Here is a 54,696-nt window from a genome sequence, read left to right as displayed (position 1 = left end):
GCGCGATCAGCTGGGTGGACAGTTGCGCGGGGCCCAGCGTCGACCAATGCGGCAGGGTGGTCAGGTACGCGAGCGCGACGAGCACCGGGCCCGCCGCGCCGGAGGCCGCCGCACCCACGCGGTGTCCGCCCGAGCGGGCGGACCGCCGAGCGGCCAGTACGCCGATCAGCAGCGCGGGCACCAGTGCCAGCAGCGCACCGGGCCAGTAGATCTGGCCCCCGATCCAGTACCGGGCGTGGTCCGGGTCGAACTGCCAGGTACCGAGCTGCGCGCCGCTCAGCCCTCGTCCGACGCGTACCCCGTCGATGACGGAGATCACCGCGAGCAGCCAGAGCCAGGCGGCCGTCGCTGTCACGTTGACCGCCGCGGCTCGGGAGCGAAGCGCCCAGATCGCGACGAGTACGCCGATCAGGATGCCCAGCGTCGCCTGTACGGCGGCCGTGCGTTGCGGGGCGCCGGTGTCCGCGCCGGTCGCGACCCGCGCGGGTACCGCGATCAACAGGACGGTGACCAGCCCGCCCAGCCCGGCGCCAAGCGCCACTGCCACCCGGCGCAGCAGGCCGCCCCGGTCGTTGACCGGCGGGTCGGCCGCCGCTGGTGGCGTGCCCGCCACCTCCGGGCGGGCCGTGTCGACGACCGGTGAAGGCCCGTCGACCGGGCTGTCGTGCTCCGGCCGCCGTTCGTCGAGCCGCAGGCCCTCCTGAGGGGCAGCACCGTCTGGCGAGGTTTCCGGAGAGATCACTGTCTTCGCCGGGGCGTTGCGTTGGTGAAGCCGCTGCGCGCAGACCGCGCCGAGGACCGTCGAACTGGCGGCGAGCCAGGTGGCCCAGGCGAGGCCGTCCGCCCAGGCTGTGTCGGTCGCACCGGCATCGGTGGGCGTCCAGGTGATGACGCCGAGCCCGTAGCCGAAGCCCAGTTGTGCGGCACCCGCGCCGGCAGCGACCCCGATCGCCGTCGCGATCGACACTCCCCAGCCCTGTCTGGCCATGCCGGGCAGCGTAACGTCCCGTCGTCGGCGCGGCGAGTCGCAGAGACCCGCCGGTGTGGACCGCCGGTGCGGGCGGGTTGGGCGGCGGGCGGTACGGTCGCCGGTGATGAGGCGGTGGGCGTTATGACGGACACGAACACGGGCCAGCAGAATGCCGCCGGTGGCGGTGCGGGCCGGGCCAGCGTTGTGCTCGGCGGTGGGTTGGCAGCGGTGCTGCTCGCCGCCGTGGGTGCGACCGGCGGCTGGCTGCTGGCCGGCGAGGACGACGCATCCTCCGGTGACCCGCTGGCCGTTGCGACCACGGCTGGCGCGTCGACCACCCGGCCCACCGCACCCCGGCCGAGCAGCGGCCGACCGACACCGTCGGCGGTCCAGACCTCCGCCGCCCCGACCAAGGCAGCCGGCCTGACCGTGCCGCCGGTGATCGGCACCGACTTCGAGCAGGCTCGGGAGGCGCTGCGCAAGCAGCGGCTCGGTTGGCGGCTGGTCTTCGGTGGCGGCGTCGGCCGTACGGTCGAGAGCACCACACCGGACGTGGGCACCGAGGTCGCCCGGGGGACGACTGTGCAACTCCAGGTTGCCGGGCCGGCGCCGGCCGCCGAGGTGCCGGACGTGGTCGGCGAGAGTTGCGCCGACGCCGCCGACGAGTTGGTCGACGAGGGCCTCTACCCGCGCTACCTCAGCGGACGTACTGGAAAGGTCAGCCGGCAGGAGCCCGCCGAGGACGGCCCGGCCCGGTGGAACGACCAGGTCAGCATCTGGTGTGGTTCCGACGGCCAGCCGACCCCGAAACCCACTCCCTGATTCCAGGCCGGCGGGTTCGCGCCTCGCGGCCCGTACCGCGTCCTGTCTCGCCGACAGCCGGCGCGGCTCGGCACGCTGATCCCCACCGATGGCGGTGTGGGCGACTAGGTTGGCGGTCGAGGGCCATGACGCCCGTCCGGGTTCGGGAAAGGACGTGCGATGAGCGACGACCGCCAGGAGCCTCCCGCCGACGAGCACGACGACGACCGGACCCGACCCCTGCCCTCCGCCGCTGATCGGCCGGCCCCGACCGGGCCCGCCGCCGACGGACCGGACGAGACGGCACCGATCGACCGGACCGTCCCGGCTCGTCCCGACCTTTCGTCCGACCAGACAATGCCGATCGACCGGTCCGCCGGCACCCAGCCGGGCCCGCCGGCCGACGAGACAATGCCGATCGACCGGTCTGCCGGCACCCGGCCGGGCCCGCCGGCCGACGAAACGATGCCGATCGACCGGTCTGCCGGCACCCGGCCGGGCCCGCCGGCCGACCGGACGGCGCCGATACCGCCGGCCTGGTCCGGCCGGGCCGAGGTGCGCTCGCCCCGACCGGATGACGCCGGCGGTGAGTGGTACGTCGAGGAGCAGGGTGGTCGGCGGTGGTGGTCGCCGATCCTCTGGGGCGTACTGGCGCTGCTGCTCGCCGGCCTGCTCGGGGGCGCGCTCTGGCTGGTGCTCTCCCAGCAGGACGACGACCGGGACGATCGCGGGCCCACCCCGTCCCCTCCGGCGACCAGTGCACCCAGCGCCCTGCCGACCAGCGCAGCCCCCACGTCGGCGGCGCCCACCAGTGAGTCGCCGAGCAGCTCGCCGACCACGGAAGCGCCGGACGAGCTGCCGGTGCCACCGCTCGCCGGCCTGCCGCAGGCCACCGCCGAAGGGCTGTTGGCTCGGCTCGGCCTTACCTACCGGGTGGTGTACCGCCCGTCGGAGTTGCCACCCGGGACTGTGGTGGGCACCGAGCCGGACGCGGGCACGTCGGTTTCCACCGACGACGAGGTGTTGTTGATCATCTCCCAGGCTCAGCCCTCGACCGGGGCGAGCCCGACCACACCGAGCCCCACTGTGACGAGCACGTCGTGACCGCTGGTCACCACATCCGGCGGCGGGTGCCGACGAGGCCGATGCCGGCCAGCGAGATGGCGAGGCCGAAGATGCCGGACCAGAAGAGGGAATGGCGGATGTCCGTGGCGCTGTGCCCAGCCGGAGCGGCCTCGGTGAGTTCCTGACGGCCGTCGGACTGGCCGCCGGCACCCAGCCCGGACACCGGCCCGGTCCGGTCGGTACCACCAGCCTGGTCGGCCGGGGTGTCGGTGTCGGTGTCGGTGTCGGTCCAGCCGGGTTTCTCGTAGACCGACTGACCGTCGCCCGTCGGCGGGTCGGAGTCGAGCACGGTGATCTCCGGCGCGGGCACCGGTGCGGTCAGCCGGGTGGACGACATCGCCGGGTCGCGGGCGAGGACCAGGAGTGTCGCCATCGCCCCGAGGAGGGCGAGGAGTCCGAAGGCATAGGCGATAAGAGAGCGGTGGTGCCGCCGCAGGGCGGGCTGATTGACCATGACCATCCCAGGGTCAGGGTCCTGGACGAGCGGGTGGAACGTGCCGGGGTGGGCGTACCGATTCTATGGCGATGGCACGCCCACCGGCGGCGGTTCGGGTCGGTCAGCCCACCCGGAGCGGGGTACGCGCGACCGGGCGGCGGGCCCGCACGGTGTGCGGACGGGGTTCGGGGGCGGCCTGCAGTTGCTGCAGCCCTTCCCGCTGGACGAAGATCGACCGTCGGGTGACAGCGTCACCCGCGGTGTTCAACTCGTAGCCGTCGAGCCACAGCCAGCCGTCATAGGTCGGCCAGTCGAGGACCCGGATCACCCGGAACTTGATCGGCCTGAGGAACTGGACACTCGCCGCGCGTGTCACATGCAGTACGTCACCGGTGCGGGGAAGCACATGGGCTCCTGGGGAGGATCGGCCGGCGATTGCGCCGGCGGTGCCTGAACGGGGGACGTCTCGGCCGGTGACGGGGTCGTGCCTCGTGAACCGGTGGTGCGGATGGCAGTGGTCGGGCCGTACCCCGCTGGTGACGTGCCGTCACCCGACCACCACCCGGTTGCTTCCGGGAACGCGCCCGCCGCCGCAGCTTGCCGGCTTGCAGCGGCGGGGTCCTTACCCCGGAGCAGGTCGCGTTGTCGTCGGCCGGGCCCGCGTCGTGCCCGGCTTCCCCGAAGCGGTGGGGTCACCACTCCGAGGGACCGAACGGAGACGCTGAGTGATCCGTGCCATACGGACAGAGTGCATCAGGGACGTGCTTCATGCAAGTTGCACGTCGACTTTTGCCGATACGTGAGCGTGTCGCGCGAAAGGCCTATTGAAGCCATCCACGTCCGGACGGCAGACTGGGGATCGGTTTCGCCCGTCGCGGCCGGCCGAGGACCGGCACCACCCCCTTCGTCGCGAACGCTCGCCGGTCGACGGTCGCGCCCCCGGCGGGTGTCACCCAGTGGCGCGTTACCGGAGGTAGCCCGAGTGGGGTCGAGCAGCCAGCGGCGGAGACCAGTGACTCACGGGGTTGCGCGATGAGCGAGCGGCGCAGTCCCACCATCAGACGGCGGCGGCTCGGGGCCGAGCTGCGTCGCCAGCGGGAGTCCGCCGGAATCACCATCGAGGTGGTCGCCGAACAGTTGGAATGCTCGGCGTCCAAGGTCTCCCGGATCGAGACCGGGCACACCACGGCCACCCCACGCGACGTGCGAGACATGCTGCGCATCTACGGCGTCGTGGGCGCCGAGAGCGACGAGCTCGTGCAGATCGCCCGGGAGGCCCGCCAGAAGGGCTGGTGGCACCCCTACAGCACCGTGCTCGTCGGCGCGTACGTCGGGCTGGAGGCGGCGGCCAGTTCGATCCGGGCGTACGAACAGCAGGTCGTTCCGGGTCTTCTGGAGACCGAGGAGTACGCCGGGGCCATGATCCGTGCCGCTCGGCCGGACTTCACCGCCGATCAGGTGCATCAAAGGGTGCGTGTCCGTTTGGGCCGTCAGTCGTTATTGACCCAGGACGATCCGGTCGATCTGTGGGTGGTGCTCGATGAGGCGGTGGTAAGTCGGCCGGTGGGCGGGGACGAGGTGATGCGCGGTCAACTCAAACGGTTGGTCGAGGTGGCCGAGTTGCCGAACGTGACGCTGCAGATCCTGCCCTTCGAGGTGGGTGCGCATGCCGGCATGGACGGCACGTTCACGATCCTCAGCTTCCCTGAGCCCGGTGATCCGGATGTTGTGTACGCGGAGAACGCCACGGGTGGGCTCTTCCTCGAGAAGAGCGACGAACTGCAGAAGTACAGCTTCATCTTCGATCACATCCGCGCTGCGGCCATACGTCCGGAGGAGTCCGTCGCACACATCGCAAAACTGGCAGAGGAGCCGTTGTGGAAATGGCGACCAAAGGGTTCCCCGTGGACCTGACGCAGGCAGCATGGTTCAAGAGCTCGAAGAGCGGGCCGAACTGTGACAACTGCGTGGAGGTGGCGTACGTGACGGGGGCGGTCGGAGTGCGGGACTCGAAGGACAAGGCGGGCCCCGCCCTGGTCTTCGCACCGGGTGACTGGCACTCCTTCGTTGCCGGCACCAGGGGTGGTGTGTTCGGCGCGGTCTGACCGACTGGTCAGTGGAGTCCCCGTCCGGTTCGCCGGACGGGGACTCCGCCGTGTCCGCGGTAGGCGCGACTGACTGCCGCGTAGCGGCAGGAGTCGGCCAGGTTCCGTCGGGATTCCCGTCGCCAGAGCGTCCCCGTCTCGTTGAACCGGTCGGTACGGCGCTGGTCGACGACCCGCCGCACCGACCCGCAACCGAGCGATTAGGCGAGACGGATGACGACGATCGGTTCAGACAACCTCACCACCGGTCCGGCCAAGCCGGAGCGGTTCGGTGGCAAGTACCGCGGAGCTCGTCGGGACACGGTTCTGACCGAGGTGGTCTCGACCGACCAGGAGTTGAGCGGGCGGGAGGGTGATTCCGAGACGACGGATCCTCCGCTGTCGCTGCCCTCACTGGACCCGAACCCGCTGATCGAGCCGTCGTTCCCGCCGGCGGGCTGGCCGATGGAGCCGCCCGAGTCCCTGGCGGACCACCCGTTGCTGCGTGGTCTGCTGATGGAGTTGCCGCCGAAGGGCACAGTGCCCTCGCAGGACTGGCTGGACCGCTGGTTCGAGGCGACCAGGTCGATCCTGGAACTGCTATACGTGCAGAGCGCCAGCCGCCCGCGTTGACCCTGCGACGGCGGGCTGGGCCCGCTCCGCGAGGCGGTTGTGGCGTAGCGCGTGCCGGACCCCGATGGCGATCACCGCAAGCGCGCCCACGGTGATGGCCGGCCCGGTGACGCCGGGGTCGGCCCCGAGGTCGGCGCCAGCGGCGGCGATCAACGCCGGCACCGTGGCCAGGGCGGTGACCTGTAGCGGCAGCCCGACGAGCGGGTGGGCCGCGGCGGCGCGCAGCCCGTGCGGCGCGGGGGTGGCGGGGGCACTGGCGAACGCGCCCGCGCCGGCCCACAGCCGGCGGATCCGTCGTACCGAGCAGACCGTCGCCACGAGCGCCGGGCCGGCGGCCAGTGTGAGCCCGGCGGCGGCCCGGTCGATCGGAGCGGTGCCGGCGCTGAACAGCCCGCCGCCGAGCACGGCGGCGGTGAGCGCCAGGCCGGTGAGGGCCAGCACCAGCAACCATCCGGTACGCCGACGCAGCATGCGGGTGTTGCGCAGCCGGGGAAGGCCGTCGGCAACGACGCCGGCGGCCAGCCAGACGGTGGCGACCGGGAGCAGGATGCTGAGCTGACTCTCCATGTTCGAGAGTCTTTCCCGAATCCGGGCGGAGCGAATCCGGGCGTGCCCCCGTTCGCCCCGGACGCCAGGCCCGTAGGGGGTCATCACTCGAAGGTATGGCCGTTTCGACATGTTCAACTGCCCGACGGCTGACCTACCCTCAGCTAGATCGGCAAGTGTCGATTGATGTTGGGACCGGTGGTCACGTTCCACCGCCGGTCAGAGGGAGGTAGGAAATGGGTCTTCCACGAAGGTCCGTACTGATCGGGGTGGCCGCGGCGACCGTGCTGGCCGTCGGTACCCCAGCCCTGGCCGCCGAACCCGTGGGTGTGGTTCGGGCCGCCGGCGGAGCCACCGCCGTGCCGGACAGCTACATCGTCGTACTCAAGGACAGCGCCGTGGCCCGGGACCGGGTCGGCGACACCGCGAAGCGGCTCTCCGGCCGCCACGGCGGCACGGTGGCCCGTACCTACGGCGCGGCGTTGCGCGGCTTCGAGGTCAAGGTGAGCGCCAGCGCGGCGGCCCGGATCGCGGCCGACCCGGCTGTGGCATACGTCGAGCAGAACCACACCGTCTCGATCTCCGGCACGCAGGCCAACCCGCCCTCCTGGGGCCTCGACCGGATCGACCAGCGCAACCTGCCGTTGGACAGCTCCTACACCTACCCGAACACGGCGAGCAACGTGCACGCCTACATCATCGACACCGGCATCAAGTTCTCGCACAACGACTTCGGTGGCCGGGCCACCTCCGGCTACGACGCGGTGGACGGCGGGTCGGCCGACGACTGCAACGGGCACGGCACGCACGTGGCCGGCACCGTCGGCGGGTCCGCGTACGGGGTGGCCAAGGGCGTCCAGCTCGTCGGCGTACGGGTGCTGAACTGCTCCGGCAGTGGCACCAACGCCGGTGTGATCGGCGGCGTCGACTGGGTCACCGCGAACGCGATCAAGCCGGCGGTGGCGAACATGAGCCTCGGCGGCGGCGCGAACACCTCGCTGGACAACGCCGTCCGCAACTCGATCGCCTCGGGCGTCACGTATGGTCTCGCGGCCGGCAACGACAGCGGCGCGAACGCCTGCAACACCTCACCGGCGCGCACCACGGAAGCCATCACTGTAGGCTCGACGACCAGCACGGACGCCCGCTCGTCGTTCTCCAACATCGGCACCTGCCTGGACATCTTCGCGCCCGGGTCGTCGATCACCTCGGCCTGGTACACCAGCAACACCGCCACCAACACGATCAGCGGCACCTCGATGGCCACCCCGCACGTGGTCGGAGCGGCGGCCCTGGTGGCCAGCGCCAACCCGAGCTGGACCCCGGCCCAGGTCCGCAACCAACTGGTGGCCAACGCCACCCCCAACGTGGTGGGTAACCCCGGCTCGGGCTCGCCGAACCTGCTGCTCTACGTCGGCACGGGCGGCACCACCCCGCCGCCGCCCACCGGCTGCACCGGCACCAACGGCACCGACGTGTCGATCCCGGACGCCGGCTCGGCGGTGACCAGCTCGATCACCATCTCCGGCTGCGGTCGCAACGCCTCCTCGGCCTCCACCGTGGCGGTGAACATCGTGCACACCTACCGCGGTGACCTGGTCATCGACCTGCTCGCCCCGGACGGCAGCTCGTACCGGCTGAAGAACAGCAGCACCTCGGACAGCGCCGACAACGTGAACGCCACGTACACGGTCAACGTGTCCGGTGAGGCCGCCGACGGCATCTGGCGACTCCAGGTGCGGGACACCTACTCGGCCGACACCGGCTACATCAACACCTGGACCCTGACCGTCTGATCGGGTTCCGACGACCGAGGCCCTGACGATCGAGGCCCCACCCGGCACGCCGGGTGGGGCCTCGCGTCGTACGGATCGGGCTCAGACCGAGAAGGTGGCCGGCCGCTCGGTGGCCGGGGCCGGCGGGCGGGCCTTCCACAGGCCGGTCTTCTGCGCGGCGAGCCGGCTCAGGTAGGCCGGGTTGAGGATGACGTAGCGGCGCCAGAGCCGCTTCGGCTCCAGACCGAGGCGCCAGAACCACTCAAGGCCGACGCGCTGCATCCACGGCGGGGGCTGGCGCAGCAGCCCGGCGTGGTAGTCGAAGGCCGCGCCGACCGCCATCAGCGGCATGTCGAGCAGCGGCCGCATGGCGTACGTGAAGACCTCCTGGCGCGGGCAGCCGAGCCCGACCAGCACCAATCGGGCGCCACTGGACCGGATCCGGTCGGCGATCTCGGCGTCCTCACCGGGTTGAACGGCTCGGAACTTGGACGGCTCCACCCCGGCGATCTTCAGCGCCGGGAACATCTGCTCCAGGGCCGGGATCAACCGGGCGAGGGTCTCCTCGGTCGAGCCGTACAGGTAGACCGGTAGCCCCTCGTCGGCGAAGCGCGACAGCACGTGCAGGGTCAGGGTCGGCCCGTACACCCGGTCGCTGAGCCCCGCGTGGTGCAGCAGGTTGAGCGCCCACCGCACGGGCTGCCCGTCCGGCGTCACCACGTCGAAGGAGTTGAGCCGCGCGTTGTGCGCCGGGTCGAGCACCCCGGTCATCACACCGTGCACTGCCAACGCGGTCAGCGCGAGGGGACGCCGTTCGTGTGCCGCGGTCACCACCGCGTCGGTCGCCGTGGCGTAGTCGGTGGCGTCGACCAGGACGCCGAGCACGTTGCGCTTCGTCCGGGCGCTCACGGCTGGGCCACCCACTTGTCCACGTTGGCCTCGTAGATCTCCCGCAGGATCATCGGCACGTCGTAGGTGATCTTCCAGTCCGGATACTGCGCCTCGAACCGGGCCATGCTGCTCACGTACCACTGGTGGTCACCGGTGCGGTTCTGCTCGACGTAGTTGATCTGCGCCTCACGGCCGGTGATCTCCTCCGCGATCCGGAACGCCTCGATGTGCGAGGTGTTGGAGTGCCGGCCGCCACCGAGGTTGTAGACCTCCGCGGATCGCGGGGCCCGGAAGAACGCCTCGAACGCGGTCAGCACGTCGTGCGAGTGGATCGCGTCCCGGACCATCTTGCCCTTGTAGCCGAAGAGGTTGTACGTCCGGCCCTCCATGACGCAGCGCATCAGATAGGCCAGGAACCCGTGCAGCTCGGCGGCGGAGTGCGCCGGGCCGGTCAGCGTGCCGCCCCGGAAGCAGGCGGTCTTCATGTCGAAGTAGCGCCCGTACTCCTGGACCATCACGTCCGCGGCGACCTTGGAGGCGCCGAAGACCGAGTGCAGCGAGTGGTCGATCGACATCTCTTCGGTGATGCCCTGGTACCAGCGGTGGTCCTCGGGCAGCTCGTACCGGGTCTCCAACTCGATGAGCGGCAGGCTGTTGGGCCGGTCGCCGTACACCTTGTTCGTCGAGCAGTGGATGAACGGCGCGTCGATCGCGTGCCGGCGGGTGTTCTCCAGGATGTTGAGCGTGCCGCCGGCGTTCACGTCGAAGTCCGTGTACGGCTCCTTGGCTGCCCAGTCATGGCTCGGCTGGGCAGCGCTGTGGATCACCACTGCGATGTCCGAGCCGTACTTCTTGAACACCTGCTCCAGGCCGTCCCGGTCCCGGATGTCCACCGCGAAGTGGGTGTACGCGTTACCCAGGTCACGGCCGAGCCGTTCCAGGCTCCACGAGGTGGAGCCGTCCTCGCCGAAGAAGTACCGGCGCATGTCGTTGTCGATGCCGACGACGTCCAGACCGAGGCCGGCGAAATGCCGGACCGCTTCGGAGCCGATCAGACCACCCGACCCTGTCACCAACGCGACACTCACACGCCACTCCTGGTCCATCGGAGGCAGAATCCATCGGAGCATAGCGTGACGTCCAGCACGCCCCGATATGACGGAAGGGCCCCGCATAAAGCGGAGCCCTCGTCGGTGGTGGGGATGGGGGGAGTTGAACCCCCACGCCCTTTCGGGCACACGGACCTGAACCGTGCGCGTCTGCCATTCCGCCACATCCCCGTGGCACAACCCGGAACACTCTAGCTGCCCGGCCCCGCTGTCTCCAACGGGCCTCGGGAATACTACGCTGTCCCTGACGCTCGCCACGAGCGATTACCGTTCGTGGCGGACGAAAGATTAGCACGACAATCCCGGCCCTTCCGAACGGGTCGAGAGCAGCCGGCCGAGCGGCGTGTGAGCTGCGCGCGCGCCGGCCGGATACCATCATGTCCTCGGGACCCGAGGAGGAGCCGGTGAGCGTGCTGCAACGCTTCGAGAAGCGTCTGGAAGGCCTGGTAGAAGGGGCCTTCGCCAAGGTCTTCAAAGGGGTGGTCCACCCCGTGGAGATCCTCAACGCCATGCAGCGGGAGGCCGAGGCGCACAAGGCGATCCTGGCCGGTGGGCGCACGTTGGTGCCCAACCGCTACGTGATCGATCTCTCGCCGTTCGACCACAGTCGGCTGGCGCCGTACGCCGCCGCGCTGGCCCAGGAGTTGGCCCAGTCGCAGGCGGAGTTCATCGGCGAGCAGGCGTGGACGGTCTACGGCGACGTGATCGTCGAGATCGAGCGAGGCGAGGGCCTGGACACGGGCATGTTCCGTGTCACGGCCGAGGTCTACACCGGCGGCGAGGTCGCCCCGGTGTCGGCGCCCGGCTACGACGCCGGCCCGCCCGCCTACCCCGCGTACGACCAGGGCGGTGGCTACGGCCCGCCGCCCGGGCACGGTGGCGGTCGCAACGTGCGGCTGGTCTCCGGCGACGGTCGCACCTACCCCCTTCAGATGGGGTCGACGGTGATCGGTCGCGGCGACCAGGCCAACCTGCGTCTGCCCGACGTCGGCATCTCCCGGCGACACGCCCGGCTGGATTTCGACGGTGGCCAGGTCGTGCTGACCGACCTGGGTTCGACCAACGGCACCATGGTGAACGGGCAGCGGGTCTCCGCCGTCGCGCTCAACCCCGGTGACATGGTCCAGCTCGGGACGACGACGCTGACCTTCCGCGTGGACGGCTGACCCGCCTTGCCGGAACTGGTCATCACCGTTGCCCGGTTCGGGTTCCTGATCCTGCTGTGGATCTTCGTGTTCACGGTGGTCGGGGTGATCCGCAGGGACCTCTTCGCGGGCGCCCGGTCCGGTCGTCTGGTGGCCGCGCCACGCGCGGTGGGCGCCTCGACGGGGCAGGGGGCCAAGCCAGCGAAGGTGAAACGGGGCAGAGCGGCGCACCAACTGGTGGTGACGGCCGGTCAGCTGGCCGGCACCAAAATCACTCTCGGGGAAGCGCAGATCACCATCGGTCGGGCTGAGGACTCCACCCTGGTCATCACCGACGACTACGCCTCCGCGCGACACGCCCGGCTCATGCCGCGTGAGGGGCAGTGGTACGTCGAGGACCTCGGCTCGACTAACGGCACGTACCTCGATCGCGCTAAGGTCTCCGGACCAACCCCCGTCCCCCTCGGCGTGCCGATCCGGATCGGCCGCACTTCCCTCGAATTACGGCCATGACTCTGACCCTGCGCTATGCGGCCCACAGCGACCGCGGTCTGATCCGAGACGGCAATCAAGACTCCGTCTACGCCGGGCCGCGGTTACTCGCCGTTGCCGACGGCATGGGCGGTATGGCCGCCGGTGACGTCGCCAGCAACATCGTCATCGGTGCCATGGCGCCGCTCGACGAGGACGTCCCAGGGGACGCTCTCGTCGACGCGTTGCGTTCGGCAGTGGGCACCGCCAACCAACAACTCCGCGACACAGTGGACGCCAACCCGCAGTTGGAGGGGATGGGCACCACGCTGACGGCGACCCTCTTCACCGGCAGCAAGCTGGGGATGGTCCACATTGGCGACTCGCGGGCCTACCTGCTGCGCAATGGCGAGTTCGCGCAGATCACCAAGGACGACACCTACGTCCAGATGCTGGTCGACGAAGGCCGCATCAGCGCCGAGGAGGCGAGCAGTCACCCGCAGCGGTCGCTGCTCACCCGCGCCCTCGACGGTCGGGACATCGACCCGGAATACTCGGTCCGCCAGGTCATGCCCGGCGACCGGTACCTGATCTGCAGCGACGGCCTCTCGGGTGTGGTCAGCGCCGAAACCATCGGCGAGACCCTGCGGGAGTACACCGACCCGCAGCAGTGCGTCGAGCGGCTGGTGCAGCTCGCGCTGCGCGGCGGTGGGCCGGACAACATCACGGTGATCATCGCCGACGCCACCGACCAGGACATCGTCGAGGCGACCCCGATCGTGGGCGGCGCCGCCGCCCGGGACCGTGGCATGGCGACCTCCGCCGACAACTCGACTCCGGCCGCCCGAGCGTCGGCGCTCTCCGCGCCGCGTCCGGCCGCGCCCGAGGAGCCGGCGGCCTCCGACGATGACGCCGACCGGCCGAAGCGACGCCCGGTCCGGACCGCCGCCATGGCGCTGGCCCTGCTGGTGATCGTCGGCGGTGCGTCGTTCGGCGGTTGGACGTACACCCAGCGGCAGTACTACGTGGGAGCCACCGAAGAGGGCCAGGTTGCCGTCTTCCGCGGTGTGCAGGGTCAGATCGCCGGGATGGACCTGTCCAGCGTGCACCAACGCAGCGGCACCCGCCTGGACGACCTCACCGTCGCCGCACAGGACACCGTCAAGGTCGGCATCCGGGCGAAGAGTGAGCCGGACGCCGAGCGTCAGCTCGCCGAGCTGACCAGCGACACGCCGAGCAACCCCAACCTCAAGCCGCTCTGCCCGCTCGACCCGACCGCCGTCGGGGTCACCACGCCGACGCCGACGCCACTCGGTTCGACGCCCACCCCGAACGGCAGCCCGAGCGCCAACGCGTCGCCGACCCCCAACGGGGTTGTCAGCGCAAGCCCGACCGCAGGTGCCACCACCGCTCTCGGTGCTGCCGGCGCGACCACCACACCCGACGTCACGCCCTCCGACTCGGCCCCGCCGGCGCTCGACACGGCCGGCTGCCGGTCTCCTGAGTGAGCGTCGGCTGAGATCCTGAGGACTCCACCCGTGACCGTAGCGGCCACACCGGCACCCTCGCCCGCCACTGCGGGCGAGCAATCCGGCGTACGCCTGGCGCGGTCGCGCCGCAACGCCGAGCTGTACCTGCTGTTGCTGGCGATGGTGCTGGTGGCCGCGTACGGGGCGACCGTCGAGGCGAACCTGCTGGACACGGTCACCTCGGACTTCTGGATGCCGGCCGCCGCGCTCGGCGCGGTCTTCCTCGGCCTGCACCTGGTCATCCGGTTCCTGGCCCCGTTCGCCGACCCGGCGCTGCTGCCGGCGGTGGCCCTGCTCAACGGGCTCGGGGTGGGCTTCCTGCGCCGGATCGACCTGGGCGACGCCCCGGTGGCCGAGCGGGAGAGCCTGGCCGTCTTCGCGGGGCAGGGCGGGCGTCAGCTCGCCTGGACGCTCGGTGCGGTGATCCTCGCCGCCGCTCTGCTGGCGATCATGCGCGACCACCGGTCGATCTCGCGGTACGCGTACACCCTGGGGTTGGCCGGCATCGTGCTGGTGATGATCCCGGCGGTGCTGCCGTCGAGCATCTCCGAGATCAACGGCGCGAAGCTGTGGATCCGGGTCGGCAGCTTCTCCATCCAGCCGGGTGAGTTCGCCAAGCTGGCGCTGCTGGTCTTCTTCGCCTACTACCTGGTGCGCAAGCGTGAGGTGCTTTCGCTGGCCAGTCGGCGCTTCCTCGGCATCGACTTTCCGCGTGGCCGCGACCTCGGGCCGGTGGTCGGCGTCTGGCTGATCAGCGTCCTGGTGCTGGTCTTCGAGAAGGACCTGGGCACCTCGCTGCTCTACTTCGGCATGTTCGTGGTGACGCTCTACATCGCCACCGAACGGGTCAGCTGGCTGCTGATCGGCCTTGTCCTCTTCTTCGGCGGCGCGTACCTCGCCTACGTCCTCGGTTCGACGGTCGGCGGGCCGTTCGCCAACTTCTACGTGCGGGCGGAGATCTGGCTCGACCCGTTCGCCGACCCGACCAACAAGGGCTACCAACTCGTGCAGGGCCTGCTGGCCCTGGGCACGGGCGGGCTCTTCGGTGCCGGGCCGGGCGGCGGTCAGCCGGAGATCCTGCCCGAGGTGCAGAACGACTTCATCTTCGCCGGCATCGGTGAGGAGATCGGCCTCTTCGGCCTCTCCGCGCTGCTGGTCGTCTACCTGCTCATCGTGGAGCGCGGGCTGCGCGCCGCGCTGGCGGTACGGGACTCGTTCGGCAAGCTGCTGGCCGGCGGTCTCGCGTTCACCCTCGGCCTCCAGGTCTTCGTGATCGTCGGCGGGATCAGCAAGCTCATCCCGCTGACCGGTCAGACGACCCCGTTCCTGTCCGCCGGCGGGTCGTCGTTGATGGCCAACTGGCTGCTCATCGCGGTGCTGCTGCGGGTCTCCGACGGCGCCCGCCGACCGGTGACCGCAGGAGGCGGCGGCAAGGCGGCTCGTCCCAGCGGCGGCCCGCCCGAGCAGCTGCACGGTGCTCCCACGGAGGTGATCAAGCCGTGAACGCACCCCTGCGCCGTGTTGGCGTCGTCGTCATGGTCCTGTTCGGTCTGCTCTTCGCCAACCTCAACTGGATCCAGGCCTACAAGGCCGACGAATACCGGACCAGCGACTACAACGGTCGGGTCCAGGTCGCCGAGTACGACCGCAAGCGCGGCAACATCGAGGCTGGCGGCACGGCCCTGGCCACCAGCAAGGAGACCACCGGCAACCTGAAGTTCCGGCGCATGTATCCCAGCGGCGCCAAGTACGCCCACGTGCTCGGTTACAAGCCGGTCAACCTGGCCGACCAGGGCATCGAGCGGGTGGAGAACGACTTCCTGGCCGGCACCAGCGACCAGCTGATCGGCGACCGGTTGAAGGACATGTTCACCGGCGACGACACCGGCGGCGGCAACGTGCTGCTCTCGCTCTCCAAGCGGGCCCAGGACGTGGCGTACGACCAGCTGCGCAACAACGAGGTGGGTGCGAAGCGGGGCGCGGCGATCGCCATCGACCCGCGTACCGGTGCCGTCCAGGCGCTGGTCTCCATGCCGAGCTTCGATCCGAACCCGCTGGCCAGCCACGACACCAACGAGGCGACGGTGGCGTACAAGAAGCTGGAGCAGGACCCGGAGGGGCCGCTGAAGAACCGCGCGCTCTCCGAGACGCTGCCGCCGGGCTCCACGTTTAAGATCGTGGTAGCCGCGGCGGCCCTGGAGAACGGCATCGGCAAGACCACCCAGATCCCCGCCGGTTCCAGCTGGACCCCGCCCACCTCGGGCACCCCGATCCGTAACGCCGCCGCCTCGATCTGCCCGGAGCCGAAGGTCACCCTGCTGGAGGCGGTCACCGAGTCGTGCAACACCGGCTTCGCGCAGCTCGGCGTGCGACTCGGAGCTGAAACCCTCAAGGAGAAGGCCCGGCAGTTCGGCTTCGAGCAGGACGATCTCACCGTCGGCCAGCTCGGCGAGGGTGGTCTGCCCACGGCCGCCAGTCGGACCGGGGACATCCAGAACCCGGACGGCAGCACCGACCAGGCCGCACTGGCCCAGTCCTCGATCGGCCAGAACAACGTCCGGATGACCCCGCTCGAAGGGGCCATGATCGCTGGCGCGATCGCGAACAACGGCAGCCAGATGCGGCCCTACCTGGTGCGGCAACTGCTCGCGCCGGACCGGACCACCAGCTACTACAGCGCGAAGGCGCGGGAGCTGCGCCAGCCCGTCGAGCCGCAGGTCGCCGCCGACCTGCGCGAGATGATGGTCAGCGTGGTCCAGAACGGCACCGGCAAGAAGGCCGCGATCAGCGGCTACACGGTCGGCGGCAAGACCGGAACCGCCCAGTCCGCCCCGGACCGGCCCGACCACGGCTGGTTCATCGGCTTCGCCCTGGACAAGAACGGCAACCCGGTCTCCGCTGTCTGCGTCATGCTGGAGCAGGCCGGCCCCGGTGGCAGCGCCGAGGCGGCGCGGATCGCCGGCCAGATCATGAAGGCCGCCATCGCCGACCCAGGGGGTCGCTGACATGCTCAGCCCCGGCGTGCAGCTCGGCAACCGGTACCGTCTCGACGAGCGGATCGCCAGCGGCGGCATGGGCGACGTCTGGCGCGGCACCGACCAGGTGCTCGGCCGGACGGTCGCGGTGAAGAGCCTGCTCCCCGCCCTGCTCGACGACCCGGACTTTGGCGAGCGGTTCCGCGGCGAAGCCCGCACCATGGCCACCATCAACCATCCCGGCGTGGTGGACGTCTACGACTTCGGCAACGACCAGCAGATCGCCTTCCTGGTCATGGAGTACGTCGAGGGTGACGCCCTGTCGTCCACGTTGAGCCGGGTCGGCCGGCTCACCCCGGCGCGGACGATGGCCCTCGTCGCGCAGGCCGCCGACGCGCTGCACGCCGCCCACGAAAAGGGCATCGTGCACCGCGACGTGAAGCCGGGCAACCTGCTGGTCCGGCCGAACGGCACACTGGTGCTGACCGACTTCGGCATCGCCCGCTCCGACATGGTCGGCCAGCTCACCGCCGCCGGTTCGGTGCTCGGCACCGCCTCGTACATCTCACCGGAGCAGGCCACCGGTGGCGTGGCCACCCCGGCATCCGACGTCTACGCCCTGGGCGTTGTCGCCTACCAGTGCCTGGCCGGTCGGCGGCCGTTCGAGGGCGACAACCCCCTCGACATCGCGATGCGGCACGTCCGGGAGACACCCCGGCCACTGCCGGCCGACATCCCTCCGCAGGTGCGCGCTCTGGTCGAACGGGCGTTGGCGAAGGATCCGGCCGCCCGCTGGCCGAGCGCCGCCGCACTCGCCGGGGTCGCCCGTCAGCTCAAGGCCGCGCTCTCCCAGCAGGCTCGGGCCGGCGCGAACTCCGGGCCGGTGTCCGCGGCGCCCGCCTCGCCGGCCGCGCCGGGCCGGGCCCAGGTGCCGCAGGCGCACCAGATGCGTCCGCCGGCCGCCCGCCCGCCGGTGGCCGGAGCGAGGCCGACCGCTGTCGCACCCGCCCAACAGCCACGCCCCACCGCCGTCGCGCCGGCCGTCCAGCCCGTCCGCCCGCAGGGGGCCCCGAACGGCTACCCACGCGGTGCGGCAGCGGTGCCGTCCGGGCCGCCCCGGCAGGAACACCCGCCGGCGTACGTCCGGCAGGCCGGCCCGGCGACGCCGTCGCCCCAGCCCCAGCGGTCCCGGCCTGGAATGGTGCTTCTCGCCATCCTGCTGGCCGTGCTGGTCCTGCTCTGCTCTGGCGTGATTTCCTACAACCTGCGGAAGCAGTCGCAGGACGGCGCATCCGCCGGGCTTGCGCCGCGCACCGTGACGTCCGGCGCGCTACGACTCGACGGGCGCGACGATCCGACCCGGACGTCGTACCGTCGAGAGGTACGACTCCAGCCGGGCGACGGCGGGACGACGACGAGCGAAGGACGACAGACGCGATGACAGCGCAGGCCCGCCTGCTCGGTGGCAGGTACCAGGTCGGCGAGCTGCTCGGCTATGGCGGCATGGCCGAGGTGCACCGTGGTCGCGATCTCCGGCTCGGTCGGGACGTCGCGATCAAGATGCTCCGCACCGACCTCGCCCGGGACGCGACGTTCCAGATGCGGTTCCGTCGGGAGGCGCAGAACGCCGCCTCGCTCAACCACCCGGCCATCGTTGCGGTCTACGACACCGGCGAGGAGACCGCGCCGACCGGTGAGACGCTGCCGTTCATCGTCATGGAGTTCGTCAACGGGCGGACCTTGAAGGAGGTCCTCGGCGCCGAGGGGCGACTGCAACCGCGCCGTGCGCTGGAGATCTGCGCCGACATGTGCGCCGCCCTGGAGTTCAGCCACCGGCACGGGATCATCCACCGGGACATCAAGCCCGGCAACGTGATGCTCACCCAGACCGGCCAGGTCAAGGTGATGGACTTCGGCATCGCCCGGGCGCTGGCCAGCGGTGCGACCACCATGACCCAGACCAGCGCGGTCATCGGTACGGCGCAGTACCTCTCCCCGGAGCAGGCGCGCGGCGAGGCCGTCGACGCCCGCTCCGACGTGTACGCGGCCGGCTGTGTGCTCTTCGAGTTGGTCTGCGGGCACCCGCCGTTCGTCGGGGACAGCCCGGTCAGCGTCGCCTACCAGCACGTACGGGAGACGCCGCCGACGCCGAGCGACATCAACCCGGACGTCACGCCGGCGGTCGACGCGATCGTGCTCAAGGCGCTGTCGAAGAACCCGCTCAACCGTTACCAGAGTGCTGGCGAGATGCGGGCCGACCTGCTCCGCGCCGCCGCCGGCCGGCCCGTGCTGGCCACCCCGGTGCTGCGCGAGGCGGAGACGGTGGCGATGGCCCCGGCCGGCGGTGGGGGCGGCTATCCGGCTGCCGGCCGTGGGCCGCAGACCGGGCAGATCCCGGCCCGGGTGGGCGATCCCCGTCAGCGCAAGGCGTCCTCGTTCCTGATCGCGTTGTTCAGCGCGGTCGGCGTGCTGGCCGTGATCGCCCTGGTCGCCGCCCTGCTCTGGGACCAGCAGAAGGGCAACGAGCTGAAGTCGGTGCCCACCCTCACCGGCAAGGCCCGGGACGTGGCGATCGCCGAGATCCAGAAGGCCGGTCTGTCACCACAGGTGGGTGACCCGGTGCTGGCAAGTGACTGCACCGAGGGCACTGTCGTTCAGCAGAACCCGCTGCCGACCACCCAGGTGAGGCAGAACGGCACTGTCACCATTCAGATCTGTGGCGGTAAGCCCGAGGTGCGCGTTCCCGCCGGGCTCAAGGGCAGCAAGCGGGAGAGCGCCATCGCCCGGCTCACCGAGGCGAAGCTCAAGTACGACATCAAGACGGTGGACGACGAGGCGAGCCAGGACGAGGTTCTCAAAGTCGATCCGCCCGAGGGCGAGAGCGTCCCCGAGAGCACGAAGATCACGCTCACGGTCTCGAACGGCAAGGTTCGTGAGGTGCCGGACGTCGTCGGGTTGAGCCAGGAGGAGGCCACCCGCGTCCTCCGCAACGACGGCTTCACTGTCGTCGTGCAAAAAGGGCCGGAGGTGCCTGCCGACCAGGCGGGGAAGGTCACCGACCAGAGCCCGAACGGCAACGAGAAGAAGCCCACCGGCACGAGGGTGACCATCAAGGTGAGTCAGCCCGAGCCGGAGACCGACCCGACGCCGACGACCACGCCGACGACCACACCGACGGGCACACCGACCACTCCCGGCGGCGGGGGCGGCATCGGTCTGCCGATTCCACCTCCGCCGGGCCGGCCCCAGGACTAGGGCATCTGCATGACCGAGGCGGCGGCGTCCCCGGTCGGGGCGGTACGGCGGTGGCCTCGCCGCCTCCGCCGGCTGGCCGTCGCAGGTCTCGTCGTACTGGTGCTCGCCAGTTCCCCGTGGCTGTGGACGACGTTCGCCGCACGCGGGCACGTGTACGCCGCCGCCGACGCGCCGGCTGCCGATGTGGTGATCGTGCTCGGCACCGAGGTGGCGGCCGATCGGCAGCGACCGGGTGACCGCCTCGCCGGCCGCCTGGACACCGCCGCCGAGCTGGTGACCAGCGGGCGGGCCACAGTCGTCCTCGTGTCGGGCGACGGCGGCGGGGCGTCCGGCGACGAGCCGGCGGTGATGACGACGTACCTCGCCGAGCGCGGCGTCGACAGGCGTCGGGTGGTGGCCGACCCGTTCGGCCTGGACACCTACGACAGCTGCGCGAGAGCGCGCGAGGTGTACGGCGTCGAGCGGGCCCTGATCGTCACCCAGTCGTACCACCTGTCCCGGGCGGTGACGCTGTGCCGGCAGCTCGGCGTCGACGTCGACGGGGTGACCGCCCGCTGTGACGGTTGCGGCGCTGCCCTGCTGGCCGAGAAGTCGGTCCGGGACTACTTCGCCAGTGGCAAGGCGGCGTGGGACGCGGTGCGCGGCCGACCGCCGGCGGTGCGTTCGCCAGCTAATTCCGCGGTCCAGGACGCGCTGCGAGGCTGACCCGGCAGGCGCGAGGTCCGGTGACCGGGCCCTGACGTCCGGCCCTCAGGCGGTGGCGAAGGCTGCCAGACGACGGGCGTCCACCTCGGCGGCCAGCGCGGGTGCCCGCTCCAGCGCCTCGGGGTGACCGCAACTGGCCAGCCAGTTCGCCAGCATCAGGTGGCCGCCCTCGGTGAGCACCGACTCCGGGTGGAACTGGACGCCCTCGATGGGCAGCGTCCGATGCCGCATCGCCATGACCACGCCGGAGCCGGTCCAGCCGGTGACTTCCAGCTCGTCGGGGAGCGTCTCGGGCAGCACGGCGAGTGAGTGGTACCGGGTGGCGGTGAACGGGTCGGGCAGACCGGCGAGTACGCCGACCGAGTTGTGGCGTACCTCGGAGGTCTTTCCGTGCAGCAGTTCGGGGGCGCGCGTCACTGTCGCCCCGAACGCTTCGCCGATCGCCTGATGGCCGAGGCAGACGCCGAAGATCGGCAGCTTGCCCGCGTACTTCCGGATGACGTCCAGGCAGATGCCGGCCCGGTCCGGGCTGCCCGGCCCTGGCGACAGCAGGATGCCGTCGGCGCCAACCGTGCCGACCTCGGCGACGTCGATCTCGTCGTTGCGGCGGACCTCGCAGTCCACGCCGAGCTGGCCCAGGTACTGCACCAGGTTGAACACGAAGGAGTCGTAGTTGTCGATCACCAGGACGCGCATGGTCACCTGCTCGGGGAGGGGGGCGCTGGGTTGTTCTGGTCGGTGTCGTACGGCAGTTCGTGCTCGTCACCGGCCGGGGTCTCCCCGGTCACCGGGTCGCCGCCGCCACCCGTCTCGGCAGGTACGCCGGACTCGACCTGCACGTCGTCGAAGGGCAGCAGGGGCTCGGCCCACGGGAAGGCGACGTACCACAGCAGGGCCACCGTGGCGGCCACCAGGAGCACCGAGCCGGTCAGCTTCCCGACCACGCCGAACGGCAACTTGCGCCAGATGAAGGCGTACATCGGGTCAGCCTTCCAGCTCCGCCGGGCGGCCCGCGGACTTGGGTTGGGTGCGGTCCAGTTCGGCGTGGATGATCAGGCGCTGGTAGTTGTCGAACTTCGGGTTGCACGTGGTGAGGGTGAGCATCCGCTTGGTTGCCTTCTTGTCCGGTTGGCCGGGCACCGGCGCCACCACCTCGACCTGGGTCGGCCGGACGATCCGGGACTGCGACACCCGGTAGACGTACCAGTCGGTCTTGCTCTCGACCACGATCGGGTCGCCCTCATTCAGCTCGTCCAGCCGCCAGAAGGTGGCCCGGTTGCGGTGGCCGGCGACGGAGAAGTTGCCGACCTGGCCGGGGAGCGCGCTGGTCGGGTAGTGGCCGGGGGCGAAGCGGATGTCCTCCTGCGTGACGCCCTCGACGACCACCCAGTTCTTGTCGAGCTTGGGGATGTAGAGGCCCGCGAGCGGCTTTCCGCGTACCGGTGGGGATGGTTTGACGCTCGGGCCGACCGACGGGGCCACCGTCGGGTCGTCGGTCGGACCCCACGCCTGGGTCAACTCGTTGTTGAGCTCGTTCTGGTGGGCGTCGACGATCGCCGACTTGCCCCAGACCTCGTAGCCGGCGAAGAGCAGGACGACCAGGCCGAAGGTGATCAGGACTTCGCCGGTGACACGGATGCCGGTGCGCAGTCGCGAGCCGAACGACGGGCGGGTCAGCTCGGAGTAGACGCTCTTGTAGCCCTCGCCGGTCTGGTGCGGCCGGAGTTGCACCACCCGCTCGCCGCGTCGGGGCTGGGGAGGGTCGGCAGGGCTGGCAGCGGTCGGCTCATCCGGGACCGCGATGCGGGGGACGGCACCCATCAACGCTGTCGAGTCCATGGTCGGCGGTCTGGTGGCAGGAGCGGCGGGCACGGCCGGAATCATCGCGGTGACGGCCGGGTCCGCGCCGCGATCCACGCCAGCGCTCGGCGGCACCCGGCCCGGCCCGCCCGGCGGGACCCGGCTGGGCCCGGTCGGCGGGAAGCCTTCCGGCCCGGCCGCTGCGACGCGGTCGGGGGCGGGCGGGGAGACCGGGGAGTCGGTGGGTCGGGCTGGCCGAGCGGTGACCTGCGGGATGTGCGCGGTCGGTGAGTCGGCCAGCGGCGGCGTCGAAGGGCCGGAGGAGACCGGCCGGCTCGGCGCGCCAGGGGTCGCCGGACGGGTTGGCATCGGCACCCCGCCGGGGGTGGCCGGAGGGGTCGGTGCGGCACCTGGTGGGTTGCCGGCACCCGGCGGGCGGGTCGGTGCGGCGCTGGGCGCGGGGGGTCGGGTCGGGGCGTTGCCGGGGGCAGCGGGCCGAACCGGGCCCTGGTTGCCGACGGACGGCCGGCCGGGGGTGGTCGCGGGGGGAACCCCGGCCCCGCCGCGCGAGCCCGGCCCGGCAGTTGCGCTGCCCGGCCAGGGCGGCGGCGCTTCGGCACCCGGGCGGCCCGGGGGCCCGGTCGGCGCGGGTCGAGTGGCGCTCGGTGGCGGCTGCTGGGTTCGTGGCGGCTGCTCAGGTCGCGGCGGCTGTTCGGCTCGTGGCGACTGCAGCACCGGCTCGGGCCAGTTGCTGGCCGGGGTCGGTCGGCCCGGTGCCGACTCGGGTCGGTCGACCTTGGGCAGAAAGGCGGTCGGCTCGTCGGTGTGGTCCCGGTGTCGCCCGTCGCGTCGCTCGTCCGGCCCGCTCACTTGGGCACCGTAGCCGAGCGCAGGGCTGTGGAATCCTCGAATGCGGGAACTCGCACCGTGGAGGCAGTCTCCTTGTAGCCAAGCTGGTAGTCGTCGACCGCGTCCTTGAACAACCGGACTCCCTGGGAGCTGGCGAGGGCCTGCTGGAGGGCAGCGGGATCGCCGATCGCTACGATCTTGAACGGTGGGGAGTACACCCGGCCGTGAAGGAGCAGGGTGTTACCGACGCAGCGTACCGCGCTGGTGGTGAGCACGCGGACATTCATGATTGACATGGCCTCGGCCCCGCCGGCCCAGAGCGCGTTGACCACCGCCTGTACGTCTCCCTGATGCACCACCAGGTCGTCGTTGCTGGCGTCCGACTGCGTCTGGTCGAGCTGGGGCGCGTCGTTCAGCTCGACGGTGACCCCGGGCCCGGCCAGGGCGGTGAACCCGGCGTTCTGGAGGCTGCCCTGGGCGCGATTCTGCTGAGCCTTGATCGGGGCGTCCGAGCCGGCCAGCGTGTTGGTCCGTTGCTCGACCTCGCCGCGCAGCTCGGCGGCGCGGCGCTCGCTGGCGGCGACCTGTTCGCGGCGGTCCTCGATGAGCTGGTTGAGCTGGGGGCGTCGGTCCTCCCGGAGAGAGGTGCCGCCTGCGGTGGTCGCGGTGGTGGTGAAGAGCAACCCGGCCGCCGCGGCGATCAGGGGCACCCCGATCGACCAGCCCGGACGCCGTTGGCGCGGTCGCCGGGGCAGCAGCCCGGCGGCGGCCCGTCGGAGGACCTTCTGCCAGGAGGTTGCGCCGGATGTGTACTCCACCGAGCGTTCCTTCCGCGTGTCGGGGATCGGTCCGTGCCGGCTGGGCCGGTGCGAACAGTCCCGCCTCTTTCGGTCACTCCGTGCACCGGCCTGACCCCATTCGTGGTCCGGGCGGCCAATCGGGACTACGCTAGCTCTCGAACATTATTGGCCATGGACCGTCGCCCCCGCGCCCGGTTGTCAGGCCGGACGAGGTCGTCACCCCTCTGGAGAGCGCCGTGCCCAAGTCTCAGGTCCGTAAGAAGAAGGTGTACACCCCGCCGACGGACGTGCGTCCGACGACGACGTCGTCGTCGCGCAAGCCTAGCCCGGTGTGGTTGCCGATCACCGCGGTCGCCTTGATCGTCGTCGGCATCGGCTGGCTGGTGCTCTACTACCTGTCCGAGCAGGAGTACCCGGTCATGGCGTGGGGTTACTGGAACCTCGCCGTCGGCTTCGGTGCGATGGTCGCGTCGCTGGCGTTGCTCTCTCGCTGGCGCTGATCCGCCGACCGTCGCGTCGGCGGTCCCACGTCACCCCGTCGAGCCCCTGCCCAGCAGGATCGGGTGGGGCCCCCTATGGTGTGCGCAGGCAGCGCGGCCTACTGCGAGATGACTCACGTTACCGCTGGGTAACCTTCGCGTAGGCTGCACTGCATGACCGAGCAGAGCGAGGTCATCAGGCAGCAGACCGGGGAGGCCAACTCGATGGGCAGCGTCCAGATCGTCACCACGATCCTCGCAGCCGCCATCACCGCCGTGGCGGTGTGGCTTGCGGTGCGTGCGGTCCTGAAGATGGTGGCAGTCATCCGGCTCGGGCAACCCGCGCCGGAGCGGTTCTCCGACAAGGTCGCCCGCGCCAGGACGATGCTGGTGGAGACGGCCGGCCACACCCGGATGCTCAAGTGGGGCGTGGTGGGTGCCGCGCACTGGTTCGTGATGGTCGGCTTCGTCGTGCTGTCGCTGCTGGTGCTCGAGGCGTACTTCGAGGTGGTCACCACCGACGGTGGTCTGCCGATCATCGGGCACTGGACGATCTTCGGTCTGGTCACCGAGATCATCGGGGTGCTGGGTCTGGTCGGCATCCTGGTGCTGATGGCGATCCGGCTGCGCAACCGGCCGACCCGCCCGGGAGGGCGGTCCCGGTTCACCGGCTCGACCATGTGGCAGGGCTACTTCGTCGAGTGGATCGTGCTGCTGGTCCTGATCTTCGGCTTCGTGATCCGGGGCTTCAAGGTCGCCACCGACCACTTCGAGTTCCCGTTCTGGGCCACTCCGGTCAGCCACGCGGTCGGCGCGGTGCTGCCCGACTGGGCGGACGGCGTCAGCGTCGCCGCGGCTATCAAGATCATTATTTCGATGACGTGGCTGATCGTCATCTCCCTGAACGTCACGATGGGCGTCGCCTGGCACCGCTTCCTGGCGTTCCCCAACATCTTCTTCAAGCGGGAGCCCGCCAAGCCGGCCGGCTCCGGTCTCGGCGCGCTGCGCCCGATGACGAGCCAGGGCAAGCCGCTCGACTTCGAGGAGGCGGACCCGGAGAAGGACCAGTTCGGCGTCGCCCACGTCGAGCAGTTCAGCTGGAAGGGCCTCCTGGACTTCAGCACCTGCACCGAGTGCGGTCGCTGCCAGTCGCAGTGCCCGGCCTGGAACACCGGCAAGCCACTGTCGCCGAAGCTGCTGGTGCTGAGCCTGCGCGACCACGCGTACGCGAAGGCGCCCTACCTGCTGGCCGGCGGCGGCAAGGACCTGACCGGCGAGGAGAAGGCCACCCAGGCGCAGCTCGCCCACCTGGACGTGCTGGCCCTCGCCGAGGCCGACAAGCCGTTGATCGGCACCGCCGAGGAGGGCGGTGTCATCGATCCGGACGTGCTCTGGTCCTGCACCACCTGCGGTGCCTGCGTCGAGCAGTGCCCGGTGGACATCGAACACGTCGACCACATCGTCGACATGCGCCGCTACCAGGTCCTGATCGAGTCGAGCTTCCCCTCCGAGGCCGGGGTGATGCTGCGGAACCTGGAGAACAAGGGCAACCCGTGGGGCGCCCCGCAGAACACCCGCGAGGACTGGACCAAGGGTCTGGACTTCGAGGTGCCCCGGGTCGGCGAGGTGGACGACTTCGAGTACCTGTTCTGGGTCGGCTGCGCCGGCGCGTTCGAGGACCGGGCCAAGAAGACCACCCGCGCGGTGGCCACGCTGCTCAACGAGGCGGGCGTGAAGTTCGCGATCCTGGGCGAGGGCGAGACCTGCTCCGGCGACCCGGCGCGACGGATCGGCAACGAGTTCGTCTTCCAGATGCTCGCCCAGCAGAACGTGGAGACGTTGAACGAGGCGTTCGAGGGTCGGGAGAAGGCCAAGCGCAAGATCGTGGCGACCTGCCCGCACTGCTTCAACACCCTGGGCAACGAGTACGGGCAGCTCGGCGGGGAGTTCGAGGTGGTCCACCACACGCAACTGCTCGCGCACCTGGTCGCCACCGGCAAGCTCACGCCGGTGCAGCCGGTCGACGGCGGTGTCACCTACCACGACCCCTGCTACCTGGGTCGGCACAACCGCGTCTTCGCTGCCCCCCGCGAGGTCCTCGGTGACGCCATCGCGGGCGACCTGACCGAGATGCCGCGTAACAGTGAGCGGTCCTTCTGCTGCGGTGCCGGCGGCGCCCGGATGTGGATGGAAGAGAAGATCGGCAAGCGGATCAACGTGGACCGCGTCGAGGAGGCCATGGCCACCGGGGCGAAGACGGTAGCGGTCGGCTGCCCGTTCTGCTCGACGATGCTCAGCGACGGGGTCAACGGCAAGGGCGCCGGCGAACAGGTCGAGGTGATCGACGTGGCCAGCGTGCTGCTCCGCTCGGTCAAGCCCGAGCAGCCGCAGGGCGGCAAGGAGACCGCGCCGATCGGCGGCTGAGACGCGTACCTCCGGGATCTGTTCATCGACGGCGGCGGCCCCTGAGGGCCGCCGCCGTCGTGCAAGAATCTCGCCGAGGTGAGGCGACATCGACGGCCTACTCTTGATGACGCTGTTGCCCCTGGTCGGCTTCGCAGCCCTGACCGCGGGCAACGCGTTCTTCGTCGCGGCCGAGTTCGCCCTGGTCACTGTCGACCGGGCGGAGATCGACCGGCGGGCCGCCGCGGGCGACCAGGCCGCCCTGACGGTACGCACAGCGCTGCGCGAACTCTCCTTCCAGCTCTCCGGGGCGCAGCTCGGCATCACCATCACCGCGCTGCTCACCGGCTACCTGGCCGAGCCGGCCCTGGCTCGGCTCTTCACCCCGCTGTTGCGCCCGCTGGCCGGGGACAGCACGGAGCGGCTCACCCCGTTCCTCGCGTTGGCCCTGGCCACGCTGATCTCCATGCTCTTCGGCGAGTTGGTGCCGAAGAACGCGGCGCTGGCCCGGCCCATGCCGGCGGCGCTGGCCACGGCCGGTCCGATGCACACCTTCTCCCGGACGTTCGGCTGGGTGATCCGGGGATTGAACGGCTCGGCGAACCGACTGGTCCGGGCGTTCGGCGTGGAGCCGCAGGAGGAGTTGGCCAGCGCCCGCTCGCCGGAGGAGCTGGGCCTGCTGGCGGGCATCTCGGCACGGGCTGGCGCGCTGCCCACGGACACCGCGATGCTGCTGCGTCGCACCATCCGCTTCGGTGACAAGCGGGCAGCGGAGGCGATGACCCCCAGAGTGGACGTGGTCGCGCTGCGCGCCACCGCCACCGTGGCGGAGCTGCTGGAGGAGTCGCGACGGACCGGGCGGACCCGGTTTCCGGTGTACGAGGAGACCCTGGACCTGGTGACCGGCGTGGCCGCGGTGCCCGACGCGCTGGGCGTGCCGCTGGCCGACCGCGCGTCGACCCGGGTCGGTTCGGTGGCCCGCGAGCCGGTGTACGTGCCGGAGAGCCTGAACCTGGACGGTGTCCTGGCGGCGTTGAAGGCGGCCGGGGCCGACCTGGCCATCGTGGTCGACGAGTACGGCGGCACGGACGGCGTGGTGACCGTCGAGGACCTCGTCGAGGAGTTGGTCGGGGAGATCGCCGACGAGTTCGACCCGGCGAGCGTGGACGACAACGGGTCGGACGAGCTGACAGTGCCGGGCGGTGAGCGCACAGTGCTGGTCGACGGTGTGCTCCGCTCCGACGAGTTGGCCGAGCAGACCGGCTTCCGGCTACCCGAGGGGCCGTACGAGACCCTGGCCGGGTTCCTGATGGCCCAGCTCGGGCACATCCCGCTCGCCGGCGAGACGGTCGAGGCGGCCGGCTGGGAGTTCACAGTGGTCGAAGTTGAGCGGCACCGGATCGAGCAGGTCCGGGTGTTGCGCCCGGCGGACCCGGACGACGATGACTGAGCTGCTGGTGACAGTGCTGTTGCTGCTCGGCAACGGGTTCTTCGTGGGCAGCGAGTTCGCGCTCATCGCGTCCCGTCGGACGGTGATCGAGCCGCTGGCCGCCGGGTCGAAACGCGCCCGCTGGGCGTTGTCGGCGATGAACCAGATTCCGCTGATGATCGCTGGCGCGCAGCTCGGCATCACTGTCTGCTCGTTGGGTCTGGGCGCGATCGCCGAACCGGCACTCGCTCACCTGCTGGAGCCGCCGTTCCACGCGGCGGGCCTGCCGGAGCGGGCGGTACACCCGGTGGCCTTCGTGCTGGCGCTGGGCGTGGTGGTTTTTCTGCACACGGTCGTCGGTGAAATGGTGCCGAAGAACATCACGCTGGCCGGTCCGGAGGTCTCCGCGCTCTGGCTCGGCCCGGCGATGCTGGCATTCTGTGTGGCCACCAAACCGTTGTTGCTCGCGATGAAATGGGCGGCCCGGAGAGTGCTCGGGTTCTGGCGGATCGAGGCGTCCGAGTCGGTGAAGACGGTGTTCACCGCCGAGGAGTTGGCTGGGTTGGTCTCGCAGGCGCGGACCGAGGGGCTGCTCGACGCGGAGCAGCACGCGCGGATCACCGGCGCGCTGGCCCTGCACGCCCGGACGGCGGCGGACGCGCTGCAACCGTGGTCGACAGTGGTGACGGTGGCCGAGGACGTCTCGCCGGCGTCGCTGGAGGTGCTGGCGACCCGGACCGGCCGGTCCCGGTTCCCTGTGGTGCAGCGGTCGACCCGTCGGGTGCTCGGCTTCGTGCACGTCAAGGACGTGCTCGGGTACGCCGGGCAGGGCCGCCGGTCCCCGGTGCCGGCCGACGTCTACCGGCCGCTGGCGGTGGTGCCGCCGGACCGTACGCTGGCCGACCTGCTGCTGTCCATGCGTCGCGAACGGCGGCACATGGTGCTGGTCAGCGACGGGCGACGGCCGATCGGTGTGGTCACTCTTGACGATGTATTGACCGCAATCGTTGGGTGATGGACCAATACCCTTGGTGTGCAAGCGGTTGCACGACAGTGATGGTTACCGCCCTCGCCTTGATTACCGCCGCGAGCTTCCCTAATGTGAGGCACCGACCGCTGTGGGTCGTCTGCCTCGGCCCTTTCCTCACGCGAGGCGCCCGGCGGTCGGTTGCAAAGGAGTCGGTGCCGGTGGCAACCATGCCCCCTCATCGTCACGACCTGTCTGCGTCTGCTCGCTATGGTGGCCTGCGTCGCGTCGCGCACCGGGTGCTGATCCTGGTCGCCGCGGCGGCGGTCGGCGCCGGTCTGCTGACCGCGCCGGCACATGCCGCGCCCACGGTCGACGAGATCGAGGCGCAGATCGACAAGAAGTGGGAGCAGTTGGAGCCCACCATCGAGCAGTACAACAAGGTCCGGGCGCAGCTGAAGGTCAACCGGCAGAAGTCGGCGAACCTGCAGAAGAAGATCGAGCCGCTGGCGCTGCAGAGCGAGCTGGCGCTCAACCGGGTCGGCGACCTCGCCTCCCGCTACTACATCTCCGGCCCGTCACACGACATCGGTGCGCTGCTGGTCAGCGCCAAGCCGGACACGCTCACCGAGCAGCTCACCATCCTCGACCGGCTCGCTTCGCAGGAGCGCAAGGAGGTCGAGGGCGTGCTGGCCGTGCGGGCCAAGTACGACGGCGAGAAGCAGAAGCTGGACGCGCTGATCGTCACCCAGACCAAGCAGCAGAACGATCTGGCGGCCAAGAAGAAGCAGATCGACGCCGAGATCAAGCAGCTCGAGGCGTCGATGCCCAAGACCACCGTCAAGACGGCGGCCTGCCCGACCATCAACGGCGTGTTCAGTGCGGCGGCCCGCACCGCGATCAAGACCGCCTGCGGCAAGGTCGGCAAGCCGTACGTCTGGGGTGCCACCGGGCCGAACTCGTTCGACTGCTCGGGGCTGACCCAGTACGCCTACAAGGCGGCCGGGATCTACCTGACGCACCACACCGGTGACCAGTGGAACGAGGGCAAGGCCATCTCGCGCGCCGACGCCCGTCCCGGTGACCTGGTGTTCTTCTTCTCCGGCCTGAGTCATGTCGGGCTGTACCTGGGTAACAACCAGATGGTGCACGCGCCACGCGCCGGCAAACCGGTGCAGGTGTCCAGCATCACCACCATGCCCATCGCCGGGTTCCGCAGACCTGGCTGATCCACCTCGCGCGACACGACGGCCCCCGGTCACCGACCGGGGGCCGTCGTGGTTCTCAGCGGGGTGCCCCCACCGGGGAGGGCAACAGCTGCACGTCGGCGAGGTCGACGTACATGATCCGGTGGCCGAACTGGATCTGCGCGTACCGGTTCTTGCCGCGAATGACGGTCCAGTCGCCGGGTGAGGAGCCGTCGAACGTGCTGGCCCGGTAGTACTCGCCGGCCAGCACCGCGCCGACGGCGTACCGCTGCCCGGCGGCCAGCGTGTACTGCAGCGGCGTGATCGCCTGGTAGGGCACCCCGTCCGGGTACGCGGACTGCTCCGGGTACGCCCGTCCGTACACCGGAACGGTGGCCCTTCCGGGCTTCGGCGTCGCCACGACTCCGACGGTCCAACTGGCGGTCGGCGCGGACGTCGGGTTGTGGAACCAGGCCCGCTGCCCGAGGTACCAGATCGCCGTCCAGTCGCCCTGCCGGCCGGCCAACGCGTACGTCTGCCCGGCGGACGCCCGGGCCCCGTGGTCCGACACCGCCATCGTGTTCGGGCTGCCGTCCGGGCGGAGCGCGATGTCGTTGACCAGCGGCGCGTCAGCGGACGGTGCGCTACGCAGCACCACCGCCGAGGAGCCGCGCGGCGCGCAGGGCACTCCCACCGTGACGCAGTCGGTGAACGCCGGCTGGTTGGTGGTGTGGTCCGGGTCGATCCGGACCAGCCCGGTGGCCGGGGTGCCGGTGTCCAGTCGAGGGGCGTGCAGCAGGTCGAAGTAGTGCGTCCAGTCCCAGTAGGGGCCCGGATCCCAGTGCATTCCCCGCACTGTCGAGGGGATGGTGCCGGGCACGTTGTCGTGGCCGATGATGTGCTGGCGGTCCAGTGGGATGCCCAGCCGCAGCGCCAGGTGGCGGACCAGCTTCGCCGAGGTCCGGTACATCGCCTCGGTGTACCAGGTGCCCTGCGCCGCGAAGCCCTCGTGTTCCAACCCGATCGACTTCGCGTTGACGTACCAGTTGCCGGCGTGCCAGCCGACGTCCTTCGTCTTGACGTGCTGGGCGATGTGCCCGTCGACCGAGCGCAGCGAGTAGTGCCAGCTCACGTAGGTCGGGTCCTGGACGAGTTGCAGGGTGGTGGCCCAACTCGCCTCGGTGTCGTGGATGACGATGTACTCGATCTTCTGCCGCGCGGGCCGGTCGGAGAGGTCGTGGTTGCCGTAGTCCCCGTCGCCGAACGCCTCGTAGGGCGCCGGGATCCACTCGCAGGAGATGGTGCGGGGGCATTCCACCCCGTCCGGGCGGGCCAGCCGGCGCAGGCCCAGCCGGTCCAGCCAGGAACGTTCGGGCCGCACCGCGCGGGCCGGCAGGGTGATCCGTTGGCCGTCGTCGGTCACCCGGGCTTCGCCCGCGCCGATGGTGGTGAAGACCTCGTCGGCGAAGGCCGCCGCGGCGTCGGCGCTGTCCGCGCCCGAGTACCGGGCCACCGCGCCGTACCAGGCCGCCGGGTCGGTGTCCGCGCCGACCGGCGCGCCCAGATCCCTCTGGTACGCGCTCAGCAGCGCCGCCCCACCCCGGATGTTGAGGCCCGCGTCGGTACGCAGTGCCTCGGGGGCGGCACCGGTCAGCGCCGCGGCGGCGTCGACGGTCTGCAACGCGGCGGTGGACGGGGCGGGCGCCTCGACCGGTCGGGGCGCGGGCACCCGGGCGGGACGGGAGTCGTCGCCGCGTGGGTCCTCGGCACCGGCGTCGTGGTGGCCGCGCCCGGGTAGGGCGGCCACATGCCGGGCGTCGGTCAGGTGCATCGGGCCGTAGCCGCCACTGGTGCTCGGTGTGCCGGCGTTGGTGTCCCAACGGGACTCCAGGTAGGAGACGCCGAGCAGCACGACGGCCGGTACGCCGTACTCGGTGGCCGCGTCGGCGTACTGCTGTTGGCGGTCGGTGGTGGGCGCGGCAGCGGCCGGGCCGACGGAAAGTGGCACCGTGGTCGCGGCGGCGACCACGGTGGCGGCGAGCAGCGCGCGCCAGCCGGTCGACAGGGTTGGATGGTGCATCGAACCCCCTAGATTCTCGCGGAGTTAGGTCAAATCACCATCGCGCCGTCCGGGAGCTCGCGTCAATACCTTTCCATCTATCGAAGCTTGGGGAAAGAATTCTTCACACACGGTCGGTGACCTCATCCAATCCGTACGGAGTGTCACGGCCGCACGGGTTGCGGATCGGTAACGGGCGTCTCTACTCTGGTCATTTGTCGGCCCGACAGCAGCTCCGCCCACCCCGGGCGGTAACGGACCGACACCGCCGAGTCGTTTCCGAGCGAACCGGGGACCCAGGTCCCTCGGGGTGAATCCGCAGCCACTGCGGTAGGGCGCCGACTTCCCGCCCGAACCCGTCAGCTAACCCGGTAGGCGGTCAGGAAGAAGGAGTACGGAACCCCGGTGGCACTCCATGCCCCGCGGCCGTCGTCCGAGCGGTCGGCATCAGCCGGCCCGGCGTCGATAGTGCCGCGCCCACGCTGGTCCCGCTTCACCACCGCACTCGCCGCGCTGGCCGGCGTCGCCGTCGTTCTGACCGGCAGTGCCACGGCGGCCCACGCCGACCCCTCCGTCGCCGAGATCGAGCGCCAGATCGACGCCGACTGGAACAAGCTCGAACCGATCATCGAACGGCACAACGCCACCCGCATCGACCTCGCCGCGAAGCGCAAGCAGGCAGACGCGCTGGCCGCCCGGATCACTCCGCTCGAGCGCCAGGTCGACGCCGCGATGGACAAGGTCAGCGCCCTTGCCGTACGCGCCTACATGGGTGAGAACGTCTCGACCGTCAACGCGATGCTGGGCAGCCGGTCGCCCAGCGAGGTGGTCGGCCAGCTCGAAATGCTGGACCGCTTCGCGCACAACCAGCAGAAGGACGTCCGCGAGGTGGCCGACCTGCGCGACCAACTGGCCGCGCAGAAGGCGCCACTGGACGAGATGGTGGCCCAGCTGACCCGCACGGAAGCCCAGCTGGCGGCGAAGAAGAAGCAGATCAACGACGAGATCGACCGCCTGCAGAAGCTGCGCCTGAAGGTGTACGGCAGCGGTGGCGGCGGTCCGCTGCGCCCGGCGCCCTGCCCGGGTAGCTACCCCGGCGGCGCCGCGGGTACCGCGGTCAAGTTCGCCTGCGCGCAGATCGGCAAGCCCTACGTCTGGGGTGCCGAGGGCCCGAACTCGTACGACTGCTCCGGGCTGATGCTGGCCGCCTGGGCGAAGGCCGGCGTGTCGCTGCCGCACAACGCCGCCGCGCAGAGCCGGGTCACCAAGAACGTCAGCAAGGGTGACCTGCGCCCCGGCGACCTGGTCTTCTACTACAGCGACATCCACCACGTCGGCATGTACGTCGGCGGCGGCTGGGTGGTGCACGCCTCGCAGGCCGGTCAACCGGTCAAGATGAAGAAGGTCGACGACGGCCCGATCCACAGCTACGGCCGTCCAGGCTGACCCAGTGTGACCGTAGGGCCCGTCGCGATCGCGTCGCGGCGGGCCCTCGTCGTTCTGGTCCTAGCGGGTGGGCCAGGTGCGCCAGTGCTGCCAGGCGCGGCTGGGTGTCGGCCCCCGCTGGCCCTGGTAGCGCGAGCCGTAGACCACCGAGCCGTACGGGTGCTCGGCCGGCGAGGAGAGCCGGAAGATGCAGAGCTGCCCGATCTTCATGCCCGGCCACAGGGTGATCGGCAGGTTCGCCACGTTCGAGAGTTCCAGCGTCACGTGACCGGAGAAGCCTGGGTCGATGAAACCGGCGGTGGAGTGCGTGAGCAGCCCGAGCCGGCCCAGAGAGCTCTTGCCCTCCAGCCGGCCGGCGAGCTGGTCACCCAGCGAGATGACCTCCAGCGTCGAGGCGAGCACGAACTCCCCCGGGTGCAGCACGAACGGCTCGCCGTCGGGGACCTCGACCGCCGAGGTGAGGTCGTCCTGCTGCATGGCCGGATCGATGTGGGTGTAGAGGTGGTTGTTGAAGACCCGGAACAGCCGGTCGAGTCGGACGTCGATGCTGGAGGGTTGGACCAGGGTGGGCTCGAACGGCTCCAAGCCCAGCGTGCCGGCCTTGATCTCGGAGACCAGGTCACGGTCGGAGAGCAGCATCGGACCACCATAGCCGCGTTGCCGGAAGTGGCCGGATTCGGTGCCGGACCAGCGCGTCGAGGTCGCTGCTCGTACATTTGTTCGATAGAATGCCCACATGGCTTCCTGGTCCGAATTCGCCGCCGACGAGCCCCGACTCGCCGACGGGATCCGCGTTCTCCTTCAGCAGTACGGGCCGGGCTTCGGCTATCTGGCCACGGTCCGTGCCGACGGCGGGCCCCGCGTCCATCCGGTCTCCCCGGTCATCACCGCCGAGGGGCTGTTCTGCTTCATCATCGACTCGCCCAAGCGCCGCGACCTCGAACGTGACGGCCGTTACGCGCTGCACTCGTTCCCTGCGGAGGAGAGCGACGACGAGGCGTACGTGGCGGGTCACGCCCGCCCGGTGACCGATCCGATCCTGGTGGCGCAGCTGGCGCAGAGCGCCCGCGCCGAGCCGCAGGTCGACTGGCGGCTCTTCGAGTTCACCGTCGACGTGGCCATGCTCACCCGCCGCGAGCAGCACATCGCGGGCATTCCGGGTCTCGGGCCGAGTCGGCCGGCCGTTCGGGTCTGGCTCGACCCAAACGCCCAGTCGGCGGTGGCAGCGCCCCTCGCCGTCCCGCAGACGCGCCCGACCCTCCTCAGCCGTGACGTGCAGTGCACGGCCGCCTGACCACACGACCGGAAGATCATCGGTGCTGGCTCCGTCGTGACGGAGCCGGCACCGATGCGTACGCCCGCCACGCCTGCCACTCCCGCATGATCCACTCGACTTCAACGAACTTGCGGTATCCCGGCGCTCCGGACGCCCCGACTTCCAGGAAACCGAGTGGATCATCCCTGCCGACCCGGGCGGCACGGTCCGCAGACACCTGCGGTCACCGGGGGTGCCTGGGTGCATGGGCCCGACGACTCGGGTACAGTGGTGCCGCTTGCGGGTGTAGTTCAATGGCAGAACATCAGCTTCCCAAGCTGACAGTGCGGGTTCGATTCCCGTCACCCGCTCCACGATCAAAGCCCTGGTCAGGACAACAGTCCCAGCCAGGGCTTTTGATGTTGCGCTGGTCAGGGCTTCACGTAGTGCTGGCGGGGGAACAAGCGCATGAGGCGCGGCAGGCGTTGTTCGATCTCGGCGAGGCTGTCGCTGTCCCAGGGTTCATCGATTGGGGCTGGATCGAAGTACGGGCGGTGGCCCCGGGCGTCCAGCGCTTCATAGAGGCTGTCTTCACGCCCGGTGATGTGGTCGTAGGCGCTGGACGCCACGTAAGCGAGTTCTTCCCAGTGCGGCCACTCCGCGTCGGCCCGTTCCCAGAGACTGCGGCCGGCGAGCGCACGCACAGCGGGCAGGTCGGCGAGGTTGTCGGGGTTTTGGGCGACGTGCTGCCACCAGCGCTGCCCCTGGCCGATGAGCCATGGTTGGAAGTACCAGAACGAGTCGCTGCTACACAGGCCGTCCGTCTCCTCGGCTGACGGCTCCAGGAACTTCCAGAATTCCGCCGAGTTCACGTCAAGGACGGTAACGGTCCAGCCGGCGCAGGTGGTGTGGTGCCTAGCGGGAACTCGCAGACGGTGCGCCAGGGGCTGATGTCCGGTGTTCCGGCGATGAGCCTGACTCTGTCGATGGCCGCGTTGATCGGCAGGTGCGTGGAGATGGTTTCTGCGGCGTGGCTCAGCGTGGGCTTGGCGGCGTCGTGACCGATGGTCAGGTGCGGCACCACATCGCTGTGCGCCCCGGCGTAGGGGGGCGCCTCGGGAAACTGCTGCCACACGGCCGAAGTGAGTTCCCGGAACGGGCGAGCTGGCTGTGGAGCAAGCCAGACGACCGTGTCACCGAACCAGCCGACGTCCGTCAGTGCGACGTCGAACCGCGGTATCCCGGCAATGGTCTCGCGCAGTACGGCCAAGACCTGCTCATCGATCTGCTGCGGGGGCAGGAACGGGTAGAGGACGGTCACGTGCGCTGGCACCCCCCACCCGGCGGCCGGGTCGAGCGATGCCCGGAAGGGGCCCACCGCATCCTCGGCCTCGGGTATCGGCACGATGAGCGCGGTCTGTGTCGGTTCCATCCCCACAGCTTTCCGCCACGGTCGGTGCCGGTCCACTGGATTCACCGCCCGCCAGGCGGCCCGCACCCACCAGAGATCAGGCAGCAGGAGGCGTGGTGTGTGAGCGCCCGATCTCAGTCTCGGGACCGCATCCGGGCAGCGAGAAAGGACGGCCGCTCGGTGAGGCGGGCGTAGGCGTCCTCGTTGACCTCGCGAAGTTCGACGCGCGGCCGTGGCTCGATGAGCTTCTCCAGGAGGAAGCCGGCGTCCAGGAGTTCGCCGAGGAATGCTTCCAGCGTCATCCGCTGGAAGTGGAGGGCACCCGGCCCGTGCGGCAGATCGACCCAGGAGTCGTCGTAGTAGGAGCCGCCGAAGTGTCGCCAGTCAGCCGTCGGATGGGTGGTCGAGATGACGAGCCAGCCGGCGGGACGGAGCACCCGACGCATCTCGGCCAGCAACTGCCGCCGGTTCGTCAGATGGTGTATGACCAGCGCGCAGACGACCCCGTCGAACGACGCGTCGGCGGCAAAGTCCAACGGCCGCTCCAGGTCGTGCAGGCGTAACTGTGCCTGAGCGGCACGGGAGTGCGCATGGCGGAGCACGGTGGCGCTTGCGTCGATGCCGGTCACCCGGGCGCCCCGCGCCAACAGTTCGGCCGCATAGTGACCGGCACCGCAGCCGACATCGAGGATGTCCGTACCGGCGAGGTCACCGGCGAGTGCCAACATCGCAGGTCGATCGGTATACGCGTTGTAGGGGCTGACGTCGGCGTTCTGTGCGAAGAACTCGCCGAGTTCGTCGTGGTAACCGGTCTCGGTGCGCATCCGAGCACGATCCCGACCGCTGAGGGGATCCGCAAGCGTATTCGCGCGACGGCACCTCTACCGGTAGTCGGCGAAGATCCGACGTTGCACGCCATCGACGGTTACCGGGCCACCATGCGGAAGAATCCATTGTGGCCTGGTGTGGCCGAACGGCACGCCGACGCAGACGACCGCCTCGGGGTTGTAACGGGTCACCACGTCGACGACAGTGTCGCGCTGCTGCTCGCGAAGTCGCGCCCGATCTGCGGCCGGGGGTCGACGGGTGTGGTCGGAGACCGGCGGACGGGCGAGCAGGACCGCGTCGACGGCGCTGAGGAGACCGCGTTCACCCAGTGACCGGACGATCCAGCCGACCTCGCGGGCGGGGAGCAGCTCCTCCGACGTTTCGATGATCAGCACCCCGCCGTGCAGGACCTCCGGGGGGAACGGGAAGCGTCCCGCCGTCAGGATCCACTGGATGACCTCCAGGCAGCCACCCCAGGTGCGGCCGGTGACCGCTCGGGCCGGCCCGTGCCAGCTCCACGGCTCCGTCGGTTCGCGCTCTCCGAACGACTTCAGCGCCTGCGGATCTGCCCAGTCGACGCCGATGTCCTCGGACTCACCCGGGTCGGTGATCTCCAGCCGTTCCCCGGTGAGCAACGCCGCTCGCAGCGACCGGACGTGGACGTCGTCGACGGCAGGCCCGGGGCCGAGGTGCACCTGGGAGGATCCGCCGTAGAAGCTGGCGATGCCGAGTCCCCAGAGCCAGTGGTGCAGGTTGGTGTTGTCGCTGGTGCCGAGGAACGGCTTCGGGTCGGCACGGGCCAGGTCGGCGTCCAGGTGGGGGATGACGGTGATCTGGTCCTCGCCGCCGATGACGGCGAGAATGCCGCGTACCCGGGGGTCCGCGAAGGCGGCGTTGATGTCCGCCGCACGCGCTGCCGCAGTCGCACCCACCTGGCGGGTGGTGGGGTATTCGACAGGTACGAGGCCGGTCAGGTCGGCAAGCCGTCGCATGGCCTGCTCGTGGATCACCGGATAGGCGCCGGCTGCGGCGAAGGACGGTGAGAGGACCGCGAGGTGGTCCCCGGGGCGTGCCTTTCGGGGACGAACAAGCTCATGCTCCATGTCGAGATCCAACAGGTGTGCCGGTCCGTACGCGACTCATTTCGGCGGCTGCGTACGCGCACGCCTGAGTCGTTTCAGCACCAGCGCGTGGATGCCTAGGCCGTTCTCTCGGCAGCGAAGTAGGGCTCGGCCGCCTCCAGTCGGGGCACCTCCACGCCCAGCCTGCGCGCCTCCGCCAGGGTGTCGCGGCAGACCGAGCGCAGCTCCTCGGGGTTGGCGTGGGCCTCCATCACCAGGCGCATCGGCGGGAAGTGCCTGAACAGCCAGGCCATCACCGGTGCTGCCAGCCAGACGGGCGCGGTGAAAGGAAGTAGCTCGCTGCGGTGCCGCCGCAGATCAACGCCGCGAGCCTCGACGAGCCGCAGGAGTTCGCGGGTGGCGAGGATCGCTTCACGTGCGTTGCCGGGCGTCAGCTTGGACAACGAGCCCTGTTTCAGACTCTGGGTGTGCAGGCCCGCGTTCTGAACGAAGTGGATCGACAGCCAGCCACGGAAGTCGGAGCTCTCCTGGAGCCTGAACCCCGCCTCGCGAAACACCTGGCGCACGGCCCGCTCGCGCTCGGTCGGCGGCCGGTCGATAGTGCCGAAGAAGACCACGGGCAGCAGAGCCCCACGCAGTACACCGTCGTCGCCGAAGCCGCCGCCAGCCCCGGGAAAGCCCCAGGCCACCTGATCAGCGGGAAGGTGTTCGGTCGCGGTCATCGGCTCGACCCAGAGGTTGTTGAAGACGAGCACAGTGGCTCTGCCCACGCGCGGTCCCAGGAAGGCCGCGGCCTCGGCGAAGCCGTAGTGCTGCACGCTCAGCACGATCAGATCGAAGTCATGGTCCGGCTCCAGCGACTCGCGGTAGCGCACTGGCCACCTCTCGGCGACGCGCTTCCCCCACGGCCGTCGCCGGGCGTCGAGCAGGTCGAGATCAATCGCATCGCCGTACGCTGCTGCCCGCCCCGGCCGGACGTAGAACTCGACGTGGTGCCCGGCCCGTTCCAGGGCCCACCCGTACGTCGCGCCGATGACGCCCCGGCCGAACATCAAGATCTTCACGCGGCACCTCGTACCCTATAATCGGAGACTGTCTCCGGTTCTAAAAATATGGAGACAGTCTCCACTTGTCAACATGGAGCCCTACGTGACCGATGCCAAGCCACTGCGCGCCGACGCCCGCCGCAACCGGGACGCCCTGATCGCGAAGGCCCGCGAGCTCTTCGCCAGCGGCTGCTTCAACCTGCGCTTCGACGACTTCGCCAAACTCGCTGGCGTGGGCACCGGCACGCTCTACCGCCACTTCCCCACCCGGGAAGCCCTGGCCGAGGCGGTCTACCGCGAAGAACTCACCGCGATGTGCGACCGCGCCCGCGAGCTGCAGGCCACCCTCCCCGCCGACGAGGCGCTGGAATCCTTCCTGCGCGGCTTCGTGGACCACCTGCACCGCCACGAGGGCCTCGCCCGCACACTCGCCACGCTCATGGCCACCCAATCGGGCACGCTGGCAGAGGGTGCCCAAGCCCTGGGCCAGGTCATCGACGACCTCCTGGCCGCCGCCGTCAGGACCGGAACCATCCGCGACGACGTGGGAGCCGGCGCCGTCATGATGACCCTCCACGGCATCTGTGCGGCCTACGACCACCCGACCTACCGAACCGACGCGGACGGCGTCATCACCCTCGTCCTCGCCGGCCTCCGCCGCGCGGCGCCGTGAGCGGACCTGGCTCCTGTGGCACTCCAGCCACTGCGCTCAGCTGGAGGCCCGGAACTCCTGATGGCGTCGCAGGAGTTCCCGCAGTGCGCTGATCTCGGCCGCCAGCGCGGCCTGCCCCTGGTCGGTGATCCTGATCCAGGTCTTGGGTCGCCGTCCGTGGTAGCCCCGTTCGATCTGGATCAGGTCGGCCTCCTCCAGCACGGCGAGGTGGCGGGAGAGGTTGCCGGCGGTGAGTTCGAGGGCGTCGCGCAGGTAGGCGACCTCCACCCGCTCGGCCTCCGCCGCGATGGTGAGGATGCCGAGCCGGTTGCGTTGGTGGACGGTGTCGCTGAGCCCGTTCGTCGGATGCCCGCCGTTGCCGGTGCCGGCGGCCTCGTCAGCACTGCTCACGCGGACCTCTTGATCGAGTTGAGGAGGGCGACGCCACCGCCGGCCAGCAGGATCGGCGCGGGCAGCAGGGCAGCCAGCAGGAAGCTGTAGCGGTTCAGGTCCCCCGGCTGGAAGTTGGCGGCCTGGAAGTAGATGTTCACGAGGACGACCGCCGCGGTGTAGGCCGTCGCCACGACCGTCAGGCCACGGCTGCGTTCCAGCCGAGCCAGGACCAGTAGCCCCACCGCGATGACCAGGTGCGGGATCATGCCGCGGTTGGAGATGCCCAGCAGCGGTACGGTCAGCCAGCTGGTCCCGTTCGAGATCACCGTCGTCATGTTGAGCAACAGGTACCGCAGCACGATCGGCAGCACGAGCCCGACGAGGGTGCCCACGATGCCGGCGATGACGTACGGCCGAGCCGGTGTCTGGACGCCCACCCGCACACCATGCCACCGATACCACCAGAGGCTGAGCAGGTAGCCGCCGATGAGCGCCGCCAGCCAGTACCAGCCGAGGGCTGCCGAGCGTTCGAGGAATTCCCCACCGAGGCCGGTCAGTGCGGGGTTGTCCTCCCCGACGCGTAGGGCGGACGGTTCGACCGATTCGACGTATAGGGGTGCTGCCATCGCCGTCAGGAGACCGAACAGCAGCAGCGGCAGCCAGTAGGCGTTGCGGGCGGCCCGGGTGCGTCGCTGAAGGGCGGTCACCGACGCCAGCAGCTCGCTGGGTGTGTTGCCGCTGTTCGGCGCGGTGCTCGATCGGTCCGACACGGTGGCCTCCTGGCTGCTGCGCAGATGCTGCACTGCCAATAGGTTTGCATCGCAAATCATTCTGCGCAAGAGTTTGAGCGAGTTGGTGACTTCTGCTGGGATCGACAGTGGTAGTTCCTGCTGGACCCGGCACCGGCTAGGGTCCGGCTCGGAGGTGGTCCGTGTTCACCGAAGCGTTTCCGATCGTGACGACACCTGACCTGCCACGACTGATCGCGTTCTACCGGGACGTGGTCGGCTTCGAGCTGACCTACCGGTTCCCGGACGAGGGCGCCCCGGAGTTCGTCGCCCTCCGACTGGGCAGCAGCGAGCTCGGCCTGGCCGCCAACCCGGAGGCTGGCGGACCGGCCGACTCACACCGCTGGGAGCTGTGCGTCTACGCCGACGACTGCGACGCGGCAGTGGGCGCGCTGCGCACGGGTGGGGCGACGGTCACCGAGGAGCCGGTCGACCAGCCCTGGGGTGAGCGGTCCGCGCGGGTCACCGACCCCGACGGCAACCGCCTGCTGGTGCTGGCGCGGCTGTAGACGACACTGCCGAAAATGGCGCGGTCATCGTCTCCAGAACAGGAGGTGGGTGACTCCGCTGGGGCTGGGCACCGACTCGAGGTGGAAGCGGTCGAGCAGTTCGTCAGGGCTGTCCCACAACCGCTCGCCCCGGTCGAGGTCGACGGGTGCGACGGCGATGTGCATCGTGTCGACCAGATCGGCCTCGAGGAACTCGCGGATGGTGGCGACCCCACCACCGAGGCGTACGTCCCGACCGTCGGCCGCCTGCTTCGCCTCGGCCAGTGCCTCGGCCGGGCTGACATCGCGGAAGTGGAACGTGGTGTCGGACAGGCTGAACGACGGGCGTACGTGGTGGGTGAGCACGAAGACCGGCGTGTGGAACGGTGGGTTGTCCCCCCACCAACCCTGCCAGTCAAGGTTCTCCCAGGGGCCACGCTGGGGGCCGAACTTGTTGCGACCCATGATCTCCGCGCCGATGTTGCACTCGGCGTCGCGGGTCAGGTAGTCGTCCAGGCCACGGCTGCCGCCCGGCTCGGTGCGATACACGAAGCTGGCGGTGGCGGAACGCCAGGAGAACAGCGGGGTGGGGTCCGCGTGACCGAAGGGCCTTTCCAGGCTCTGCCCCTCTCCGGTCCCGAACCCGTCGCGCGAGACGTTGAAGCACTGCACCCGCAACAGTTGCGGCATGGTTTCTCCTCCTTCCTTCGAGAGGCCGTGGTTCAGTTCGCGGTCACCGTCGGGCCGCCTCCGCTGCCCCGGTCGTCGAGCACGAGCGGGGCGCGACCGCGCACCGCGTACCGGATGTGGGTCACCTGTGGGGTGGCAAGGACGCGGGTCGGCGTCAGCTCGACCCCTTCCCGGTCGCCCAGGTCGAGGTCCGCGTCGAAGAGGCGCAGGCCGGTGCCGAGCACGACAGGTACGACGTGCAGCTCCAACTCGTCGAGCAGGCCGGCCTTGAGCACCTGCCGCACCAGGCCGCCGCCCCCGGCCACCGCGACATCCTTGCCACCGGCCACGGCGCGCGCCTGCTCGACGGCGCTGACCACGCCATCGGTGACGTAGGTGAAGCTGGTGCCGCCTCCCCGCAGCAGCCGCTCGCGAGGGCGGTGCGTGACGACGAAGACCGGCGCGCGAAACGGCGGCTCCTCACCCCAGGGGATCTCACCCCCGTCGGCCATCCGGCGCCCCATCACGTACGCGCCGGCCGCGCCGAACGACTCGGCGATCACCTCGGAGTTGGTGTCCTGCTCCCCGCCGGCGAAGCCCTGCCGTTCGCGCCAGGCCGCCGCCTCGGTCGCCCACCGGGTCACCCGGAAGAATTTCGCGCTCTCCTCCGAGTCCATCCAGTTGCCGTTCCCGTCGAACTGCGGCCCGGCGTAGAAGCCGTCCACCGACACCGACAGTTGCGCGGTCACCTTCGTCATCGCGTTCTGGTCCTCTCCTCGGGCGACGCCCCGCCTGGGTGCCGCTCCCCGAGGGGTCGGAGCCGAACGGGATGTCCCTACCGGGAAGAAGTGTGACCTGCGCCACTCGTCGGCTCGGTCAGGTGCCACTCCCCGGCGTGTTCCGGGTCGCGTGACCAGCGCATCCGGGCCTTCTCCTCCGGGCGGGGGCTCCAGTCCCGGTAGGGCGCGAGGGCCACCCGCCAGGCGATCACGGTAAAGACGTAGATGCCCGGGCCGACCAGCCAGAGCAGGGCGTCGCGTCGCCGATAGGAGGCGTACGGCGCGAGCCACGCGGTCGCCGCCATCGGCACCGCGACCGCGCTGAGGTCGGCGAGCGGCCCGCGGCCGAACCGGGACTCGACCAACTCCCGAAGGATGAGGGAGGGAACGACCACCCCGGCCAGCAACGCCACCGTGCGGATCATGCGGAACCGGCGAGCCGGGGGTACGCGGGCGGCAGTTGCTTCGGCGGGCACCACCGGAGGGTACGGGCTGGCCGCGATGGTGGATCTAGTACTGCCGGTCGGCGATCGCCGCTTCGATCCGCAGACCGATGCCAAAGTCGGGCGACGATGGTGCCCCGGACGCCGGCCCTAACCGACTGCCCGCCTGCCCCACGAGGTGCCGGACGGTTCGTAGCCGTGGCGGCGGTAGAAGCGCACCGCGCTCGCGTTCCGGTGGTGGATACCCGCCGACAGGTAGGAGAGCCCGTGCTCGACCGCCCACCGGCCTGCCGCGTCGAGCAGCGCGGAGCCGACCCCACGGCCCCGGGCCTCGTCGAGCACCACAGTGTGGATCTGCGCCGAAGGCTCCGGGCGAAGGATCTGGTGTGCGGGCGGTTCGGGCAGGCGCAGCACCTCGACCATCCCGACCACCTGCCCGCCCTGTTCCGCGACAAGAACCGCGTTCCGGGCGGTCGCGTCGCTGAGGACGGCGGTGAAGTGCTCGATGACCGCCTCGCGCTGCGGCAGGCGGTAGGTGTCAGGGTCGAGCGCCAGGTGCGCTTCGGCGTTCGCCATGCGTAACTCGACGAGCGCCGGCACGTCAGAAAGGCTCGCCGTTCGTACGGCTGCCCCGATCCCCTGCATGAGCGTGATGCTAGGGCGCGGGTGGTCGGCCCGACTAGGGTGGCGATCATGCGGATTGGCATCGTGATCCTTCCGGACCAGCGGTGGGCGGAGTCGCAGCGTCGCTGGCGGCAGGTCGACGAGTGGGGCTTCGACCACGCCTGGACGTACGACCACCTGGGTTGGCGTGACCTGGTCGACGGCCCGTGGTTCGACTCGATGGCCACGCTGACCGCCGCTGCCACGGTGACCTCGCGGATTCGACTGGGCACCCTCGTGGCGTCGCCGAACTTCCGGCACCCGGCCGCGTTCGCCAGGCAGATCACCACTGTGGACGACGTCTCCGCCGGCCGCCTGCTGCTCGGTCTGGGAGCGGGTGGCATCGGCTTCGACTCGGCGGTGCTCGGTGGTGAGACGTTGCCGCCTCGTCAGCGGGTCGACCGGTTCGCCGAGTTCACCGAGTTGTTGGACCTGATCCTGCGGGAGGACGGCACCACCTGGCGTGGGGACTGGTTCGCCGCTGTGGATGCCCGCAACAACCCCGGCTGCGTGCAGCAGCCTCGGGTGCCGTTCGTGGTGGCCGCCAACGGGCCACGGTCGATGCGGTTGGTGGCCCGCTTCGGGCAGGGGTGGGTGACCACCGGCACCGGTGACGACAACGACCTGGCGGGTTGGTGGGCCAGTGTGTCGGCGCTGTCGGCGCGGATGGACCGGACCCTGGACGAGGCCGGCCGTGACCCGGCCAGCCTGGACCGCTACCTCTCGTTGGATGCCGCGCCGGTCTTCTCGCTCAGCAGCGCACAGTTCTTCGCCGACCAGGTCGGCCGCGCCGCCGAGCTGGGCTTCACCGACGTGGTGACGCACTGGCCACGCGCCAGCAGTTGGTACGCCGGTGACGAGGCCGTCCTGGTGGACGTGGCGACGCGGCTGCTGCCACAACTACGCGCCTGAGCCCGCCAGGCCGACACGTCGGCCCGGTGGGCAGCCAGCACCGATCCGGTTGGGAGCGCCGCGTCAGGTACCGAGGTCGCCGCTGGCCACACCGCCCTCGCCGCCGGAAACCAGGCGGAAGCGCAGGCAGACGATCGGGGTGTCGCCGTCGACCGGCGTACCGAGCCGCGCCCAGTAGGTCGAGTGCCCGGCCCGCCACTCCTCGATCGAGCGGTCACCCTCGCCCTCGGCGTGGGCGAAGTCCCAAGGAACGTCGGCGAAGCGGACCACCTCGACTCCGGTGATCTCCACGACGCCGGCCAGCGCGTTGTCGTCGTCGACCAGGGCCAGGCGTTCGCCGACGTGCTCCAACTCCTCGCCTTCTTCCGCGTACTCGGCGAGTCGGCCGGCCGTCGCGGTCTTCACACCGGCCAGCACCAGGGTGTTGAGGGTCGACCGCAACTCGCCGGGGGTGCCGAGGGCGAGGGCGCGCAGTTCACCGATCCGAGGCCACATCCTGCCGAGGCTAGGCCAGGGCGACCCCGGTCGCCGCCGCAATACCCGTCGCCCCGCTCAGATCAGTTGGCCGGCGTAGCCGGGTGCGGTGAGGAGCCGCTCGTCGGCACTGGTCGCGTACGCGTCGAGGATCGCGTCGGCGAGCTTGACCACGTGCTCGTCGCCGTGGCGGGCCGCGCGGGCGAAGACCTCCGACGGCGTCGCGGGGGTGACGGTCGGTGGCGCGATGCCGGTGGCCGGGGCGTACACGGAGGTCATGGCCGCCGTCGCGGCCCAGGCCGCAGCGAAGCTCGGCGCCCACAGAGCCGAGTCAAGTGCCGGCAGGGTACGCAGCACGGCGGTCGGCGCGGTGACCGCGTGTACCAGCATGACCGGGTTGGTGTGCCCGAAACGCAGGTAGTCCAGGCCGGCCCGGTGCACCAGCGCGGTGAGCCCCCGCTGCGCTTCGGCCGGGCTCCGCGCGGGGCGCAGCGCAGCGAGCGCAGGCTCCCACCGGGGTACGGCCGGCAGCCGGCCCAGCCGGTCCCGGACCCCTCCGGTCTGGTCCTCGATCCGGGGCAGCCCGGCCAGCGCGCCCGCCACGTCGATGTCGTCGGTACCCGGCTCGTCGGGATCGTCGGTGAACAGCCGGTCGGTGCCGGGGATCGGCTGCCAGCGTGCCGCCCAGTAGCCGAGGGCCTGGCCCAACTCGGTGAGCCGCCGTGGGTTCTCCTCGTCCGCTTCGAGCGCGCGTACGGCGTGCCCGACCCGGATCACACCGTGGGTGGCGCCGGCGGCGATGCCTGGCAGCAGCCGGGGCCACCAGGTGCCGAGCACGTCGCGCCACGGGTGCTCGCGCAGTTGCCGGTCGAAGTAGGCCAGCCAGTCACCGGCGCGCTTCGGGTCGCCGAGCGCGTCCCGCCAGTCGTCGATCGGGTGCAGCCCTCGGGGCAGCTCGTCGAGTCGGCCGAGGTAGTCGTCGAGCCAGCGGTGCACCCGTTGCTGGTGCCCGTGCCGGACCAGCGCCTCGACGGCCATCGGCCCGTGGTTGGACAGCCAGCCCTCGAACTCCGGGCCGGTGCGGTGCAGTCGTTCGTATGCCTCGTCCAGCGTTCCCTCGCTCATCCACCGATCGTCGTTCTTCAACCTCGCTTGAGGTCAAGCCGGCAGATTCGCGGCGTCGATCAGGCCGGTGATCCGTAGGTCGGCCGCGACCCCGGGCGGGCAGTCCACGGCCACCACTGCGGTGCCCAGCACCTCGGCGCCCCGGGCTGCGCAGATGTCGTAGAGGGCGTGCAGCTGGGCGCCGGTACGCACCCAGTCGTCCACCACCAGCACCCGGTCGTCGGGGCCGAGGTGCCGGTCCCGTACGGCGAGGTCCACCCGTCGGCCCCGGTAGTCCGGTGGGCTCTGTGCCCAGGTGAGTGGCCCGGCCGGCAGGCGTCCGTCGCCGGGCTTGTGTGCGGCCACGAAGCCGACCCCGAGGGCGGTGGCGGCCAACGGCCCGAGCAGCAGCCCGGTGACGGCCGGCGCGAGCACCACCGTCGGCCGGGCGGCGCGGTACGGAGCCACCAGGGCCGGCCCCAACTCGGCCAGCACCGCCGGGTCCCGCCACCAACCGGAGATGTCGCTGACCAGGTGACTGGTGCCCGGGCCGGGGTCGATCCATCGGAACAGGGCGGCCAGGCGTTCGGTCAGATCGGCGGGCATCCGCTCATCCTGCGGCACGGGCGGCGGGCGCGACGGCACCCGGGCCACCCGGCCCACCCCGGGTCGGATGATCGGCTACACGTACCTGTGCAAATACGGGCATACCACCATGATCACGTTGACTTCGGAAGTGCTTCTCTCGTTACGGTCCGATCCGGTTTGTTCAGACGACGAAAGGACCGGGCCGGTGGCAGGCAAGCACTCTCGTACCCGCATCTTCTCCTCCCCGGCGGGCATCGTGGCCACCGCGGCGGTCGGCGTCGCCCTCGCCGTCGGCGGCACGGTAGGTGCCGTGCAGTTGGTCTCCGGCCCCGACCAGTCCGGGCAGGCGGCTCTCGACCTCACCCCGACCACCGCCGCGAGCAGCCTCACCCCCAGCTCCCCGGCCGCCACCCCGAGCGTCAGCGCCTCGCCCAGCGTGACCGCCAGCCCGTCGGCGACCCGGTCGCAGCAGGCCGCCTCCCGGGGCAGGGAACGCACCACGTCGCCGAAGCCGAAGCCGAAGCCGACCGTCAAGAAGACCACGGCCGCGGCGAAGGTGCTGGAGAGCGGTTCGTGCGGCGCCTCGTTCTACTCCGACGGGCAGCTCACCGCCAACGGCGAGTCGTTCAACCCCGACGCGCTGACCGCCGCGCACAAGACGCTGCCGTTCAACACCAAGGTCCGGGTGACCAACCCGGCCAACGGCAAGTCGGTGACGGTGCGGATCAACGACCGTGGCCCGTTCATCGACGGCCGCTGCCTGGACCTCTCCCGGGCCGCCTTCGCCAGCATCGCCTCGGTCGACGTGGGCGCGCTCACCGTCCGCTACGAGGTCCTCGGCTGAGCGGGAGCGGCGACGCCGATTCGGTCGGCCGACTGGGCCGGCCGGACAGAACCTCCTCAGACGACGGGTCAGGTTCATTCACCGGTTCACGTGGATCAGGCAAACTGTCTCTCGTACCCACGCGACTCCTCCAGTCGGGCCGTCGCCCGCTGAGCCCCGGATCCCGCGCCGGCCTCGGCGCGGCCCTCGTTCTGCTCGCGATCGTCTCGGCGGTGGAGGCGGCGGACGGCCGTAAGGTGCACTACGTCGCGCTCCTGGCGGCCGCGCCGGTTGTCGCCGCCGCCCTGGCGTCCTGGCTGGTGGTCCTGGGGGTGGGCGTCGCGGCGACACTGATCGGCGCCGGCTTCGCGCTGGTCGCGCCGAACGTTTCGTTGGCCACCTCGGTCAACGTTGTCGCGGTCGCTCTCGTCACCGGAATGGCAGTGGCGGTGGCCTGGGTTCGCCAGCGGCAGGCCGAGCGGATCGTGGAGCTGACCAAGCTCGCCTCGGTGGCCCAGCAGGCTGTGTTGCGCCCGCTCGGGCCGCAGGTCGGCACGCTCTCGGTCGCGGGACGCTACATCTCCTCCACAGCGACGGCCGAGATCGGCGGCGACCTGTACGAGGCGATCGACACGCCCTACGGCGTCCGCATGATCATCGGTGACGTGCGGGGCAAGGGCCTGGACGCGGTCCGGCTGGCCAGCATCGTCCTCGGTTCCTACCGGCATGTGGCGTACGAGCGGGCCGACCTGCGGGCCGTCGTCGCCGACCTGGACCGCGCGGTCGCCCGCAACGTCGGCGACGAGGACTTCGTCACGGCGGCACTGGTCGAGGAGCGTGGCGGCACCCTCACGATCGTCAACTGCGGCCATCCGCCACCGCTGCTGCTACGTCGAGGTGCGGTGATCCCGCTGGAACCGCCGGCCCCGGCGCCTCCACTCGGGTTCATGCCGGTGGTCCGCCCCCGGGTCGAACGCCTGGAACCCGGGGACCGGCTGCTGCTGTTCACCGACGGTCTCGGCGAGGCACGGCGGGACGGCGAGTTCTTCCCGACCGCCGACCGGGCCTGGCGACTGCTCGGCCATGGCACGGTCGCCGACGGGCTGGCATCGCTGGAGACCGCCCTGGTCGAGTGGGTGCACGGTCGGCTCGACGACGACATCGCGCTGGTTCTGATGGAGTACGTGGGTGCCCGTGCCGGCGCTGCCGTCGCCGTCCCGAGCTGGGAGGTTGGCGCCGCCGAGAGCTGACCCGGCCGACCGCGCCCGCAGGTGTGTAATGGCCGTCACTTGGGTGATCCGCTTGTCGCTGCCTACCCGTGAGTAATACAGTCGGGGTTACTGATCGGTAACACCTGTCCGGAAGCGGGGCCAGCGAGCATGACCCACTACAAGAGCAACCTGCGGGACCTTGAGTTCAACCTGTTCGAGGTCTTCGGGGCGGACCAGGCGTTCGGCCAGGAACCGTACTCCGAACTCGACGCCGACACCGCCCGCAGTTTCCTCTCCGAGCTTGATCGCCTCGCTCGCGAGGACCTGGCCGCCAGCTACACGGACAGCGACCGCAACCCGCCGGTGTTCGACCCGGCCACGCACACTGCGCCGCTCCCGGAGTCGTTCAAGAAGTCCTACCAGGCATTCATGGACTCCGAGTTCTGGCGCCTGGACCTGCCGCCGCACCTGGGCGGCACCAACGCCCCCCGCGCCCTCTGGTGGGCCCTCGCCGAGTTGGTGCTCGGCTCGAACGCCCCGATCTGGATGTACGCCTCCGGCCCGTCCTTCGCGCACGTGCTGGAGGTCGAGGGCAACGAGCAGCAGAAGCGGTGGGCCAAGCTCTTCATCGACAAGCAGTGGGGCTCCACCATGGTGCTCACCGAGCCGGACGCCGGCTCGGATGTCGGCGCCGGCCGTGCCCGTGCCATCCAGCAGCCGGACGGCTCCTGGCACATCGAGGGCGTGAAGCGCTTCATCACCTCGGGTGAGCACGACCTCAGCGACAACATCGTGCACTACGTGCTGGCCCGCCCGGTGGGTGTGGAAGGCGTCGGTGGCCCCGGCACCAAGGGCCTTTCGCTCTTCGTCGTGCCGAAGTTCCACTTCGACGAGACCACCGGCGAGCTGGGCGAGCGCAACGGCGTCTACACCACCAACGTCGAGCACAAGATGGGCCTGAAGGTCTCCAACACCTGCGAGCTGACCTTCGGCGAGCACGGCGTACCGGCCAAGGGCTGGCTGCTGGGCGACAAGCACGACGGCATCCGCCAGATGTTCATGATCATCGAGTACGCGCGGATGCTGGTCGGCACCAAGGCCATCGCCACCCTCTCCACCGGCTACCTCAACGCCCTGGAGTACGCGAAGAACCGGGTGCAGGGCGCCGACCTGGTCCAGCAGGCGGACAAGACCGCGCCGCGGGTCACCATCACCCACCACCCGGACGTGCGCCGCTCGCTGCTGCTGCAGAAGTCGTACGCCGAGGGCCTGCGTGCCCTGGTTCTCTACACCGCCACCTGGCAGGACAAGGTCGCCATCGCTGAGGCGGCCGGCGACGAGAAGGCCACCAAGCTGGCCAAGCGGGTGAACGACCTGCTGCTGCCGCTGGTCAAGGGCGTCGGTTCGGAGCGGGCGTACGAGATGCTCGGGCACGAGTCCCTGCAGACCTTCGGCGGCTCCGGGTTCCTCCAGGACTACCCGCTGGAGCAGTACGTCCGGGACGCCAAGATCGACACCCTGTACGAGGGCACCACCGCCATCCAGAGCCTGGACCTGATCTTCCGCAAGATCGTTCGGGACAACGGCAAGGCCCTCATGGCGGTCGCCGGCGAGATCCAGGAGTTCATCTCCACCGAGGCGGGCAACGGCCAGCTCAAGGAGGAGCGGCAGGCGCTCGGCAAGGCGCTCGGCGAGGTGCAGAACATCCTCGGTGTGATGACCGGCTGGCTGGGCGAGGCGCAGGGCGGCGAGACCCGCGCCCTCTACAAGGTCGGGCTGAGCAGCCGGCGCTTCCTGCTGGCGATCGGTGACCTGGTGGTCGGCTGGCTGCTGCAGCGGCAGGCCGAGGTGGCGCTCAAGGCGCTGACCGGCGAGGTCTCCGCCAGCGACAAGGCGTTCTACACCGGCAAGGTGGCAGCTGCCCGTTTCTTCGCCCGTGAAGTGCTGCCCCGCATCGGCGCCGACCGGCGGATCATCGAGGGTGCCGACCTCGACATCATGGACCTCCCGGAGGAGGCCTTCTAGGTCCTGTGCCGGGTCGCACCACTCGGCACCGACGGCCGGCGGGGCATGACGCCCCGTCGGCCGCCGCCGTTTCGACCCGACGGTGGGCACGTATTGACCGCGCCCGGTCGGGTATGCCGCTGCCGTGGCGGGTAACCGTCGCGTGACCTCGAAAGGGAACGCCCAGAGCCACCGCACGGGGGAGTGCAGCGCACATGGGTGTAGGAAGCGGCATTTTTCTCATCGCGATCGGCGCGATCCTGACCTTCGCGCTGAGAGCCAACGTCTGGTGGATCGACGTACGCGCGGTCGGCTGGGTGTTCATCCTGGCCGGGCTGGCCGTACTGCTGACCACTGTCTGGTTCTGGCAGGACCGGCGCAAGCGGGCTCGAACCCTCATCGTGGAGGAGAACCGGCTGTCTCATCCGACGGCGATGATGCCGCCACCGCCGGACCCGCCGCCACCAACCGCGCCGCCGTCCTGATCCCCGCACGACGCGTACCCCTGAGCCACCCGCCGGATCGGCGGGTGGCTCAGTCGCGTGCGGTGTGCCGAGCCGTGAGCGGCGCTCCCGCCCTGCTCCACTCCCCCCAGCCCAGCGAGCAGCGGTGCACCGCCAGCTCGGCGGTGCGCAGACCCTCGTCGTTAACTCCCTCGGGGTCGAGGAGCGCGGAGAGCAGCGAGATGCCCGGATTGTGGGCAATGAGTAAGGCTGAGCGGGCCGCCGGGTCCACAGTGCGCACCAGCGACAACAACTCCTCGGGGTGCGCGTCGTACGCACCCGGCTCATAACGGACGGTCGGGCGAGGACCGGTCGGGCCACCCTCCGGCGGCGAACCGGTCATCCCCATCGCCACCCCGTGCCAGGTCTGGCGGGTGCGTCGGGCCGTCGAGCAGATCACCACGTCGGGCAGCAGCCCCTGGTGCGCCAACCAGGCCCCAGCCGCAGCCGCGTCGGCGTTCCCGCGTGCGCTCAATGGCCGCTCCGCGTCGTCCGCCGCGTCGTTACCCTGCTCGGCCTTCGCATGCCGCAGCAACACCAGTGTCCGTGTGTCGGGGTCGGCGTCCGTCATGCCCCCAGCTTGCCCGATTGGCGATCTCCGTGCCTGGGTAAGTCGATGGATGCCGCACCCCTACCGACGGCCGCGGCGCGACGTACGCCAGGTTAGAGCCGAGGAGCGAGACATGGGCATTGGTGGCAGCATCTTCTTGATCGCGTTGGGCGCGATCTTCGCGTTCGCAGTGGAAGCCGACCTGGGTTGGCTGGACCTGGCCGTTGTCGGCTGGGTGCTGATGCTCGCCGGCGTCGCCGGCCTGCTCGCCACCCTCTACTTCTGGAACAGCCGCCGCCGCCCGGTAGTGGCCGCGCCGGTTCGCGAGGAGCGCGTGGTCGCCGACCGGGTCGTGCCGGTTCAGGACGACCAGGTCGTGCAGGAGTACCGCGAGGTGCGTCGGCCGGGCCGACCGGTCTGATCCTCGCCCACACACTCCGGGGTCCCGCAGCGTCGCGGGGCCCCGGCTCGCGTCTGCGCGCCCCGGCTCGCGTCTGCGCGCCCCGGCTCGCGTCTGCGCGCCCCGGCTCGTGTGCGCGCCTCGGTTCGTGTGCGCGCCTCGGTTCGTGTGCGCGCCTCGGTTCGTGTGCGCGCCTCGGTTCGTGTGCGCGCCTCGGCTCGCGTGTGTGCCCCGGGGACCGCCAGCACCCCGCTACCCCTGAGGTGCGGACCCGATCCCTCAAGCGGCGATCGGCCGAAGATCGTGCTCGATCCAGACAGGGCTCTCGGGTGCGCGCGCCGATCTTGCACTTTCGGTCGCCGAAAAGTGCGGAATGCTCCTTAAGTCAGGACAGTAAGTGCAAGATCGCGGCACGGGCACAGCCCGGCCTCGTCGATCATGGGGTTGTGGTGCCTGGTTTGGTGCTGTGCGGGCCGCTTTGTAACCCACCACAACTCCATGATCGACGAGGCGGTGCGGGGTTGGAGGGACCAGCCGCGCTCGGGGTCCTGGCGGTTGGGTCAGGCGAACAGCGCGAAGTAGATCGCGATGTGGTGGCAGAGCGCCGCCAGCAGGGTGCAGGCGTGGAAGAACTCGTGGTGGCCGAAGACGGTCGGCCACGGGTTGGGCCGGCGCAACGCGTAGAAGACTGCGCCGACGCTGTAGATCGCGCCGCCGACGATCAGCAGCACCAGCGCCGCGACGCCGCCCCCGTGCAGGATCTCCGGGAGCATTGCCACCGCCACCCAGCCCAGCGCCAGGTAGAGCGGCGCGGACACCCAGCGTGGCGCGTGCGGCCAGACCACTTTGACCGCAACGCCGGCCAGCGCGCCACCCCAGACCAGGGCCAGCATCACGGTGGCTGGCCGGGGCGCGAGCAGCATCGCGCAGAGCGGTGTGTACGTGCCGGCGATGAACACGAAGATCATCGAGTGGTCCATCCGGCGCATCACCTGGTAGCCACGCTCCGACCACACCCGGCGGTGGTACAGCGCGCTCGTGCCGAAGAGCCCGCAGACCGTCAGGCTGTAGATGAGGCAGCTCACCAGGGGTGCCCACCCCGGCCGGGTGGCGGCGATCGAGCAGAGCACGATGCCGCAGACCAGGGCGACGAAGAAGGCGTACGTGTGCAGCCAGCCGCGCATCCGGGGCTTACCGATGTCGACCGGCTTCAGGCGAAGCGGGGCGGAGGTGGTCACCTGATCAGGTTACGGCACCGTAGGTTACTTGTAAGTAGTGGCGTTGGTGACACCCGGCACCGTCACCGTGAACACCGGATCGGCACGGCATCGGCGAGGATGAGCGGATGCGGATCCGACAGGTCGGGGCGCACGCCCTGCTACTCGACTGCACCGCCCCCGCCGACACCCCCGAAGCCGTGGCCGACATCCCGGAGGCCGCCCTTGTCGAAGCGTGGCGGGCCGAGCTGTGGCGGCGTCGGGAGCGGGGCGACCTGATCGCCGTGGAGATCGTGCCGGCGGCCCGGACCGTGCTACTCGACGGCCTGCCCGACCCGGCCACCACGACCGAGCAGCTGACCCGTTGGGCACCCGCCGTCGCCGCCGCGATCACCCGCCCACACCAAGCCAATCCCGGGACCAATCCCAAAGTCGCCGCCCAAGCCCACGCCGCCCAAGCCCACGCCGCCCAAGCCCACGCCGCCCAAGCCCACGCCGCCCAAGCCCACGCCGCCCAAGCCCACGCCGCCCAAGCCCACGCCGC

57 protein-coding genes, 2 tRNA genes, 1 pseudogene and 1 riboswitch (1 of these 61 running past the window's edge) are annotated in these 54,696 nt (G+C 70.5%); of the genes and pseudogenes, 31 read left to right on the top strand and 29 right to left on the bottom strand.

Annotated elements, in window-relative coordinates; all coding sequences use genetic code 11:
* Window positions 1-988: the 5' portion of a hypothetical protein gene (locus ACFYPG_RS11195; RefSeq protein WP_387351595.1), read on the bottom strand. 443 nt of this gene lie to the left of the window's left edge; only the first 988 of its 1,431 coding nucleotides appear in the window; it begins with the start codon at window positions 986-988; the stop codon falls past the left edge of the window.
* Window positions 989-1,111: 123 nt separating this feature from the next.
* On the opposite strand from ACFYPG_RS11195, the gene ACFYPG_RS11190 reads away from it, so the two are divergent.
* Both ACFYPG_RS11190 and ACFYPG_RS11185 read left to right on the top strand, forming a co-directional pair.
* Complete coding sequence (locus ACFYPG_RS11190; RefSeq protein ID WP_357194777.1) at window positions 1,112-1,792, top strand: PASTA domain-containing protein; 681 nt, start codon at window positions 1,112-1,114, stop codon at window positions 1,790-1,792.
* A gap of 159 nt (window positions 1,793-1,951) precedes the next feature.
* Window positions 1,952-2,875: a PASTA domain-containing protein gene (locus ACFYPG_RS11185; protein ID WP_387351593.1), complete on the top strand. Its 924-nt coding sequence runs from the start codon at window positions 1,952-1,954 to the stop codon at window positions 2,873-2,875.
* A 7-nt stretch (window positions 2,876-2,882) separates the two neighbouring features.
* Here ACFYPG_RS11185 and ACFYPG_RS11180 read toward each other — a convergent pair whose 3' ends face one another.
* On the bottom strand, window positions 2,883-3,350 hold the full coding sequence (locus ACFYPG_RS11180; RefSeq protein ID WP_387351591.1) for a hypothetical protein: 468 nt from the start codon (window positions 3,348-3,350) through the stop codon (window positions 2,883-2,885).
* Between the two features lie 103 nt (window positions 3,351-3,453).
* Window positions 3,454-3,738, bottom strand: coding sequence for a hypothetical protein (locus tag ACFYPG_RS11175; protein WP_355004603.1), 285 nt, complete (start codon window positions 3,736-3,738; stop codon window positions 3,454-3,456).
* A 626-nt stretch (window positions 3,739-4,364) separates the two neighbouring features.
* Between ACFYPG_RS11175 and ACFYPG_RS11170 the strand changes: the two genes are divergently transcribed.
* From ACFYPG_RS11170 to ACFYPG_RS11160, 3 genes are all read left to right on the top strand, one after another.
* Entirely contained in the window at window positions 4,365-5,246 is an 882-nt protein-coding gene (locus ACFYPG_RS11170; RefSeq protein ID WP_091396372.1) for a helix-turn-helix transcriptional regulator, read from the top strand.
* Window positions 5,216-5,437, top strand: a complete 222-nt coding sequence (locus ACFYPG_RS11165; protein ID WP_091396369.1) for a DUF397 domain-containing protein — start codon at window positions 5,216-5,218, stop codon at window positions 5,435-5,437. Before ACFYPG_RS11170 ends, ACFYPG_RS11165 begins: the two co-directional genes overlap by 31 nt.
* A 213-nt stretch (window positions 5,438-5,650) precedes the next feature.
* Window positions 5,651-6,049, top strand: a complete 399-nt coding sequence (locus ACFYPG_RS11160; protein WP_355004604.1) for a hypothetical protein — start codon at window positions 5,651-5,653, stop codon at window positions 6,047-6,049.
* On the opposite strand, the gene ACFYPG_RS11155 is transcribed toward ACFYPG_RS11160, so the two are convergent.
* Window positions 6,017-6,616: a hypothetical protein gene (locus tag ACFYPG_RS11155; RefSeq protein ID WP_355004605.1), complete on the bottom strand. Its 600-nt coding sequence runs from the start codon at window positions 6,614-6,616 to the stop codon at window positions 6,017-6,019. The genes ACFYPG_RS11160 and ACFYPG_RS11155 overlap by 33 nt on opposite strands.
* 215 nt (window positions 6,617-6,831) lie before the next feature.
* On the opposite strand from ACFYPG_RS11155, the gene ACFYPG_RS11150 reads away from it, so the two are divergent.
* On the top strand, window positions 6,832-8,391 hold the full coding sequence (locus ACFYPG_RS11150) for a S8 family serine peptidase (protein ID WP_355004606.1): 1,560 nt from the start codon (window positions 6,832-6,834) through the stop codon (window positions 8,389-8,391).
* Window positions 8,392-8,472: 81 nt separating this feature from the next.
* Here ACFYPG_RS11150 and ACFYPG_RS11145 read toward each other — a convergent pair whose 3' ends face one another.
* From ACFYPG_RS11145 to ACFYPG_RS11135, 3 genes are all read right to left on the bottom strand, one after another.
* Window positions 8,473-9,279, bottom strand: a complete 807-nt coding sequence (locus tag ACFYPG_RS11145) for a WecB/TagA/CpsF family glycosyltransferase (protein ID WP_355004607.1) — start codon at window positions 9,277-9,279, stop codon at window positions 8,473-8,475.
* Window positions 9,276-10,391, bottom strand: coding sequence for an NAD-dependent epimerase/dehydratase family protein (locus tag ACFYPG_RS11140; RefSeq protein WP_238687678.1), 1,116 nt, complete (start codon window positions 10,389-10,391; stop codon window positions 9,276-9,278). The genes ACFYPG_RS11145 and ACFYPG_RS11140 overlap by 4 nt, the downstream gene beginning before the upstream one ends.
* A gap of 64 nt (window positions 10,392-10,455) precedes the next feature.
* A tRNA-Leu gene (locus ACFYPG_RS11135) sits at window positions 10,456-10,541 on the bottom strand.
* Window positions 10,542-10,747: 206 nt separating this feature from the next.
* On the opposite strand from ACFYPG_RS11135, the gene ACFYPG_RS11130 reads away from it, so the two are divergent.
* From ACFYPG_RS11130 to ACFYPG_RS11095, 8 genes are read left to right on the top strand one after another with little or no spacing between them, the layout of a single operon-like run.
* Window positions 10,748-11,536, top strand: coding sequence for a DUF3662 and FHA domain-containing protein (locus ACFYPG_RS11130; RefSeq protein ID WP_007454122.1), 789 nt, complete (start codon window positions 10,748-10,750; stop codon window positions 11,534-11,536).
* Between the two features lie 6 nt (window positions 11,537-11,542).
* Window positions 11,543-12,028 carry an FHA domain-containing protein gene (locus ACFYPG_RS11125; protein ID WP_355004608.1) on the top strand — a complete coding sequence of 162 codons (486 nt, stop codon included), beginning with the start codon at window positions 11,543-11,545 and terminating at the stop codon, window positions 12,026-12,028.
* A complete protein-coding gene (locus ACFYPG_RS11120) occupies window positions 12,025-13,494 on the top strand; it encodes a PP2C family serine/threonine-protein phosphatase (protein WP_355004609.1) in 1,470 nt (489 codons plus the stop codon). Before ACFYPG_RS11125 ends, ACFYPG_RS11120 begins: the two co-directional genes overlap by 4 nt.
* 30 nt (window positions 13,495-13,524) lie before the next feature.
* On the top strand, window positions 13,525-15,018 hold the full coding sequence (locus ACFYPG_RS11115) for an FtsW/RodA/SpoVE family cell cycle protein (RefSeq protein WP_355004610.1): 1,494 nt from the start codon (window positions 13,525-13,527) through the stop codon (window positions 15,016-15,018).
* A complete protein-coding gene (locus tag ACFYPG_RS11110; RefSeq protein WP_387351587.1) occupies window positions 15,015-16,520 on the top strand; it encodes a peptidoglycan D,D-transpeptidase FtsI family protein in 1,506 nt (501 codons plus the stop codon). Before ACFYPG_RS11115 ends, ACFYPG_RS11110 begins: the two co-directional genes overlap by 4 nt.
* A gap of 1 nt (window position 16,521) precedes the next feature.
* The gene (locus ACFYPG_RS11105) at window positions 16,522-17,931 is read left to right on the top strand and encodes a protein kinase (protein ID WP_387351585.1); all 1,410 of its coding nucleotides are present in this window, start codon (window positions 16,522-16,524) and stop codon (window positions 17,929-17,931) included.
* The gene (gene pknB, locus ACFYPG_RS11100) at window positions 17,928-19,745 is read left to right on the top strand and encodes a Stk1 family PASTA domain-containing Ser/Thr kinase (RefSeq protein ID WP_355004613.1); all 1,818 of its coding nucleotides are present in this window, start codon (window positions 17,928-17,930) and stop codon (window positions 19,743-19,745) included. Before ACFYPG_RS11105 ends, pknB begins: the two co-directional genes overlap by 4 nt.
* 9 nt (window positions 19,746-19,754) lie before the next feature.
* A complete protein-coding gene (locus ACFYPG_RS11095) occupies window positions 19,755-20,450 on the top strand; it encodes an ElyC/SanA/YdcF family protein (protein ID WP_355004614.1) in 696 nt (231 codons plus the stop codon).
* 45 nt (window positions 20,451-20,495) lie between these two features.
* Here the strand turns inward: ACFYPG_RS11095 and ACFYPG_RS11090 are convergent, their stop codons facing one another.
* Genes ACFYPG_RS11090 through ACFYPG_RS11075 form a run of 4 tightly spaced genes read right to left on the bottom strand, consistent with a single transcriptional unit; the run spans window position 20,496 to window position 23,917 of the window.
* Window positions 20,496-21,146, bottom strand: a complete 651-nt coding sequence (locus ACFYPG_RS11090; protein ID WP_355004615.1) for an aminodeoxychorismate/anthranilate synthase component II — start codon at window positions 21,144-21,146, stop codon at window positions 20,496-20,498.
* Window positions 21,147-21,148: 2 nt separating this feature from the next.
* Complete coding sequence (locus tag ACFYPG_RS11085; RefSeq protein ID WP_238687886.1) at window positions 21,149-21,430, bottom strand: hypothetical protein; 282 nt, start codon at window positions 21,428-21,430, stop codon at window positions 21,149-21,151.
* A 4-nt stretch (window positions 21,431-21,434) separates the two neighbouring features.
* Entirely contained in the window at window positions 21,435-23,120 is a 1,686-nt protein-coding gene (locus tag ACFYPG_RS11080) for a class E sortase (protein ID WP_387351582.1), read from the bottom strand.
* Entirely contained in the window at window positions 23,117-23,917 is an 801-nt protein-coding gene (locus tag ACFYPG_RS11075) for a DUF881 domain-containing protein (protein ID WP_355004617.1), read from the bottom strand. The genes ACFYPG_RS11080 and ACFYPG_RS11075 overlap by 4 nt, the downstream gene beginning before the upstream one ends.
* Before the next feature lie 218 nt (window positions 23,918-24,135).
* Between ACFYPG_RS11075 and ACFYPG_RS11070 the strand changes: the two genes are divergently transcribed.
* The 5 genes from ACFYPG_RS11070 to ACFYPG_RS11050 all read left to right on the top strand — a co-directional run bounded on the left by ACFYPG_RS11070 (window position 24,136) and on the right by ACFYPG_RS11050 (window position 30,406).
* Entirely contained in the window at window positions 24,136-24,399 is a 264-nt protein-coding gene (locus ACFYPG_RS11070; protein ID WP_112583988.1) for a cell division protein CrgA, read from the top strand.
* A gap of 204 nt (window positions 24,400-24,603) precedes the next feature.
* A complete protein-coding gene (locus tag ACFYPG_RS11065; protein WP_355005164.1) occupies window positions 24,604-26,802 on the top strand; it encodes a (Fe-S)-binding protein in 2,199 nt (732 codons plus the stop codon).
* A 106-nt stretch (window positions 26,803-26,908) separates the two neighbouring features.
* Window positions 26,909-28,231: a hemolysin family protein gene (locus ACFYPG_RS11060; RefSeq protein ID WP_387351579.1), complete on the top strand. Its 1,323-nt coding sequence runs from the start codon at window positions 26,909-26,911 to the stop codon at window positions 28,229-28,231.
* Window positions 28,224-29,225 (top strand): hemolysin family protein, encoded by a 1,002-nt coding sequence (locus tag ACFYPG_RS11055; RefSeq protein ID WP_355004619.1) that lies wholly within the window; start codon window positions 28,224-28,226, stop codon window positions 29,223-29,225. Before ACFYPG_RS11060 ends, ACFYPG_RS11055 begins: the two co-directional genes overlap by 8 nt.
* 167 nt (window positions 29,226-29,392) lie before the next feature.
* A complete protein-coding gene (locus tag ACFYPG_RS11050; protein WP_387351577.1) occupies window positions 29,393-30,406 on the top strand; it encodes an NlpC/P60 family protein in 1,014 nt (337 codons plus the stop codon).
* A 55-nt stretch (window positions 30,407-30,461) separates the two neighbouring features.
* Here the strand turns inward: ACFYPG_RS11050 and ACFYPG_RS11045 are convergent, their stop codons facing one another.
* On the bottom strand, window positions 30,462-32,444 hold the full coding sequence (locus ACFYPG_RS11045; protein WP_387351575.1) for an N-acetylmuramoyl-L-alanine amidase: 1,983 nt from the start codon (window positions 32,442-32,444) through the stop codon (window positions 30,462-30,464).
* 235 nt (window positions 32,445-32,679) lie between these two features.
* A riboswitch (cyclic di-AMP (ydaO/yuaA leader) is annotated at window positions 32,680-32,815 on the top strand.
* Between the two features lie 13 nt (window positions 32,816-32,828).
* On the opposite strand from ACFYPG_RS11045, the gene ACFYPG_RS11040 reads away from it, so the two are divergent.
* Window positions 32,829-33,869, top strand: a complete 1,041-nt coding sequence (locus ACFYPG_RS11040) for an NlpC/P60 family protein (RefSeq protein ID WP_387351573.1) — start codon at window positions 32,829-32,831, stop codon at window positions 33,867-33,869.
* Window positions 33,870-33,929: 60 nt separating this feature from the next.
* On the opposite strand, the gene dcd is transcribed toward ACFYPG_RS11040, so the two are convergent.
* Complete coding sequence (gene dcd / locus ACFYPG_RS11035) at window positions 33,930-34,508, bottom strand: dCTP deaminase (RefSeq protein WP_030332009.1); 579 nt, start codon at window positions 34,506-34,508, stop codon at window positions 33,930-33,932.
* Window positions 34,509-34,605: 97 nt separating this feature from the next.
* Here dcd and ACFYPG_RS11030 point away from each other — a divergent pair, with 97 nt between their 5' ends.
* Both ACFYPG_RS11030 and ACFYPG_RS11025 read left to right on the top strand, forming a co-directional pair.
* Complete coding sequence (locus ACFYPG_RS11030; protein WP_387351571.1) at window positions 34,606-35,163, top strand: pyridoxamine 5'-phosphate oxidase family protein; 558 nt, start codon at window positions 34,606-34,608, stop codon at window positions 35,161-35,163.
* Between the two features lie 261 nt (window positions 35,164-35,424).
* Window positions 35,425-35,498: transfer RNA gene (locus ACFYPG_RS11025), tRNA-Gly, on the top strand.
* A gap of 57 nt (window positions 35,499-35,555) precedes the next feature.
* On the opposite strand, the gene ACFYPG_RS11020 is transcribed toward ACFYPG_RS11025, so the two are convergent.
* The 5 genes from ACFYPG_RS11020 to ACFYPG_RS11000 all read right to left on the bottom strand — a co-directional run bounded on the left by ACFYPG_RS11020 (window position 35,556) and on the right by ACFYPG_RS11000 (window position 39,497).
* Complete coding sequence (locus tag ACFYPG_RS11020) at window positions 35,556-35,996, bottom strand: DUF4240 domain-containing protein (RefSeq protein ID WP_387351569.1); 441 nt, start codon at window positions 35,994-35,996, stop codon at window positions 35,556-35,558.
* On the bottom strand, window positions 35,993-36,556 hold the full coding sequence (locus tag ACFYPG_RS11015; protein WP_387351567.1) for a 2'-5' RNA ligase family protein: 564 nt from the start codon (window positions 36,554-36,556) through the stop codon (window positions 35,993-35,995). Before ACFYPG_RS11015 ends, ACFYPG_RS11020 begins: the two co-directional genes overlap by 4 nt.
* 113 nt (window positions 36,557-36,669) lie before the next feature.
* Window positions 36,670-37,359, bottom strand: coding sequence for a class I SAM-dependent methyltransferase (locus ACFYPG_RS11010; RefSeq protein ID WP_387351566.1), 690 nt, complete (start codon window positions 37,357-37,359; stop codon window positions 36,670-36,672).
* Between the two features lie 57 nt (window positions 37,360-37,416).
* Window positions 37,417-38,355, bottom strand: a complete 939-nt coding sequence (locus ACFYPG_RS11005; protein WP_387351861.1) for an LD-carboxypeptidase — start codon at window positions 38,353-38,355, stop codon at window positions 37,417-37,419.
* 206 nt (window positions 38,356-38,561) lie between these two features.
* Window positions 38,562-39,497, bottom strand: a complete 936-nt coding sequence (locus ACFYPG_RS11000; protein ID WP_387351564.1) for a 2-dehydropantoate 2-reductase N-terminal domain-containing protein — start codon at window positions 39,495-39,497, stop codon at window positions 38,562-38,564.
* 85 nt (window positions 39,498-39,582) lie between these two features.
* Between ACFYPG_RS11000 and ACFYPG_RS10995 the strand changes: the two genes are divergently transcribed.
* On the top strand, window positions 39,583-40,164 hold the full coding sequence (locus ACFYPG_RS10995) for a TetR/AcrR family transcriptional regulator (protein WP_387351562.1): 582 nt from the start codon (window positions 39,583-39,585) through the stop codon (window positions 40,162-40,164).
* A gap of 36 nt (window positions 40,165-40,200) precedes the next feature.
* Here the strand turns inward: ACFYPG_RS10995 and ACFYPG_RS10990 are convergent, their stop codons facing one another.
* Together ACFYPG_RS10990 and ACFYPG_RS10985 are read right to left on the bottom strand one after the other, a co-directional pair.
* Entirely contained in the window at window positions 40,201-40,554 is a 354-nt protein-coding gene (locus ACFYPG_RS10990) for a transcriptional regulator (RefSeq protein WP_355004629.1), read from the bottom strand.
* Complete coding sequence (locus tag ACFYPG_RS10985; RefSeq protein WP_355004630.1) at window positions 40,551-41,306, bottom strand: hypothetical protein; 756 nt, start codon at window positions 41,304-41,306, stop codon at window positions 40,551-40,553. The genes ACFYPG_RS10990 and ACFYPG_RS10985 overlap by 4 nt, the downstream gene beginning before the upstream one ends.
* Before the next feature lie 185 nt (window positions 41,307-41,491).
* Here ACFYPG_RS10985 and ACFYPG_RS10980 point away from each other — a divergent pair, with 185 nt between their 5' ends.
* On the top strand, window positions 41,492-41,833 hold the full coding sequence (locus tag ACFYPG_RS10980) for a glyoxalase/bleomycin resistance/extradiol dioxygenase family protein (RefSeq protein ID WP_238669724.1): 342 nt from the start codon (window positions 41,492-41,494) through the stop codon (window positions 41,831-41,833).
* Between the two features lie 24 nt (window positions 41,834-41,857).
* Here the strand turns inward: ACFYPG_RS10980 and ACFYPG_RS10975 are convergent, their stop codons facing one another.
* The 4 genes from ACFYPG_RS10975 to ACFYPG_RS10960 form a co-directional block, all read right to left on the bottom strand.
* The gene (locus ACFYPG_RS10975) at window positions 41,858-42,502 is read right to left on the bottom strand and encodes a dihydrofolate reductase family protein (protein WP_355004631.1); all 645 of its coding nucleotides are present in this window, start codon (window positions 42,500-42,502) and stop codon (window positions 41,858-41,860) included.
* Window positions 42,503-42,534: 32 nt separating this feature from the next.
* Entirely contained in the window at window positions 42,535-43,239 is a 705-nt protein-coding gene (locus tag ACFYPG_RS10970) for a dihydrofolate reductase family protein (protein WP_355004632.1), read from the bottom strand.
* 77 nt (window positions 43,240-43,316) lie between these two features.
* The gene (locus ACFYPG_RS10965) at window positions 43,317-43,736 is read right to left on the bottom strand and encodes a hypothetical protein (RefSeq protein WP_355004633.1); all 420 of its coding nucleotides are present in this window, start codon (window positions 43,734-43,736) and stop codon (window positions 43,317-43,319) included.
* A 117-nt stretch (window positions 43,737-43,853) separates the two neighbouring features.
* The gene (locus ACFYPG_RS10960; RefSeq protein WP_355004634.1) at window positions 43,854-44,348 is read right to left on the bottom strand and encodes a GNAT family N-acetyltransferase; all 495 of its coding nucleotides are present in this window, start codon (window positions 44,346-44,348) and stop codon (window positions 43,854-43,856) included.
* A 48-nt stretch (window positions 44,349-44,396) separates the two neighbouring features.
* On the opposite strand from ACFYPG_RS10960, the gene ACFYPG_RS10955 reads away from it, so the two are divergent.
* The gene (locus tag ACFYPG_RS10955; protein ID WP_355004635.1) at window positions 44,397-45,278 is read left to right on the top strand and encodes an LLM class flavin-dependent oxidoreductase; all 882 of its coding nucleotides are present in this window, start codon (window positions 44,397-44,399) and stop codon (window positions 45,276-45,278) included.
* 63 nt (window positions 45,279-45,341) lie between these two features.
* On the opposite strand, the gene ACFYPG_RS10950 is transcribed toward ACFYPG_RS10955, so the two are convergent.
* Genes ACFYPG_RS10950 through ACFYPG_RS10940 form a run of 3 tightly spaced genes read right to left on the bottom strand, consistent with a single transcriptional unit; the run spans window position 45,342 to window position 47,462 of the window.
* Window positions 45,342-45,773 carry an ASCH domain-containing protein gene (locus ACFYPG_RS10950; protein ID WP_112700111.1) on the bottom strand — a complete coding sequence of 144 codons (432 nt, stop codon included), beginning with the start codon at window positions 45,771-45,773 and terminating at the stop codon, window positions 45,342-45,344.
* Between the two features lie 57 nt (window positions 45,774-45,830).
* Window positions 45,831-46,877 (bottom strand): questin oxidase family protein, encoded by a 1,047-nt coding sequence (locus ACFYPG_RS10945; protein ID WP_387351557.1) that lies wholly within the window; start codon window positions 46,875-46,877, stop codon window positions 45,831-45,833.
* 33 nt (window positions 46,878-46,910) lie between these two features.
* The gene (locus tag ACFYPG_RS10940; RefSeq protein WP_387351555.1) at window positions 46,911-47,462 is read right to left on the bottom strand and encodes a phosphoribosyltransferase family protein; all 552 of its coding nucleotides are present in this window, start codon (window positions 47,460-47,462) and stop codon (window positions 46,911-46,913) included.
* A 187-nt stretch (window positions 47,463-47,649) separates the two neighbouring features.
* Here ACFYPG_RS10940 and ACFYPG_RS10935 point away from each other — a divergent pair, with 187 nt between their 5' ends.
* The 4 genes from ACFYPG_RS10935 (at window position 47,650) to ACFYPG_RS10920 (ending at window position 51,967) form a co-directional block, all read left to right on the top strand.
* Window positions 47,650-48,288 (top strand): septal ring lytic transglycosylase RlpA family protein, encoded by a 639-nt coding sequence (locus ACFYPG_RS10935; protein ID WP_387351553.1) that lies wholly within the window; start codon window positions 47,650-47,652, stop codon window positions 48,286-48,288.
* Window positions 48,289-48,392: 104 nt separating this feature from the next.
* A complete protein-coding gene (locus ACFYPG_RS10930) occupies window positions 48,393-49,517 on the top strand; it encodes a PP2C family protein-serine/threonine phosphatase (protein WP_355005166.1) in 1,125 nt (374 codons plus the stop codon).
* A 129-nt stretch (window positions 49,518-49,646) separates the two neighbouring features.
* Window positions 49,647-51,503 (top strand): acyl-CoA dehydrogenase, encoded by a 1,857-nt coding sequence (locus ACFYPG_RS10925; RefSeq protein WP_357200698.1) that lies wholly within the window; start codon window positions 49,647-49,649, stop codon window positions 51,501-51,503.
* 194 nt (window positions 51,504-51,697) lie between these two features.
* Window positions 51,698-51,967, top strand: coding sequence for a DUF6458 family protein (locus ACFYPG_RS10920; RefSeq protein WP_030487564.1), 270 nt, complete (start codon window positions 51,698-51,700; stop codon window positions 51,965-51,967).
* A 49-nt stretch (window positions 51,968-52,016) separates the two neighbouring features.
* Here the strand turns inward: ACFYPG_RS10920 and ACFYPG_RS10915 are convergent, their stop codons facing one another.
* A complete protein-coding gene (locus ACFYPG_RS10915) occupies window positions 52,017-52,556 on the bottom strand; it encodes a SixA phosphatase family protein (protein ID WP_387351551.1) in 540 nt (179 codons plus the stop codon).
* 112 nt (window positions 52,557-52,668) lie between these two features.
* Here ACFYPG_RS10915 and ACFYPG_RS10910 point away from each other — a divergent pair, with 112 nt between their 5' ends.
* A complete protein-coding gene (locus ACFYPG_RS10910) occupies window positions 52,669-52,956 on the top strand; it encodes a DUF6458 family protein (RefSeq protein ID WP_355004641.1) in 288 nt (95 codons plus the stop codon).
* 539 nt (window positions 52,957-53,495) lie between these two features.
* Here the strand turns inward: ACFYPG_RS10910 and ACFYPG_RS10905 are convergent.
* Window positions 53,496-54,173: a hemolysin III family protein gene (locus tag ACFYPG_RS10905; protein WP_355004642.1), complete on the bottom strand. Its 678-nt coding sequence runs from the start codon at window positions 54,171-54,173 to the stop codon at window positions 53,496-53,498.
* A gap of 107 nt (window positions 54,174-54,280) precedes the next feature.
* Between ACFYPG_RS10905 and ACFYPG_RS10900 the strand changes: the two are divergent.
* Window positions 54,281-54,696: pseudogene (locus tag ACFYPG_RS10900) on the top strand (hypothetical protein); the annotation flags it as partial.

This window comes from Micromonospora sp. NPDC005553 (assembly GCF_042871765.1).
GTDB lineage: Bacteria > Actinomycetota > Actinomycetes > Mycobacteriales > Micromonosporaceae > Micromonospora.
This window is presented reverse-complemented; position numbering and strand designations above follow the sequence as displayed.

Coding starts and splice junctions, on each gene's coding strand:
- ACFYPG_RS11090 (WP_355004615.1), bottom strand. CDS start 21,146: ATGCGCGTCCTGGTGATCGACAACTACGACTCCTTCGTGTTCAACCTG.
- ACFYPG_RS11130 (WP_007454122.1), top strand. CDS start 10,748: ATGTCCTCGGGACCCGAGGAGGAGCCGGTGAGCGTGCTGCAACGCTTC.
- ACFYPG_RS10960 (WP_355004634.1), bottom strand. CDS start 44,348: ATGCAGGGGATCGGGGCAGCCGTACGAACGGCGAGCCTTTCTGACGTG.
- ACFYPG_RS11120 (WP_355004609.1), top strand. CDS start 12,025: ATGACTCTGACCCTGCGCTATGCGGCCCACAGCGACCGCGGTCTGATC.
- ACFYPG_RS11005 (WP_387351861.1), bottom strand. CDS start 38,355: ATGCGACGGCTTGCCGACCTGACCGGCCTCGTACCTGTCGAATACCCC.
- ACFYPG_RS11045 (WP_387351575.1), bottom strand. CDS start 32,444: ATGCACCATCCAACCCTGTCGACCGGCTGGCGCGCGCTGCTCGCCGCC.
- ACFYPG_RS10915 (WP_387351551.1), bottom strand. CDS start 52,556: ATGACGGACGCCGACCCCGACACACGGACACTGGTGTTGCTGCGGCAT.
- ACFYPG_RS11015 (WP_387351567.1), bottom strand. CDS start 36,556: ATGGAACCGACACAGACCGCGCTCATCGTGCCGATACCCGAGGCCGAG.
- ACFYPG_RS11180 (WP_387351591.1), bottom strand. CDS start 3,350: ATGGTCAATCAGCCCGCCCTGCGGCGGCACCACCGCTCTCTTATCGCC.
- ACFYPG_RS11055 (WP_355004619.1), top strand. CDS start 28,224: ATGACTGAGCTGCTGGTGACAGTGCTGTTGCTGCTCGGCAACGGGTTC.
- dcd (WP_030332009.1), bottom strand. CDS start 34,508: ATGCTGCTCTCCGACCGTGACCTGGTCTCCGAGATCAAGGCCGGCACG.
- ACFYPG_RS10940 (WP_387351555.1), bottom strand. CDS start 47,462: ATGCCCGCCGATCTGACCGAACGCCTGGCCGCCCTGTTCCGATGGATC.
- pknB (WP_355004613.1), top strand. CDS start 17,928: ATGACAGCGCAGGCCCGCCTGCTCGGTGGCAGGTACCAGGTCGGCGAG.
- ACFYPG_RS10975 (WP_355004631.1), bottom strand. CDS start 42,502: ATGCCGCAACTGTTGCGGGTGCAGTGCTTCAACGTCTCGCGCGACGGG.
- ACFYPG_RS11170 (WP_091396372.1), top strand. CDS start 4,365: ATGAGCGAGCGGCGCAGTCCCACCATCAGACGGCGGCGGCTCGGGGCC.
- ACFYPG_RS11165 (WP_091396369.1), top strand. CDS start 5,216: ATGGCGACCAAAGGGTTCCCCGTGGACCTGACGCAGGCAGCATGGTTC.
- ACFYPG_RS10910 (WP_355004641.1), top strand. CDS start 52,669: ATGGGCATTGGTGGCAGCATCTTCTTGATCGCGTTGGGCGCGATCTTC.
- ACFYPG_RS11150 (WP_355004606.1), top strand. CDS start 6,832: ATGGGTCTTCCACGAAGGTCCGTACTGATCGGGGTGGCCGCGGCGACC.
- ACFYPG_RS11010 (WP_387351566.1), bottom strand. CDS start 37,359: ATGCGCACCGAGACCGGTTACCACGACGAACTCGGCGAGTTCTTCGCA.
- ACFYPG_RS11140 (WP_238687678.1), bottom strand. CDS start 10,391: ATGCTCCGATGGATTCTGCCTCCGATGGACCAGGAGTGGCGTGTGAGT.
- ACFYPG_RS10945 (WP_387351557.1), bottom strand. CDS start 46,877: ATGAGCGAGGGAACGCTGGACGAGGCATACGAACGACTGCACCGCACC.
- ACFYPG_RS11095 (WP_355004614.1), top strand. CDS start 19,755: ATGACCGAGGCGGCGGCGTCCCCGGTCGGGGCGGTACGGCGGTGGCCT.
- ACFYPG_RS11060 (WP_387351579.1), top strand. CDS start 26,909: ATGACGCTGTTGCCCCTGGTCGGCTTCGCAGCCCTGACCGCGGGCAAC.
- ACFYPG_RS11155 (WP_355004605.1), bottom strand. CDS start 6,616: ATGGAGAGTCAGCTCAGCATCCTGCTCCCGGTCGCCACCGTCTGGCTG.
- ACFYPG_RS11065 (WP_355005164.1), top strand. CDS start 24,604: ATGGGCAGCGTCCAGATCGTCACCACGATCCTCGCAGCCGCCATCACC.
- ACFYPG_RS11085 (WP_238687886.1), bottom strand. CDS start 21,430: ATGTACGCCTTCATCTGGCGCAAGTTGCCGTTCGGCGTGGTCGGGAAG.
- ACFYPG_RS11190 (WP_357194777.1), top strand. CDS start 1,112: ATGACGGACACGAACACGGGCCAGCAGAATGCCGCCGGTGGCGGTGCG.
- ACFYPG_RS11185 (WP_387351593.1), top strand. CDS start 1,952: ATGAGCGACGACCGCCAGGAGCCTCCCGCCGACGAGCACGACGACGAC.
- ACFYPG_RS11030 (WP_387351571.1), top strand. CDS start 34,606: ATGGCTTCCTGGTCCGAATTCGCCGCCGACGAGCCCCGACTCGCCGAC.
- ACFYPG_RS10955 (WP_355004635.1), top strand. CDS start 44,397: ATGCGGATTGGCATCGTGATCCTTCCGGACCAGCGGTGGGCGGAGTCG.
- ACFYPG_RS10925 (WP_357200698.1), top strand. CDS start 49,647: ATGACCCACTACAAGAGCAACCTGCGGGACCTTGAGTTCAACCTGTTC.
- ACFYPG_RS11105 (WP_387351585.1), top strand. CDS start 16,522: ATGCTCAGCCCCGGCGTGCAGCTCGGCAACCGGTACCGTCTCGACGAG.
- ACFYPG_RS10970 (WP_355004632.1), bottom strand. CDS start 43,239: ATGACGAAGGTGACCGCGCAACTGTCGGTGTCGGTGGACGGCTTCTAC.
- ACFYPG_RS10995 (WP_387351562.1), top strand. CDS start 39,583: ATGGAGCCCTACGTGACCGATGCCAAGCCACTGCGCGCCGACGCCCGC.
- ACFYPG_RS10950 (WP_112700111.1), bottom strand. CDS start 45,773: ATGTGGCCTCGGATCGGTGAACTGCGCGCCCTCGCCCTCGGCACCCCC.
- ACFYPG_RS11000 (WP_387351564.1), bottom strand. CDS start 39,497: ATGTTCGGCCGGGGCGTCATCGGCGCGACGTACGGGTGGGCCCTGGAA.
- ACFYPG_RS11160 (WP_355004604.1), top strand. CDS start 5,651: ATGACGACGATCGGTTCAGACAACCTCACCACCGGTCCGGCCAAGCCG.
- ACFYPG_RS10920 (WP_030487564.1), top strand. CDS start 51,698: ATGGGTGTAGGAAGCGGCATTTTTCTCATCGCGATCGGCGCGATCCTG.